This window comes from Mycobacterium sp. NGS61 (assembly GCF_059812325.1).
Window position 1 is genome coordinate 173014 of record NZ_JCALCL010000009.1, and the last position, 50639, is coordinate 223652.

Below are 50639 nucleotides of genomic sequence, written 5' to 3' on the forward strand. Positions count from 1 at the left end.
GAGAATTTCACGTTCAACTACCTGGACCTGGTGAAGTATCTGGCCGTGGAGAATCTGACCCCGTCCCCGCTGGGTTATGTCGGCGGCTCCGATGTGCTGCCGATCATCAACGCGGGCGCCGCCAAGGGAATCGCCTCGGCGCTCGACTCTTTCCCCCGTGGGGCGGGAAGGGGATTCGTGATCATGCATACCCTCGACGGTGCACTGGCCAGTGTGGCCGCAGATGCGACCGCCTTTCCGTACCGGCGACACTCCGCGATCGTGCAGTGGTACGTCGAGACGGCGGGCGCGCCGTCGGCCGGCGCCGGCTGGATCAACGCCGCACACCAAGCGGTGCAACCGTATTCAGCCGGCGGCTACGTCAATTACATCGAGCCGGGCCAGCCGCCGTCGCGGTACTTCGGCGCGAACTTGGCTCGGCTCAGCGCGGCCCGACAGAAGTACGATCCGAACCGGATGATGTTCTCCGGCATGAACTATTGATGTAGCTCCGACGATCTGCTGCGATGAAGGCTGTTGCCAGACTTCCGGAACGAAGAGGGAACAGCCCGATGCGCACCCTTTGGCTACCAACGATCCTCACCGCGTTCGGCTGCGGCTCGGTCGCGATGTCCGGTGTCGCTGCCGCCGACGACAGCCTCAATGGTCATTACTTCGCTGTCGTTGATGGCGCGCGTTCGCATCTGCTGAGCACGATCCTGATGTTCAACACCACCTGCGACTCGGCCGGCAACTGCAACGGATCGGTGACCACGCCCAAAACGTGGGAGGCCACCGTCAATAAAGCCCCGGGGGGCCCGTGGACGATCAACCGCACCGACGCGCACGGCTGGACATGCGCGGACGGCACCGTGGTCGCAGCAGACCTGGTCTATTCGTTTGCGCCGGGCACCCTGACCGGATCGATCACGTCCACGAAAGCGGCGTTCGGCTGCGGCGACCCGGCCAGGACGACCGCGACGTATTCACTGACCGTCCAGAAATGCGTCAACGGCCCGGACGGGGGCGTGTGCCCGTAGCGCCGGGCCTGCCGGGTCCGGCAGCGTCACTGACCATCCGGCGCAGTTGAATTCGGCACCACGACCGGATACAGCTGGTGACTACCCCGCAGTCCTTTCAGTTCGACCTCACGCGGTGCGCCCAGCACAATGTCGATTGCTCCCGAGATTGCCTGCCGGATTGCGTCACTAACCAGGGTCTCACCGCCGCTCGCCTGTCCGGCGACCCGTGCGGCCATCGCCACGTTGCGGCCGAACAGGTCGTCACCGCGCCGTACCGAACTGCCCATGTGCAATCCCATCCGGACTCGGATGTGGTCCCAGCGCTCGGGGTCGGACTGCAGCGCGCGCTGCACCTCGGTACAGCAACGCACGGCCTGGGCAGGATCCGAGAAGGCGATCATGAACCCGTCGCCCTGCGTCTTGACCACGTGACCGCCGGTGCCGTTGACGTGTTTGTAGATCAATGTGTTATGCCGCTCAAGCAGTTTCACCCAACCGCGGTCGCCGAGTTCTTCGTTGAGCTCGGTGGATCCTTCGATGTCGGAGAACGCGATCACGACGTTGCCGTCGGCTGTCATCCTGGCCAGATCAGGACGTTCCACCCGGGCCCAGCCGGCGAGGTCCTCGACTGAATTGCGCACGGTGGCGCCGATCCCTTTGTTGATCAGCGAATCCGCGGTGCGCCAGACGGTTCGGACCGCAAGGGGTCCGACGCCGGGTGGCCGTCTTCGCCGCGGCTTGTCTTGCCGCAACCGCGTGAGGGCGCGTCGCACGCCGGTCAATTGGCGCCGCGACACGATCAGCAGGACCGCCACCGCGATCAGGACGCCGAATTCGAGGAGGGCGACGATCACCCACAGCCATTCGGTGCTCACGGTCCGGTCGCGGACTCCCCTGCTCGCCGCAACATGCTTTCGGCGTGCCGCAACACCGGGGAGTCGACCATCTGCCCGTCGAAGGCGAACACCCCGCGCTCGGTTTTGGCAGCGGCCAGCACCCGACGCGCCCAGTCCAGTTGCTCATCGCCGGGCCGATAAGCCTTGCGTACCACGGCAACCTGGCTCGGGTGGATGCAGACCGTCGCATCGAAGCCGATCGCCACGGCGTCGAGCGCCTCTGCTTCCAACCCTTCGATATCACGGATGTCCAGATGCACCGCATCCAGCGCCAGCAGGCCGAAGGTGTTGGCCGCCAACAGCGCTGCGGACCGCACATGGCGGGCGAAATCCCGATAGGTGCCGTCCGCACGTCTGCTGGAACTGCCACCCATGGCCGCCACCAGATCCTCCGCACCCCACATCAACGCCACTGCACGCTCGGCAGCGGCGATCTCGCTGACGAACAATGCGCCGCGCGGAGTCTCGACAAGTGCGACGACGTCACGCGGCGCGAGTGCGTCCACCTGCGCCGCCGATTCCGTCTTCGACAGCATCACCGTGGCGTAGGCGGTGTCGGCCAAGGCCTGTAGATCCCTGGCATGGTCGTCGGTGCTGGCGGCGTTGATCCGTACGACGGTTCGCTCGGGATCAAGTGGGTTGTCCCGCAGCGCGATTCGAGCGGCGGGCCGGTCGGTCGCCGCAACCCCGTCTTCGAGGTCGAGAATCACCACGTCGGCGGCAGCGGCGGCTTTCGCGAAGCGTTCCGGACGATCAGCCGGGCAGAACAGCCAACCAGGGCCGGCGTCGCGCAAGCTCATCGGGACTCCGCACTGGGCCGCTTCTGCACCAGGGTGGTCCGGACCGCCCTGGCCACGATGTCGCCATGCTGGTTGCGTCCGGTGTGCTCCAGCGTCACGATGCCTTCGCCCGCGCGGCTTTTCGACTCCCGCTTGCCGGTGCAGATGGTCTCGGCGTAGAGGGTGTCGCCGTGGAAGACCGGCTTGGGGAACGACACCTCGGAGAAACCCAGGTTGGCGACGATGGTGCCCAGGGTCAGTTGGGCCACCGACAGACCGACCAGCGTGGACAGCGTGAACATCGAATTGACCAGCCGCTCACCACGAAACCCGGGTTGCTCGGCGGCCCACGCCGCATCCAGGTGCAGCGACTGCGTGTTCATCGTCAACGTCGTGAACAGCACGTTGTCCGCCTCGGTGACGGTGCGACCCGGCCGGTGCAGGTAGGTCGTGCCGACCTCGAACTCCTCGAACCACAAGCCCCGCTGGATAATCGACTTGGTGTGGCCGACTGTGCCGTTCGCGTCACGACTCACCGGCGTCGCGTCGCCGGAGGCACGTTCGGCAGGACCGGCGCCGGTCATGACAGACCCAGCGATCGCGCGATCAACATCAGCTGCACCTCCGTTGTGCCCTCCCCGATTTCCAGGATCTTGCTGTCCCGGTAGTGGCGGGCCACCGGGTACTCGTTCATGAAGCCGTACCCGCCGTGGATCTGCGTAGCGTCGCGGGCGTTGTCCATCGCCGCCTCCGAGGAGACCATCTTTGCGATAGCCGCTTCTTTTTTGAAGGACTTGCCGGCCAACATCTTTGCCGCGGCGTCGTAATAGGCGGTGCGGGCGACGTGTGCCCGGGCTTCCATGCGCGCGATCTTGAAGCTGATGGCCTGGTAGGAGCCGATCGGCTGGCCGAAGGACTGACGCTCGTTGGCGTACTTGACGCTTTCGTCGACGCAGCCCTGCGCCACCCCCGTCGCGAGCGCGGCGATCGCGATGCGGCCCTCGTCGAGGATGGACAGAAAGTTCGCGTAACCCTTGCCGCGGACACCGAGTAGGTTCTCCTCGGGCACCCGCGCATCGTCGAAGGTCAGCGGGTGGGTATCCGAGGCGTTCCAGCCGACCTTGTTGTAGACCGGCTCGACGATGAAACCCGGGGTGCCGTTCGGCACGATGATCGCCGAGATCTCTTTCTTGCCGTCGGCGATGTTGCCGGTGACGGCGGTGACGGTGACCAGCGAGGTGATGTCGGTGCCGGAGTTGGTGATGAATTGCTTGCTGCCGTTGACAATCCACTCACCCCCTTCGAGTCGGGCGGTGGTGCGGGTGCCGCCGGCATCCGATCCCGCGCCCGGCTCGGTGAGCCCGAAACCGGCGAGCTTGCGGCCGGCCACCAGGTCGGGCAGCCACTGCTGCTTCTGCTCCTCGGTACCGAACCGGTAGATGGGCATGGCCCCCAGTCCCACCCCTGCTTCCAGCGTGATCGCGACCGATTGGTCGACCTTGCCGAGTTCCTCGAGTGCCAACGCCAGCGCGAAATAGTCCCCGCCCATACCGCCGTATTCCTCCGGGAACGGCAGACCGAACAGCCCCATGTCGCCCATCTTTGCGACGACTTCATACGGGAAACTGTGCTCCTCATCGTGTTTGGCGGACACCGGAGCCACGACCGAGCGCGCGAAGTCGGCCACGGTATCGCGCAGGTCTTCATATTCTTTCGGTAGCGTGCCCGCCGAAATCGTTGTCGTCATGATTGTCAGTCCTTGCTTGTCGTCGCTGCTGCGTCTGCCACGGCGGCCGGCACCAACCGGGCCAGCACCTGCTCCACCTTCACCTGTTCACCGACGCCCACCATGACCTCCACGCGTCCCGAGATCGGTGCGGTCAGTGAATGTTCCATCTTCATCGCTTCGACGATCACCACCACGTCGCCCTCGGACACCTCGGTGCCGGACTCCACCTGGACGGCGATCACGCTGCCGGGCATGGGGCTGACCACTTCGGCCGGACGCTCCCCCGCTGCGCGTTGAATCTTGTTCACCTCGGCCTCACGGATGTGCCAGGTGCCTCGTTCGTCGGCTATCCACAAGTGCCGCTCGGCCTCGGCCCACCGGTAGCTGCGACGCACCCCGTCCAGCGTGACGCTCAACTCACTCGGACCGAGTTGCACGGTGGCAGAGATTATTTCGCTGTCGCCCACTTGTACGGACGCGGCGCCCGGCAGGCCCCGGACCGACACAGTCTCGGTACGCAACGCGGTCCGCATCGCAGTGCGCACCGGGGCGCTAGCACCGCCGATCCGCCATCCGCTGGGTGCGGCCCACAGATCTTTCCCGGCGCGCCGCGCAAGCACCGCCTGGCTATAGAGCCCTGCGGCGGCGAACACATCGTCAGGCGCCGGTTGCGGCGCGAAACTGGTCAATCGTTCGTCCAGCAGCGCGGTGTCGAGGTTGCCGGCCTGCACGCGATCGTCAGCGAGCAGGAACCTCAGGAACTCCACGTTGCTCTGCACACCCAGGACAGCGGTACGCGACAACGCCTCATCGAGCCGGGCCAGCGCCTGCGCGCGGTCGGCCCCGTGGGCGATCACCTTGCTCAGCATCGGGTCGTAATCGCTGCCGACCACCGTGCCGGCCAGCAACGAGGAGTCCACCCGCACACCGGTTCCGGACGGTTCGACCACTCCCAGCACCCGGCCGCCGGTGGGCAGGAATCCCCGGGCGGGATCCTCGGCGTACACCCGGGCCTCGATCGCGTGACCGGTGAGCGTGATGTCGTCCTGGGCGAACCCCAGCTTCTCCCCCGCTGCCACACGCAGCTGCCACTCGACGAGGTCGAGCCCGGTGACCGCCTCGGTAACCGGGTGTTCCACCTGCAGACGGGTGTTCATCTCCATGAAGAAAAATTCGTCGGGCCGGTCACCGGAGACGATGAACTCGACCGTGCCGGCGCCGACATAGTCGACACTGCGGGCGGTGTCACAGGCCGCAGCCCCGATGCGCGCCCGGGTCGGGGCGTCGAGCAGCGGCGACGGCGCCTCCTCGATGACCTTTTGATGGCGGCGTTGCAGGCTGCACTCCCGTTCGCCCAGATGGACCACGTTGCCATGGGTGTCGGCAAGTATCTGGACCTCGATGTGCCTGGGACGCAACACAAAACGCTCCAGGAACAGTGTGTCGTCGCCGAACGCGGACGCAGCTTCGCGGCGGGCGGTGACCAGGGCATTACGCAGCCGCGCGGGGTCGTCGACCATGTGCATGCCCTTGCCCCCACCGCCGGCCGACGGCTTCACGAGGACCGGGTAACCGACGTCGTCGGCAGCGGCGATGAGGTCATCGTCGGATAGCCCCGGCCGCGCGACGCCCGGCACCACCGGCACGTCGAACGCGGCGACCGCGTTCTTGGCGGCGATCTTGTCCCCCATCACCTCGATCGCGCGTGCGGGCGGTCCCAGGAATGCCACGCCGGCGCGGTCGCAGGCCGCGGCGAAATCGGCGTTCTCGGAGAGGAACCCGTAGCCCGGATGGATCGCCTGCGCCCCGGTACGCTGCGCCGCGTCGATCACTTTGCCGATGTCGAGGTAGCTCTCCCGCGCCGGCGCCGGTCCCAGCCGAACTGCGGTGTCGGCCTCGATCACGTGGCGGGCACCCGCGTCGGCATCGCTGTACACCGCAACCGACCGGATACCCAGTCGACGCAGGGTGCGGATCACGCGCACCGCGATCTCGCCGCGGTTCGCCACTAGAACGATGTCAAACATGAGTCACATCCGAAATACGCCGTAGGAGACCGATTCCAGCGGCGCCCGGGCGCACACCGAAAGTGCCAGCCCCACAACTGTTCTGGTATCAGCAGGATCGATGATGCCGTCGTCCCACAGGCGCGCGGTCGAGTAGTACGGGTTGCCCTGGTCTTCGTACTGTTCGCGGATGGGCGCCTTGAATGCCTCTTCCTGCTCCGACGACCAGGGTTTGCCGGCCGCCGAGAGCTGCTCACCACGCACGGTGGCCAGCACTGATGCGGCCTGCTCGCCGCCCATCACCGAGATCCGTGCGTTCGGCCACATCCACAGGAAGCGCGGTGAGTACGCGCGCCCGCACATCGAATAGTTGCCCGCCCCATAGGATCCGCCGATTACCACGGTCAGCTTCGGCACCCGGGCGCAGGCCACCGCGGTGACCATCTTCGCGCCGTGTTTGGCGATGCCACCGGCCTCGTAGTCGCGACCGACCATGAATCCGGCGATGTTCTGCAGGAACAGCAACGGGATTCGGCGTTTGTCGCACAGTTCGATGAAATGTGCACCCTTGACGGCGGATTCGCTGAACAGCACACCGTTGTTGGCGATGATCCCCACCGGATGACCGTGGATATGCGCGAACGCCGTCACCAGCGACTTGCCGTAATTCGCCTTGAACTCACTGAATTCGCCGCCGTCGACCAGCCGAACGATGACCTCGTGCACGTCGTAGGGCACCCGCGGATCGGGAGGCACCACGTCGTAAAGGCCGTCCTGGGCGTATATCGGTTCGCGCATCGGCCGGATGTCCCACTGCGCAGGTTCGCGCGGTCCGAACGTGGTGGCGATCTTGCGGACAATCCGCAACGCGTCCTCGTCGTCCTCGGCCAGGTGGTCGGTGACGCCGGAGACCCGCGAGTGCAGGTCGCCGCCGCCGAGTTCTTCGGCGGTGACGATCTCACCGGTGGCGGCCTTGACCAGGGGCGGGCCGCCCAGGAAGATCGTGCCCTGTTCGCGGACGATCACGGCTTCGTCGCTCATCGCCGGCACGTACGCGCCGCCGGCCGTGCACGAGCCGAGCACCGCGGCGATCTGCGGAATTCCCTTGGCGCTCATGGTCGCCTGGTTGTAGAAGATCCGGCCGAAGTGTTCGCGATCCGGGAACACTTCGTCCTGGCGGGGCAGGAACGCGCCGCCGGAGTCCACCAGGTAGATGCATGGCAGCAGATTCTGCAACGCGACCTCCTGCGCGCGCAGATGCTTCTTCACCGTCATCGGGTAGTAGGTGCCGCCCTTGACGGTGGCGTCGTTGGCAACGATCACGCATTCGCGCCCGGAGACTCGGCCGATTCCGGTGATAATGCCCGCGCCCGGGGATTCGTCGTCGTACATGCCGTTGGCAGCCAACGCGGCCAACTCCAGAAACGGGCTGCCCGGGTCGAGCAGACGGTCGACGCGGTCGCGGGGCAGCAGCTTGCCGCGGCTGACGTGGCGTTCGCGGGCGCGTTCGTTGCCGCCGAGCGCGGCGGCGGCCAACTTGTCGTTGAGTTCGGCGACCAGGCGGCGATGCTCGTCGGCGAACGTCGGCGCGACCGTGGTCACCTGGACACCAGATCCGAGAGCACCAGGGGCGGTTGAGTTTTCGCTACTACCTCTTCGACCGACACGTCGGGGGCGGTCTCGATCAGGTGCAGGCCGTCGTCGCGGACGTCGATGACCGCGAGTTCGGTCACGATCCGATTGACGCACCCGACCCCGGTCAGCGGCAGGGTGCAGCGCTCGAGAATCTTCGGGCTGCCGTCCTTGGCGGCGTGGTCCATCACCACGATCACCTTGCGGGCGCCGTGCACCAGATCCATCGCCCCGCCCATGCCTTTGACCATCTTGCCGGGGATCACCCAGTTCGCGAGATCACCGGTGACCGAAACCTGCATGGCCCCAAGGACAGCCACGTCGAGGTGTCCGCCGCGGATGATGCCGAACGACGTCGACGAACCGAAGAACGACGCCCCTGGCTGGGTGGTCACCGTCTCTTTGCCCGCGTTGATCAGATCGGCGTCGACGTCCTCACGATGGGGGTAGGGCCCCACGCCGAGGATGCCGTTCTCGGAGTGCAGGACCACGTGCACACCGTCGGGGATGTGGTTGGGAATCAAGGTCGGTATGCCGATGCCGAGGTTGACGTACTGTCCGTCCTCGAATTCGGTGGCGACCCGGGCCGCCATGCCGTCTCTGCTCCACGTCATTGGGCGGCGCTCCTTTTCATCGGCACACCCGCATCCCCGCCGAGCGTCACGCCAGCGTGGCAGTCGACGCCGAGCGTCACGCCAGCGTGACAGTCGACGCCGAGAGGTGGCGAGCCAGCGTCGCGGTCGACGCCGAGCGTCACGCCAGCGTGGCGGTCGACGCCGAACGTCACGCCAGCGTGACAAACGGCGTCGAGGTGTGGGGCGCTCATCGCACCGTCTCCTTCTCGATCCGTTTCTGGGGATCAGGCACGTGCACGACGCGCTGCACGAACACGCCTGGGGTATGCACCGTGGCGGGGTCGATCTCTCCCGGTTCGACGAGATGTTCGACCTGGGCGATGGTGATCCGACCGGCCGGCGCGCATTCCGGGTTGAAATTGCCTGCGGCGTAACGGTAAACGAGATTGCCGTGCCGATCGCCCTTCCAGGCGTGCACCAACGCGAAGTCGGTGCGGATTCCGCGCTCCAGCACATAGGTGACGCCATCGAATTCGCGGGTCTCCTTGGGCGGCGAGGTGATCGCCACCTCGCCCGAGGGGTCGTAGCGCCAGGGCAGGCCGCCGTCGGCGATCTGCGTGCCGACCCCGGCCGGGGTGTAGAACGCCGGGATGCCCATGCCGCCGGCGCGCAACCGCTCGGCCAGCGTGCCCTGCGGGGTCAGCTCGACCTCGAGTTCTCCGGAGAGGAACTGGCGGGCGAATTCCTTGTTCTCGCCCACGTACGACGATACGGTCCGGCGAATCCGCTTGTGCGCCAGCAGAACCCCCAACCCGACGCCGTCCACACCGCAGTTGTTCGAGACGGTTTCCAGATCGGTCACTCCGCGATCGGCCAGCGCGGCGATCAGCGCCTCCGGGATACCACACAGCCCGAAGCCCCCGACGGCCAGCGATGCTCCGTCGGTTATGTCCGCCACCGCCTCCGCGACGGTAGCCACCACCTTGTCCATCCCCGCAGAGCCTCCGATTTCAGTTAATAATCATTAACTGGACAGTGAGAATACCATTTCCGCCCTCGCGCCGTCCAGGGCGGGTGCGGCCTATTCACCGTCGGCGAGATACTCCACGGCACGCGCCCGCATCTCCGCTCTACGGACTTTGCCGGTGACCGTCATCGGGAAGTCCTCGACGATCCAGAGATACCGCGGGATCTTGAACCGGGCGATACGGCCGGCGCAGAACTCCCGCAACGACTCCACCGTCAGCGTCGAGGCTCCGTCGCGGAGCTTGACAACCGCCATGAGTTCCTCGCCGTAGCGTTCGTCGGGCACTCCGATGACGTGGCCGTCGACGATGTCGGGGTGGGTGTATAGGAACTCCTCGATCTCGCGCGGGGAAATGTTCTCGCCGCCGCGCACCACAATGTCTTTGATCCGGCCGGTGATACGGACATATCCGAAGGCGTCCATCGACGCCAGGTCGCCGGTGTGCATCCAGCCGTCCCCGTCGATGACCTCCGCGGTCTTCTCCGGTTCGTTCCAGTACCCCGACATCACCGAATAACCGCGGGTGCAGAATTCGCCGGCGACGTCGCGCGGCAGCGTCGCACCCGTGACCGGGTCCACCACCTTGATCTCCAGGTGTGGCCCCACCTGACCGACGGTGGCGACGCGCCGTTCCAACGAGTCGCCAGAACGCGTCTGGGTCGACACCGGGGCGGTCTCGGTCATCCCGTAACAGATGGCGACCTCCGGCATGTGCATGCGTTCGATCACCCTGCGCATGACCTCGACCGGGCACGGCGAGCCCGCCATGATTCCGGTGCGCAGACTGTCCAACCGATACTCGGCGAAGTCCGGCAGGCCCAGTTCGGCGATGAACATCGTCGGCACCCCGTAGAGACTGGTGCAGCATTCGTCGTGCACCGCGCGCAGGGTGGCAGCGGGATCGAAACCGGGCGCGGGGATCACCATGCAGGCACCGTGGCTGGTGGCCGCCAGATTGCCCATCACCATGCCGAAGCAGTGATAGAACGGCACCGGAATACAGATCCGGTCACGTTCGGTGTAGTCGAGCAGCTCACCCACCAGGTAGCCGTTATTCAGGATGTTGCGGTGACTGAGGGTCACACCCTTGGGATATCCCGTTGTGCCCGAGGTGTACTGGATATTGATCGGATCGGTCGGCGTCAGCCGCGCGGACCTCGCCCGCAACGCAGCCGGATCGATATCCACACCGGCAAGCTCGTCCCAGCGGTCGCTGTCCATGATCGTGACGTCGCGCAGCTCGGCGCAGTCCGGCGCCACCTCAGCCAGCATCTGTGCGTAGTCGGCGTCCTTGAACCCGGGTGCGGCAATCAGCATCTTCACCCCGGATTGCTCCAGCGCATAACCTAATTCGCGCGACCGGTACGCCGGATTGACGGTCACCAGGATGGCGCCGATCTCGGCCGTCGCATACTGCGTCAGCACCCATTCCCAACGATTGGGAGCCCAGATGCCGATCCGGTCACCGACTCCGATGCCGGCCTGAAGCAATCCGGTCGCTAAAGCGCGAACGTCATGCAGCAGTTCGGCATACGTCCAGCGCCGTCCCGCCGCGACATCGACCAACGCGTCGCGGGACGCGAAAGTGGTTGCGGTTGCAGCGAAGTTGGCGCCGATGGTCACCTCGAGCAGCGCAGGCGAGTTCGGGCCGCGTTCGTAGGAAAGTGGAGTTGCCACCGTTCCTCCCGCGGTAAGTCAGTGTTACGTTAGTGACGATTAACCGACATGTCCAGGAGGCCGTCATGGCAGCGTCCGCCCCGGACGGCGAGGCCGGTCGGCCTGAAGCGCCAAATCGTCGCAGCCAGTTGAAGTCCGACCGGCGGCTGCAACTACTTGCGGCCGCCGAACGGCTGATCGCCGAACGCGGCTTCCTCGCGGTGCGTCTCGAGGACATCGGCGCCGCGGCCGGGGTCAGCGGCCCGGCCATCTATCGGCACTTCCCCAACAAGGAGTCGCTGCTGGTCGAGTTGTTGGTCGGGATCAGCGCCCGGCTGCTGGACGGTGCCCGCGCGGTGACCGACCGCGACGCCGACGCGGCGGCAACCCTGGACGGCCTGATCGATTTCCACCTCGACTTCGCTCTCGGCGAGCCGGACCTCATCCGCATCCAAGATCGCGATCTCGCCCATCTGCCGGCCCCGGCCCAACGGCAGGTGCGCAAAGCGCAACGGCAGTACGTCGAGATCTGGGTGGGCGTACTGCGCGAGCTGAACCCCGATCTCGCCGAGGCCGACGCCAGGCTGATGGCGCACGCCACTTTCGGCCTGCTGAACTCCACGCCGCACAGCATGAAATCGGCCGACACCAAACCGTCGCGCGCGGTGCGGTCCCGAGCCGTGATGAGGGCGATGACGATGGCCGCGCTGAGTGCTGCAGACTTGTAGCGCCCCGACGTCCACGCAGGCACGACCACGGTTCCGCGCCTTCACGGCGTGCCCGGGTACCCTGCGAAGTGGACATGAACTCGCCACGCGACCCCCAGAATCCCGGTCCCCCGTCCCGGGGGTCTGCTTCGACGTGGTCGCAGGAGGTCGTCGACTACCCGGCCTACGCCGACGACATGCCCTACGCCTACGGCGGCGGCAATTCGCCCTGGGCGCCGGGCGCGTACCCACCGAACCCGACCCAACAGTTGCCACCACAGTATTGGCAACAAGACGAGCCGCGGGCCGATGCGGAGCCGGAGGGACCCCCACCGCCGGGCACCCCGCGCTGGCTGTGGATCGTGGCCGGCACCGCAGTGCTGCTCGTCGTCGGGTTGGCCATTGCGCTGGTCGTGACGAACGGCTCGGACACCCAGCAGACGGCCATCGAGCCGCTGCCGCCGATGACCGGTCCCACCACTACCGTCGCACCCCCGACGACCAGGTCAACGCCGCCGCCCACCACCCGCAGGCCGCGCACCACCACCACTGAGCCCAGCACCCCGCCGCCGCCCACCGCCACCGTGCCGGGCACCATGCAGTCGGTGGTTTACAGCGTCACCGGCGAAGGCCGGGCGATCAGCGTCGTCTACATGGACACCGGTGATCTGATCCAGACCGAGTTCAACGTCACCTTGCCGTGGACCAAACAGGTCAGCCTCTCGACGTCGTCCACCCGTCCGGCCAGCGTCACCGTCGTCAACATCGGTCACAACGTCACCTGCTCGTTGACGGTGGCCGGGGTTCAGGTGCGGCAGCGCACCGGCCAGGGCTTGACCATCTGCGACGCCCCGCTCTGATTCCACGGGTGGCGCTGCTGCGCAGCGCTCGCGATCGCCGTCAGTTCGTTCGCGGCACCCGCACGAACAGCATCGCCAGCAGTCCGGTCAGCAGCACCACGAAGATGCCGCCCAATCCGGCGCGTGGGGCGTCGAACACGTCGACGAAAACCGAGAACAGCCACGGCGCCACGAACGACATCGCTCGACCGCTCATCGTGTAGAGACCGAAGGCCACACCCTCTTTGCCCTGTTTCGCCAGGCGCAGCAGCAGTGCGCGCGCTGAGGACTGCGACGGCCCGATGAACAGACACAGTGACAAACCACACACCCAGAATGTCAGCGGGCCGGACAGGACCATCATGGCCAGGCCGGCGGCGAGGATCGCGGTCAGAGAAGCGATGATGACCGGCTTCGATCCGACCCGATGATCGACGAATCCGCCGACCACGGCGCCGACTGCAGCCACCACGCACGCGGCCATACCGAAGATCAGCACGTCTTCGCGCGGGACGCCGTACACCCCGACGCCCAGCACGGGACCGAACGTGAATATCGCAGCCAGGCCATCTCGGAAGAGCGCGCTGGCCACCAGGAAGTACACGACATTGCGGTCGCGGCGCCACTCGGAGGTGATGTCGGCCCACAGCTTGCGGTAGGTACCCAGCAGGGTGGTCGACGGGTTCGTGTTCGCCCCTGCGTCCGGGAGGCGGTGTGCGACGAGCAGCAGCGGCAGCGCAAAGATCGCAAACCAGGCCGCGGCCATCAGCATTGCCACGCGGACGTACACGCCGTCGGCGGTGGGCAGGTGCAGCAAACCACGATGGTCACCGTCGCCGGACACGAAGCCCACGTAGACCAAACCCAGGAGCACCACGGTGCCGACGTATCCCGCCGCATAGCCGAAACCCGATATCCGGCCGGCCGTCAACGGCGTCGACAGCTGCCGCAGCATCGCGTTGTACGGGATGCTGGCCAGGTCACCACATGCCGCGGTCGCCGCCAGCAATGCCAGGCCGGCGAAAAAGAAGCCCGGCTGATCGCGGATCAGCGCCATCGAACAGGTCAGCACCACCGCCAGGCCGGTCAGCAGAGCCAGGGCCACCCGCCGTCGGTGCGGCGACTCCACCCACCCCCCGATCAGCGGCGCCAGTACCGCAATCGTCACCCCGGCCGCGGCTCCGGCACGCCCCAGCCAGCTCACCGGCGTGGCGCCCAGTGGCGTGCCCACTCCGACGCTGTTGGTCAGGTAGACGGAGAACACGAACGTCGGCGTGATGGCGCTCAAGCCGGTCTGACCGCAGTCCCACAACGCCCACGCCGCCACCCCCGATCGCGGGGCTTTCTTCCGATCCCCGGCGCGCGTGTCCTCCGGGTCATCCATGCAGCGCACTCTAGAGCCAACCCGCTGCGCCCGGCTACGCCGGACAGCTCCTGACTACGATTGCTTCATGCCGATACCTGCCCCAAGTCCAGACGCGCGCGCCGTAGTCACCGGAGCGTCGCAGAACATCGGCGAGGCGCTGGCCACCGAACTGGCCGCGCGCGGGCACAGTCTGATCATCACCGCACGACGGGAGGAGTTGCTGACCGCCCTCGCCGCCCGACTGGTGGACAAGTACCGCGTTGCCGTCGACGTGCGCCCGGCCGACCTCGCCGACCCGACCGAGCGCGCAAAGCTGTGCGACGAGCTGGCCGCGCGGCCGATCTCAATCCTGTGCGCCAACGCGGGCACCGCAACGTTCGGTCCGGTCGCGTCGTTGGATCCGGCTGGCGAAAAGGCCCAGGTGCAGTTGAATGCCGTTGCGGTGCATGATCTTACGCTGGCGGTGCTGCCGGGCATGATCGAGCGCAAGGCGGGCGGAATCTTGATTTCCGGTTCGGCGGCGGGGAATTCGCCGATCCCCTACAACGCCACCTACGCCGCAACCAAGGCGTTCGCCAACACCTTCAGCGAATCGCTGCGCGGTGAACTGCGCAACTCCGGTGTGCACGTCACGCTGCTGGCCCCGGGCCCGGTACGCACCGACCTGCCCGCTGAAGAGGAGGCCTCGCTGGTCGAGAAGCTGGTGCCGGACTTCCTGTGGATCTCGACCGAACACACCGCGCAGCTATCCCTGGATGCGTTGGAGCGCAACAAGATGCGAGTGGTCCCGGGGTTGACCTCGAAGGCGATGTCGGTGGCCAGCGGCTATGCCCCCCGCGCCATTGTCGCGCCGATCGTCGGGGCGTTCTACAAGAAGCTCGGCGGCGGCTAACCACGTCACTTACGTCGCCGTCCGGTCCCGAAAATCCCCTTGACCGCTTCGCGGATCGCGGTGTTGATGCCGCTTTTCACCGTCGGGTTCTTCAGCACTTCCTCCCACATCGCCGGACCCTTCGGCTCGGCCGGTGCGGGCATGGGCGGAATCTCGGAATCGTTGGGGGACAACGGCGGATAGTCCGGTGCGGGAGTTGGTGTGGCCGGCGGGCCGGCCGCAGGCTCCGACTCCGGCTCGGTCTGGCCGTACTTGGCCTGTAACGAGCTCTTCTCTGCCGCTTCAGTGACCGCTTCGGTGCCGATCGCTCCCATCAGCGACCTCGGCACCCGCATGCGGGTCCAGGCCACGGGTGTGGGGGCGCCTTTTTCGGACAGCACGGTGACCACGGCCTCGCCGATACCCAACGACGTCAGCGCCGATTCCAAGTCGTAGACATCGGTTTTCGGGTAGGTGCGCACGGTCTTGCTGAGCGCCTTCTGATCATCGGGGGTGAATGCCCGCAGCGCGTGCTGGATGCGCGCGCCCAGTTGCGAGAGCACATCGTTGGGCAGGTCCGTCGGCAACTGTGTGCAGAAGAACACGCCCACGCCCTTGGACCGGATCAGCTTGACGGTCTGCTCGACCTGTTCGAGAAACGCTTTCGACGCGTCGGCGAACAACAGGTGGGCTTCGTCGAAGAAGAAGACCAGCTTGGGCTTGTCGACGTCTCCGACTTCGTCGAGCTGCGTGAAAAGATCGGCCAGCAGCCACATCAGGAAAGTGGAGAAGATGACCGGGCGCAACGACTGGCCGCTGAACTCAAGCAGGCTGATCACACCGTGACCGTCGTTGACCCGCAACAGATCTTTGGGGTCCAGCTTCGGTTCGCCGAAGAACGTGTCGCCACCCTCGCCGGCCAGGTTAACCAGCGCCCGCAGGATCACGCCCGCCGTCGTCGACGACACCCCGCCCAGCGATTTCAGGTCGGCCTTGCCCTCCTCACTGGTCAAATGGCTGATGACGTTGCGCAGACTGTTCAACGTGATCAGCGGACGGTTGTTCTCTTTGGCCCAGTGGAAGATCAGTCCGAGCGTCGACTCCTGAGTAGCGTTGAGCCCCAGCACTTTTGACAAGAGAACGGGACCGAAGCTGGCGACGGTCGCGCGTACCGGTACCCCGATTCCCCCGGTGCCGAGCGAGAGAAACTCCACCGGGAACCCCGTCGGCTCCCAATTGTCACCGGTGTCCTTGGCGCGCGCGGCGGTCTTGTCGTTGCCCGCTCCGGGCCGGGACAGCCCGGACAGGTCGCCTTTCACATCCGCCATGAACACCGGCACCCCGGCGGCGCTGAGCTGTTCGGCGATCAGCTGCAGGGTCTTGGTCTTGCCGGTGCCGGTTGCCCCGGCCACCAAGCCGTGCCGGTTGATGGTGGCCAGCGGGATGCGAATCTGAGCAGTCGGATCCGCCTGCCCGTCGATGACGACGGTGCCCAGTTCCAGTGCCTGACCCTCGACGGCGTAGCCCGCTGAGATTCGCTTGGCGGGTCCGTCGGCTCCATCCGCAGGAGATTCGGTGCTCATGGTTTTCCCCAGAGTTTGCTCGTCCAATTCGGCAGGGATCAGCCTACTGGGCCGGGTCCGGCCAGGGTCAGGGCGAACTACGTCGCCAGCTGGGCTTAATGTGAGCGCTGTGCGCGACGAATTGGTCTGGATCGACTGCGAGATGACCGGGCTCGATCTGGGCTCGGACAAGTTGATCGAGATTGCCGCCCTGGTCACCGATTCTGAACTCAACATTCTCGGTGACGGGATCGACGTGGTGATCCACGCCGAGGACGCGGCGTTGTCCTCGATGATCGAGATCGTCGCCGATATGCATGCGCGATCCGGGCTCACCAACGAGGTCAAAGCCTCCACCGTCGACATCGCCACCGCCGAGGCGATGGTGCTCGACTACATCCATGAGCACGTCAAACAGCCCAAGACCGCACCGTTGGCCGGCAACTCGATCGCCACCGACCGGTCGTTCCTCGCCCGCGACATGCCCGCCCTGGACTCGTTTCTGCACTACCGGATGATCGACGTCAGCTCGATCAAGGAGCTCTGCCGGCGCTGGTATCCGCGCATCTACTTCGGGCAGCCGCCCAAGGGTTTGGCGCACCGTGCGCTGGCCGACATCCACGAGTCGATCCGGGAACTGCAGTACTACCGGCGGACCGCCTTCGTGCCGCTGCCCGGCCCGTCTACCAGCGAAATCGCGGCCGTGGTCGCTGATATCCAGGGCAACACGGATGGATCGGAAACAAACGATTCGGCCGAGGAGCGTCCGAGCGGTTAATATCGACGTCGCTGCCCGTGCCCCGCTGCAGGGACGGGGGTGGCCATGGTGGGTGTAGTTCAGTTGGTAGAGCGTCAGGTTGTGATCCTGAATGTCGCGGGTTCGAGTCCCGTCACTCACCCCACAGGTCAGAGGTGGTATTTAGCCCCTCTGACCTTTTTCTTTCGATAGAGGCCGCAACGCTATTGCAACGCTATGTCCGCTGAATCGACCACCGCCAGACCTCCCCGGCGAGCGCGCAAGTAGCCTCTGACGGGTTCGCATAGACCGACCTAAAACGAGAGGCCACTAGTCACAATGCCGCGCTATACCTACGGAGCAATTGACAAGAAAGCCAAAACCGTTGTCGAGGCCGACACCTACCGAATCGACAGCGGATATGTGACATTCCTGCGCGATGACAAGCCGTTCCTGAGTGTTCCGTTCTCTAAAGCGCCCATCGTGGCCGAGCTGGACGCAGACGGTGAACTACCCGTCTCATTCATTCCGTGACGCGGGTCAATCTCTCTGTGCCCCTTGGTAATAGCGCACAATCACGTTGTTGACAGAGGCACCAAACGAGCCGACACTAGCGGCATGGAACTCGCAGCACTCGCATACCTAGCCGATAACCTAGATCCCTCTATGTCGTGGATACCCCGCGCCATTTTGGACGGCAGGCAACCCACCGATCGGGACGTGCGGGCATTCATTGACTGCTTGGATTTGGCCGGGTGGGAGCAGGAGCTAGAAAACACCTAACCCCCGTGAATTACCACGGGGGTTAGGCGGGTGATCCCCGAACTAGGTGGGGGTCAATTTATCAGGGTGTCCCCGGTCGAACCGGGTGCTTCCCCGGCCCTGACAGCCGGGAAACTCAATTGTGCTCAGCGGGCGTTCATCCGGTAGCGGTCCAAAACCTGTCTCTCACCAATCGTCCAGCCTTGGAAGTTGTTGCCGTACTCGACGGCCAACGGACCCATAGATTCACGTTCAACATTCAGCGGATTCGCCAGCAACCGAAGAACGGCCGTCTGAATCACCGACTCAATATCGTCGGCTATACCGGTATCGGTGAAACCGACCCCACGGGTGTAACTTTTGGCCCGCGACGTGACTACCGCGATTGCCGCGCTGGCTTGGTCAGCGTCGAACGCCGAACCGGATAGCGCAGTCAGCGTTTCGGCGGTGACCATTACGCAGCGTCATACAAGCGGACCACACCGGCAGGGTTGGGGAAGCCGAACGAGATGCGGGCCGTCGCACGAACCTGCACGGCATCGTAGGAGAACGCCGAATCGAACGAACGCGTCACGGTGGTGCCGGTGCGCTGCACGATCAACACCTGTGAGGCGTCCACGCCCCACGCGTTCCCAGACGGGATGTCGGTCGATACCAACACCTGCACACCGGCCAGGGCGGTTCCGTCGCTCACAGCGTCAAACAGGCCCATGTTCGAGCCGCTCTGCTGCTTGGCCTTACTCAGCGTGAGGGCAACGTCAGGTGCTAGCAGGAAATGGGTCAGGGTCGCGCCATCGGCCAGGGCTGCGGCCTTCGCGTCGTGGAACGGGTCCAGCGACGTCAAGGTCACGGTGCCGGTGTCCACCACGTTGATTCCCGACAGGGACAACAGACCACTCGGCCCGTTGGTGGTGGTGTTGGCGAAGAACGCGGCGTCGATCTTCTTTGCAATCGAGCGTGCCAGGGTGCGGCCCACCTGATCGGCTGCGGCCGGGTTGCTGTCTTCGGCGGCCTCGGTGGAAATCTGAGTCAAACCCTTCACGGCCTTCGGCGTCACCACCAGCTCGGCGGTAGTCGGGTCGGCCAGCGTGATTTGGGTGTTTTCCGCATACCAGCCGACAGCCGGGTCAGCGGTCAACAGAGGGAACCGGATGCTTTCGTTAGCCGTGGAGACCAGCGTTCCGGACTGGAAAGCAATTGACTTCTCAGCGATTACGGTGTCAATCAGTTGGCCGTACGCTTCGGGTGTCCACGCTGCGGCGAGATTAGAGTTAAGAACTGCCATTGTTGAAATGCCTTTAAGTGACGTGCTTTTGGGGGACGCTCAACGCCACCGGGGCGGAGCAGCCAACGCCACCGGGACGTTATCTAGCTGTTCTTATTGTATCAACGGAACAGGCCTGAAAAGTCTGTTGGCACAGAGCTTTCCGCACGGACACCCTGCCCCACATCACCGTTGGGTTTGCGGGCCAAATGGGGTTTACGGTCAATCAATTCGGTGATCGCCGCCGGTATGTCGTCCAAATGTTCATCGGCGTAGGCAAGGTCAGTGGAGTCCGCTAGACGGCCGTCGATCTTCACCAGGGCGTCGTGCAGCCGGTGGCGTAAATCGTCGGCACCCTTGGCGCGTTCGCGGTACCCGGCCGACTCCCGGCGTAGTTCTTCCACATACTCGCGGGTGAACGTCTCGGTCTCGTCGGTGGTTTCGGTGTCTTGTTCAATCGGTTCGGTCATGATTTCTTCTTCCGTGTCTTCACTGGTTTCGGTGATTGAGGGATGGTGACGATTCGTTGCACGCACCGGCAGTTGAAATGCCGGGGCATCGGGTGCGCTGGTGGGTAGACGCGGCCGTTGCGCCACCAGCGGCGACAGATCGGGCAGGCGTCGGCGTCCAACTGCCGTACCCAACCGAGATAGCCGCCGCGTACCCGTTTCTTCCCGGCCATCGTCTGCTGTGCCCCGCTTTGGGCGGTGTGCAAAATTTCGGCAACCGCCAACCGTTCCGCCCGTGCTAAAGGGTCGGGGTCGGACAGGATGGTTTTCGCCGCCTGCATAAGCCGCCCGCTGTCGTCAACAGGTAACAGTCCTTTAGCCGGGGACGCCCGGCCGGTGAGGTTTTCAAGTTGGCGGGTAGTGAACGCCTCGGCCAACGCGAGGGCTTGTGCGTTGCCTCTCTGGACGATTGAGGCCAGGTTGGCTGCACGGGTAGCCCTGGTGACGTTTCGCCGGTTAGCGGCCAATCTAGCGGCTTTTGCGGTGCGGTCCGCGAGCTTCTCTAGCTGCAATTGGTAGGCGTCGGCGAAATCAGGCATCGGTGTCTATTTCAATGCCGATGCCGTCCAGCATGTCGGCGCGGCGGGCAACACGGATCTGTTGGATTTCGTCATCGGAGTAGCCCAGCTTCGCCAGGGCGTAGGATACGGGCAGGATTTTGGCCTGCACGAGTTTCACAACGGCGTCGGCTTCTTGGGCGACACTGCGGGTCGCCGCATCCGCCCACTGCACCCGCATCGGCAACCTGGTGGTGTCGGTGGATGTTGCGACCGCCAGCAACAGACGTGCGACCTGTTCCCACGAGCGTCCGAACAACAGTTGCTTGGATTCTGCACGCGCGGTCAGGGATGCCTCGGAAGCCCGCAGCGCGTCGGCCGATGTGGGTTGCGAAGTCAGAACGCCGAGATAATGTGAGGGCAGGGCGGAGACCGCTTGAATCTGCGAAATGAGCACCCGCACAGCCGTTTCAAAACCGGACAGTTGGCCTTCGCTGAAACTGCCGAATTTCGTTTCGGGATTCTCCGCAATCGCCCACGAGGTTGCCGACTCGTCAAACGGTGTCACGGTGTCCACCAAGACCTCACCGTCCACCACAACCGGGGTACCGTTTTCATCCAGAACGGGTTTCTCCACCAGCTCGACACCGGTCACCCAGCGCCTACCGAAACCCGCTGCGTGCGAAGCGATCACCATATCCAAGGTGACCTTCACCAGGGCGTCGGTCAGGTCCCGCAAATCGTCAATCTCGCTGCGGCCGTTATCGAACGGAACCAACGGAACACCACCAAGGGCGTGCTCGATAGTCTCAATCAGCCGGTATCCGCCGATAGCAGAGTTGGGTGTGTCCGCGCGCCAATGCTCCACCCGATCCGGCAGGTAGACATACGCCTCGGTGGTGTGTTTGGTGGAAAACCGTTTCACCCCGGCAATCACCGACCGGTCGGCCGGGTCACGGAGCACCGTGCACTGAAACGGTGACTCCGCCGTTGCCACCGGAACACCGTTGCGGCTCCACACCAACACGAACCCCTCCGAATAGGCCAGGGCGTCCACGTGGACCTGCGCCGCGAGCTGATCCAACTCACTGGCGATGAACAAATCCCACGCGCGGGGATCACTAAAGCCGGTGACCCGCAGCCGTTCGGTCAGGCTGGACACCGCCAGGCTAGGGACATTGATAGACATGCGGCACAACCTGTTGTCCAACGCTTTGCGGGATTCCGCCGACAGGAAAGCTAACGGCTGCCGCCCTTGGGTATAGAGCCACAGGATGCCCCGGTGCCCAAGGTGGGAATCCAAATCGGCAAGTAAATCGTGCAGTAGTTCAGAAGTCATTTCGTGATTACTCGGTGTCGTTTCTTCGGTCGGGAAGCAAGCCAGGATGACCGGGAGTAGGCCATCACCAGGCAGGCGACAAGGTCGATTTTCGGGGCGTTACGGGAGCGGGATTGCTTACCCAACCGCAACCCGCCATCGGATTCGATGACGCTGGCGGCCAATACGTGTGAGCGGAGACGCGTATCACCGGAATGAGTGAACGTCGCGTTCACAATCGCCCCGTGTAGGTCGGTGGTAGCTTTCGTCAACCGGCTAGGGCTGTGCGGGAACTCCACCACCGGGATTTCCTCGCTGGCGAGCACTTGCAGGGTACGGTTCCACCGGAACGGGTCCGCCACTACTTCGCGGACGTTCCATCGGCGGCACGCAGACCTGATTACATCTTCCACCGCGAGCACATCTATGCGGTTGTTGGTGTCGGCCGGGTCAAACACCGCCACCACATCGAAATGCGGACGCTTATCGACGGTGCCGACCAGGATTGCGGTGAAATCCCTTGCGTGACTTCCGTCGACAGCGATCACAACATCGGTACCCTCCGGGACGCCGGCGCACACCGCCAGGGCGTCCCAATCCTCGGCGGAAACGAACGAATCCTCGCCGCCGTACACGAATTGCCCTAGCCGGGACCGGCGGTAGGCCGGTTCTTTCGCGGTCCGCGCGTCCCGCTTGAACACGTCAGTAGCCAGGAACAAACCGTAGGCCGGATTCGCTAACTGGATGCAATGCTCACAGAGCTTGTCGTGGTGCTCATACCCGGCCGCTGAATACTCCCGGTACACCACATACTCGTCTCCGGTCTCTTGAGCTAGAGCACGCCAGTCGAGCAACACCGAATCATCCGGCGAATGCGGAGGGGTACCCACCGCCAGTAGCACCGACTCCGGTCTCTTCCCTTGCGCCAACATAAGCACGTCCACGGTTTCCCTTGGTGTAACACCGATTTCATCCACCGCGCAAAAGCTGAACTGCAAACCCTCAAGGGACGCCGGTTCACTAACCAAACACTCGAAAGACGTCCGGTTACCAGGAACATAGAGCCGTTCCCGGCCGGTCTGACACCGGGCGATCAACTCCGGTGACATCTCCACATAGTCACGGGCCGCGCGGAACAACAGGTTCGCCTGATCCTTGGTGCGGGCACAACAGACAATGTCGCCGCCGATATCGCTGGTGAACATCTTGAACACCGAAATCGCAGCTAGCAGAGACGTTTTCCCATTACCCCGCGCCAACAACCAACATGCCAAGCGCGGTTTAGGGTCAGGGTCCAAGACACTGGATACTAGCGACCGCTGGAAGTCGTAAATCTCCAACGGTTCGCCAGCGTGAAACCCGTTGCGCACCTTGACATATTGCTGGCAGAATTGGGTGAACTGCTCGGAGGGTGACCCTTCCCCGACGAACGGGAGCGGATCGCAACTCACCCGCTTCTTCGGCCCAACGGCTACCACAGCAAATCCTTCAGCAAACTAATTAGTACAGCTCTACACGCGTTAACTATCTATCAGTGCGCATTCGCACGCTCCGTGGGCCTTCGCAGCTCGTAGGGCTAGTCCCCAGGTCAAATGTGTTGTGTAACAACCGATTTGGCGGTTATTGAGCATTTTGAGGTGTTGCGCTGTGTTTGCTGTGACACTGATACGCGTGAGTTGGTCGACAATCCAGCAAACACCATCGTTGCTCTAGCAAACACCCGGGAGTATGCTTAGTCCCATGTCCTTACATCATGTTGTGGTCTACGGCACCGTCGTGCTACCCCTCCTGAAATCCGCGTGGGAGGGGTACCAGGATTACAAGCTCGCACGGAGGGGTGAACTTTCATGACGTACATCACTGATCTTGCCGCCGACCTTCGCAACGCGGGATGGGCGGATGCGGATTGCCGCGTCCGGGATGGGTTGGCTGTGTGCGAGTTTCGGCGTGGCGGTAGTTGCAAGTGGGTGTTGGTGGACACTGCGACGAATCTGGTTGTCGGCGGACGGTATTGATTTACAACGCACCTGGATAGTCGGGTGCGTAGGGTCGGGTGACGTTTGCTCCGCGTGCAGCACCCAGCTTTATGTTGTGCCTGTGGCATACCACTGTGCAATCCTCAAGGCGCACAGCCAGTCCCATGTTTGCCCGGTCATACGCGCGGGGAGAGTGGTCTAGCTCGATGCCACCTTCGCATCCGCCCAGATGGGCGTAAGTGCAAAAGGGTTGAAGCCGGATAGCCTCTTTGCGTAGTCGCCGCCAAGCGGAGCCGTAAGTTTTGTCTCCCTTAGGTCTACGGTACGTTCCATAGCTCGGCCGCTTGGGTGGCTGGCATTGTGTGCAGCGGGTGGCGTCGGTGGGTTCACCGCAGTCAAGGCAGGGGCGTTTTATCATGCCAACACTCGCAGCGGAGGCCACTGTGAATGGAGCCGCATCCGCACCCATTGGCGGACGCCGACTAGTTCTGAGTCGCTGCGCCAATACATTCTGGTAGACGTGTCTACCTTGTCGGTGGTTAGAGCTTCGGCGTATTCGTCGGCCAGCTCGCGGGCCAGGCCGAACGGTCGGGAGTGGAAATCCCAGACCAGCGTTTCACCATCGGGAAGCACCCCGTAGTGCCGGGCCTCGACTAGGTACGCGCCGCCCCGCATTGCGCCGGGGCAGCCTTTAGGTGTGTTCTTCCCGTAACGGGCAGTGGGGCTGAGCATAAGTCGGCAGACCAACGCGGAGTAGAGGCAGCATGAGCGGTGAAGGGGCATCGGTGATGTGGTCTTGTAATAGCCCACGCCGCTGTAGGGGCTTGGCGCCGGGGCATAGGTCGGCTCAGGTCCGTCCCACCAGATCGTCCAGCAGTTGCCCTCCACCCGGCACCCGCACATATGGCAGCGCCGGTTAAGGGTCAGGGCCATGCCGCGAATAATGTCCGGGGATTCGTCAGGGTTGCGGAAGTTCTGCCCGCCGGGATCAGAGTTAGCCATTCCCGGCAACTTGTTCCAGGGGGGAATGTGCCCGTAGGCGCGGGGTAGATCCCGCGTCCAGGGCGGTTCCGGCGGAGGCCAGCGCGTTGCGGTCAGAGTCATGCCGCTGATTTGCCCTGTGCGGGGCGAAAACCGTTGGCGCATAGATTGTATGCCGCGAAGAGGAAACGTGGCCCAGCGTGGACGTGAGAGGCCAAATCGGCTGCACGTTGCATTTAGCCACTGTCCCGCTGCCGGGCTTTTATCTGGTCTGCCTCAGCCTGCACCCTCGGGCTGTGCGCGGCAGCGTTAAACAACCTTGCTAGGTACGCGGTGGCCTCGGGGGTGAACGCCAGGACGTAGCGGCCGTACTGCGCATCGTCGAATTGCAGCGACACCACATCGCCTTCACTGCGATTGGGATGGTAGGACAGGACGAGATTGGTGGGCTGCAAGAGCTGCGGCTCAGTTGTGGTCATTGATCCAGTCCCTTTGCGTTGCAGCCCATTCCGCTTCGCGGCACCGCAGGCAGTAGCCGCCCCACGGGAGGTAGGAACCGCAGTTCCGGCAACACCAGTCGACACCCTCGACATATCTCGATGGTGTTGTCACGCCGCGTCCGTCAGTTCCAGCAGGCGCGCCAAGATCAACCGTCGGCCCAACTCCGCGTCCATCTGCCGCCAAAACTTTGCAGCGGCCATCGCAGTCTGAGTTGACAGTTCCCACCGTTCAGCGGGGATACCGGAATCGTTCGCCACGGTGAGAACCTGCAACGCCTGCTCGGCGGGGTCGTCTTCCAGAAACGCCAACAGCAATCTCAACGCCAGAACCTCGGTGTGCTTCACGAACCGTCTGCGGCGCTCAGCCAACGCCGGATCGGTGTTAAAGCGGGGCTCGTCAGAATGGAGGGTCTGCACTAACCATGGTCCTTTCGCGGCAGTTGGGGCAAATCTCGGTAAGCTTGACGTTGGGTGCGGCGAATGTCAGGAATTCGCCGCAGCGGCAACGCATCCCCGGCGTCCCTTTATCGTCGTATTGCTGCCCACATTGGGTGCAGCCATCTTCGGGGCGGCACGGCGCGCCGCAGTTGGCGCACTTGGAGTGTCGGCGCGGATTCTCCGACGATTCAACTTTCGGTTCTCCAAGTCGTGCGATTGGATCAGCAGGTGTTGCATCTGCAACACCTGCAAGGTCGCGGTCACGTTCACGCTTGCGGCGCTGCCGGTCCGCGGCCTTCTCTCGGCGCGTTTCGGCCGCGGACCCCTTAACCACCTGCGCTTCCTTCGCGGCGGCATTTGTGGCACTAAGGGTCTCCCCGGCCTTCGCATACCTATCGGCCCTGCCCTGCAAACACTCATGAGTGGTTTGTGCAGTGGTGTACTCCACCCGGAAACGGTCCCCACGAACTTCGGAAATCAGTCCGACGTCCAACATGGCGTCGATATCGGATTCCAAAGGATCACGCACCCGAAGCAACGCGTCAGCCACGGAGAATTCCCCGTCGATATAATCGCTACCGGTTGTCGCGTTCAACCTTTGGCAGTGGGCCTGCAACGAGATGTACGCAAACCGTTGCCCACGTTCCAGCCGGTAGACGCGCTCATCGGAGAACAACGCCAACGGTTTGATATCCAACTCAATGTTGGCGGTGTTAATGGTCCCGCTTGTCAAATCAGCAATAACCCCTTCGACCTGCTCTACCAGCAATTTTAGCATTGCGTTGAGAGAATCCGGTGCGGGCACAACATTTCCGGATGTTGTGCGTGTCTTTTAGCTAGCTCTCGAATAGGCACGAAATGCTTGTCTTAGCTTAGTCTTGTCTTTAGCACACTAGAATAGGCTTTGAGCTGCGAGTATCACGCATCTGTCACGCGTGACAGGTGGACGCCTGCGGCGTGACGCGAAAGGAAAGAAAGGGATTCGGCGGAGGCTACTGTCTCTTTTCGAGTCCTCGGTGTCTGTTCGCTCCCGGCATAAATATGTAATAGCGCACGCTGGCCCTGGCCTGGCCCGGCCCCTTTCGCCCGGCCGTTCGCGTTAAGAATAATAAGGCCAACGTAACCGGCAACATTACGAATCATTCCGAGCTATCCCAAACCATTGATACGACACGGCTGACGTGCCCGCCAATTTACCCCGGGCACCCGGCGGTAAACTTCAACTCGACCGCCGAATGACAAATAGAGAACCCGCGAAAGCGCAGCGATTTCGTCGCCTGCGATGGTACCGCCAATGCACAAAAGTCCCCTGCCGCCTCTGCTGTCGATACAACAAGCGGCCGCGCACCTAGGCGTGTCCGAGAAAACCATTCGCCGCTACATCGCGCAGGGCCGCATCAAAGCAAACAGGGTGGGGCCAAGGCTGATTCGCGTCGACCGCGAGTCCTTAATGGCACTCGCCAACCCCATCGGCCCTTACTGACCGGCAAGCGCCGACATCGCCTCAGCGATCTTCGCGTCCCGCTCCTGGGCGGCGATCTGATACCGCATCGCCATCCCCGGCGTGGTGTGACCCAACCGGCTCATCAACTCTTTGGTGGTGGCACCGGCCTGGGCGGCGAACGTCGCGCCGACATGTCGAAGATCGTGAATTCTCATGTCAGGCTTGCCCACGGCGGCGAATCCATTCTTCACCGACTTGGTGAAAGCGGTCTGCGACAACCGTTGCCCTCTTGTGGTGGTGAAAACGAAAGCCTCTGGGCCCGACCCGGTGTAGTTCTCCATGTGATTGCGCAGTATCTCCGCAATGTGTGGCGGCACCGTCACGTCACGAATCCCCGCGTCGGTTTTCGGTCGCCCGACCACCAATGTGTTGTGCACCAACGCATCTTTGTTGTGCACCACCGTCGCGGCACGCCGAATCTTCAGGGTCATTCGTTCGCCGTCGTCATGAACATCCTTGCGGCGCAATTCGATTAGCTCTCCAAACCGGAGTCCGCACCATGCCGCCACCGGCACCGCAGCCCGGTAACGCTCCGGTACCTTCTCAGCGACTTTCACCAACTCCGCAGGTGTCAGGGGTTGGACATCTCGCGGCTTTGGTGGCTTCCCCGCCGACTTGATCTGGCACGGATTCTCCGTTGCCGCTTTGTCCTCCACGGCGGTGTTGTAGATGGCTTTCAGGAGTTGGTAGGCGTGAGTGTTGCGGGTCGGCGTCTCCTTCCCTAGCCCTGTCCACCACGCACGGACCCTGGCCGGTGTCACGGCTCGCAGGATTTCATCGCCAAGCGTCGGCAGAATCCGACTGTCCAGCAGTTGCCGATACAGCGCCCGGGTCTTCGGGGTCAGGTCGCGGTGCTGCAACCAATCCTCGGCGTACTCCGCAACCGTCACCCCCTTCAAGGCCTGGAGCTTCGCCCTCGCTTCCGGTGGTGACCACTCCCCCAATTCCATTAGCTTGCGTTCATTCGCCAACCAGCCCTCAGCGTCGGTGCGGTTGTCGTATGTGTGGACCGCGTAATACCGCCTGCCGTCGTCAGCGATGTAGCTTGCCTGGACGCGACCGCTCCGCATCGTTCGCAGGGTGCCGAAGCCGCGCCTCCTGGTGGTCTTCTGAGAGGTCCGCGCGGCCTTCGGTGTCGTCATGTCTGCAACCTTAGCAGCGCAACGCTATTGCACCCTTGAGCTGGCTTTTCGTGTCTACCAACAGGTATTTGTGTCCCGTTTAAGGTTGCAAATGGAGTCCCAATAAATAGCTTCTGCGCTGGGCTTATATGCCGTTTCAGCGATCAGGTTGTGATCCTGAATGTCGCGGGTTCGAGTCCCGTCACTCACCCCATGCGGCAGAGGCATTCCGCCCTCTGACCGGCGCAGCGCGCGGACGTGCCCTATCCATTTCATATCGATCGGGCTAGCGTGGAATCCGGGGTCGGCCCATCAACCGATAAGGATTGCGATGGCTGGCAAGTTCGAGATCTTCAAGGACGCGCGCGGCGAGTTCCGCTTCCGGCTCAAAGCCGGCAACGGAGAAGTGATCGCCAGCAGCGAGGGATACAAAACGAAAGCTGCGGCGCAGAACGGCGTCGAATCGGTGCGCAACAACGCGCCCGCGGCGTCGCTGGTCGACCAAACCGCCTGAGTGTCCGCCGCCTCCCCGGTGGCGAGCAGACACGAGTCCCGGTTTCATCCCGGGCTTGGCCTTCGTGTCTGCTCGGACCCGAAAATGTTGCAGCGCAGCGTTATTCGAACCCGGCGAGGGTGATCCGCAGCGCGCTTTCCATCTCGACATGCATCGGTGAACTCGGTGCGTTATCGCCGATCAGCCAGCGGTCGATGACGAATCTGACCGTGGCCAGACTGGTGTGGACCAGCAGCGAAGGCCGGATGTCGACTGACGCATCGACGCCCATCCGGGCCGCCACGTACTCCACGAACTTGCGCTGATCGTCTTCGCTGACCAGCGACGTCTTCCGCAGCAGATGCGGCGCGGTAGCTACGGCCCGCTGCCAGGTGTCCAGGTTGAACTCGCTGGCGTTTCGGGCATGGGTGACGAACAGCGCGATCAACGCCTCCACCGCGGATTCGTCGGCGGGCCGGGTGGCGTATGAAGCTGCGATCTCGCTGATCGCCTGCCGAACTGGGTCGATGAGCAGGCCTTCTTTGGTCGGTGCATGCCGAAAGTAGGTGCTGATCGAGATTCCGGCGGCGGCGGCGATCTCCTCGGTCGTCACGGCATTGAATCCACGGTCGGCAAACAGGGCGTGTGCAGTGTGCTGGATCTGTGCGAGCAACTCGGCCCGCCGCCTGTCCCGGAGCGACTCGGAGTTTGCCAGGGACATGCCGTCGCCTTCGTGAGTCTGACATTCCAACACCAGGTTTGCGATCCGCGGGGGGCCGCAGATGAGTGACACTACACTATTGAAAGTGCCTATCAAGTAGGTTACGGTGATACCGCTAACCGTGCTGAACTGCAGAGTTACCGGACCGAGGCACTCATTTCGAGCGGGCTCCTATTTCGCAGCGCTTGACGCCTGCCGCTCAGCACCGATCAGTTGATGCTGGGGAGAGCGCCAATGATGTCGGTCTCGGGGGGGTTTACGCCGCGACCCGGGTTTGCTGAGATTGTTGGTCACTGGTGAAATGACCACACACCAAGAATCCGCCCTGCGCGAAGAGAGCCACTTGGACCGCCACGATGACGACGGTGTCGGAGCTATCCGGGACTGGGGAGCCGGCTACGTCGATCGCCACCCGGTCGCGTCGCTGCGGACGGTCGGCGATCAATTCGTGCTGGGTGTGCGCACCATCAAATACTTCTTCATCGATCTGTGCACCGGCCGGTTCCAATGGCAGGAATTCGTTCGGCAGGGCGCATTCATGGCCGGCACCGCGGTGCTGCCCACGATCCTGGTTTCCCTCCCGATCAGCGTCACCTTGTCCATCCAATTCGCCCTGCTCGCCGGCCAGGTGGGTGCCACCTCACTGGCCGGCGCCGCCAGCGGGCTTGCGGTAATTCGGCAGGGCGCCTCGCTGGTGGCCGCGGTGCTGATGGCGGCCGCGGTCGGGTCTGCGATCACCGCTGACCTGGGTTCACGCACCATGCGCGAAGAAACCGATGCCATGGAAGTGATGGGCGTGTCTGTGATCCGGCGACTGGTGGTGCCGCGCTTTGCCGCCGCCATCATGATCGGCGTCGCACTGACCGGCGTCGTGTGCTTCGTCGGGTTCTTCGCCAGCTACCTGTTCAACGTGTATTTTCAGGACGGCGCCCCAGGCAGTTTCGTGTCGACGTTCGCGTCCTTCGCCACCCCCGGCGATATGATCCTGGCACTGCTGAAAGCTGTCATCTTCGGTGCCATCGTCGCCATCGTCTCGAGCCAGAAAGGCCTGTCCACCAAGGGCGGTCCCACCGGAGTGGCCAACTCGGTGAACGCGGCGGTGGTCGAATCGATCCTGTTGCTGATGATCGTCAACGTCGCAATCAGCCAGCTGTACATCATGCTGTCGCCCCGGACGGGGCTGTGAAGTGACGACGTCCCCCTACCTACCGCTGGCACCGCTGAGCACCCGACTGCTCGGCGTCTACCGCAGATCGACCAAACCGGTCACCCGGCTGGGGCACATGCTGGTTTTCTTCGTTCGCGCCCTCGTCGCCGTCCCGCTCACCCTGCGTCAGTACAACGGCGAGTTTCTGCGACTGTTGTCGAACATCACCTGGGGCAACGGCTCGATCGTGGTGGGCGGCGGAACCGCCGGTGTGGCAGTCGTTCTCGGCGTCACGGTGGGGGCACTCGTAGGCATCGAAGGCTACAACTTCCTGGACCTGCTCGGCCTCGGGCCGGCGACCGGGTTCGTGTCGTCGTTGGTCAACACCCGAGAGCTGGCGCCGCTGATGGCGGCGATGGCTTTCGCAATGCAGGGCGGCTGCCGGTTCACCGCGCAACTGGGGTCGATGCGCATCGCCGAGGAGATCGACGCGATGGAATCGATTGCGATCCGGCCGATTCCGTATCTGGTGACCACCCGGCTGATCGCCTCGGTGATCGCGATGATTCCCTTGTACGCCGCCTGCCTGGCGATCGGCTATCTCACCACCCAGGTGGTCGTACAGATCAGCAGCGGCGGCTCGACCGGCTCCTATCTGCACTACTTCTCGCTGATGCTGGCCGGCCAAGACATTGTCTACTCGCTGTTCAAGGCGATCGTCTTTGTCTGGATTTCCGCCACCATCCAGTGCTACTACGGCTTTTACGCCAGCGGCGGCCCCGAAGGCGTGGGGGTGGCCGCAGGGCACGGCATGCGGGCCAGCATCACCGTCATGATTATCGTCAACATGCTGCTCACCATGGCGTTGTGGGGAGTGGACTCCGGTGCCAGGTTCGGTGGTTGACCGATGCCCAATTCTTTCGACGTCGACGGACGCGGCCCGTCCGACCGGCAGCTGCTCTGCGCCGGGGTGGCGGTTGTCCTGGTCGCAACGCTGCTCACCACCGGGCTGTTGTTCAAGTCCACCGGCCGCCTCGATGACTACGTGCGGGTGGTTGCCGACCTGGTCAACGTGGGTGACGGGCTGCCGCAAAAATCGGACGTCAAGTATCACGGCGTGCTCGTCGGGATGGTCGACGACGTGGTGCCCGCGGCCCACGGGAAGCCGAACTTCGTTCAGATCAACCTCAAACCGCAGTACGCCAAGTCGATTCCGGCGGCGGTCACCGCACGCGTCGTTCCGAGCAACGTGTTCGCGGTGTCGTCGGTCCAGCTCGTCGGTAACGGCCCGGGTTCGACGATTCGGCCGGGCGCCCACATTCAGGAAGACAAAGACCTGCCGACGGTGTTGTTTCAGACCACCGTCAGCAAGCTGCGTGACTTGCTGGCCGCCGCCGGGCGCGGTCGCGACGACAGGTCGGTGGGCATCCTGGCGGCCCTGGGTGCAGCGACCGACCACCGTCGCAGCGCGTTGTTGAACAGCGGGGCGCAGTTGAATCGTGCTCTGGATCAACTCAATTCGATCGTCAGCACCGATACCGGCCCCTCGACGGTGTCGGCGCTCATGGACGCGGCACGCGGACTGCAGACCACCGCACCGGATCTGGTCGACGCGCTGCACGAGGCTGTCGGGCCGATGCAGACGTTTGCCGAAACCCGCGCACAACTGGCCGGCCTGCTCGCCGGTGCCGAATCCACGGTGGGCACTGTGTATCAATCCTTCGACAACCACATGGACCAGCTGATCAGGATCTCCACCGACCTCACCCCTGTGCTGGGGGTGCTGGCGTTGCGTTCCAACAACTTCGTGCCGGCAGTGATCAAGCTGGACAACCTGGCCACCAAATTCCTCCAGGAGGTCTGGGACCCGGTGTTGGGTGTCGGCAACATGCGAGCCCGCATTTCGTTCACCCAGACCTTCGCCTACAGCCGGGCCGACTGCCCGCACTACGGTGAGCTCAAGGGTCCCAGCTGCTTCACCGCGCCGCTGGTTCCGAACAAACCTGCGGTGCCCGATGTGCTGTTGCCGCAGAACTATCACCCGCCCCTGGACCTGGCCCCGCCGCCGGGAACCGTAGTGGGGCCGGACGGCAACCTGGTGGCGGTCGGCCCGCCGCTGATCAACCCGAACCCCAGCCTGGCTGACCCCAATCCGCCTCTGCCACCGTTTATCTCGCCGTCGCCGCCGATACGGACCGGCGCCGATCCCGACATGCCGGACCCGTCGCCGCCCGCGCACGGACCGGTCCCACCGCCGCCGCTGCTGGGTCCGCCGGCACCAGGATCGGTCACCCCGTCCTCGTTCGGCGGCAACGTCGGCCCGGTCGGCAGCGAGTACGAACGAGCCATCCTCGGCGTGATCACCGGTCGGCCGGCCACCGCCGCCACCCAGCTGCTGCTGGGCCCCGTCGCGCGCGGAACAACGGTGTCGTTGGTCCCGCCGAGCGGGGCGGCGAAATGAAATTTCGCGGCCCGCTGATCGGCGTCACCCTCTTCATGGTGATCGCGCTGACCCTGACCTGGCTCGTGTATGTCAGCCTGCGGCGCGACGTCGCCGGCAACACCGCGTCGTATTCGGCGATGTTCACCGACGTGTACGGGCTTCGGGACGGCGACGACGTCCGGATGGCCGGGGTTAGGGTGGGCCGGGTCGAAACGGTCGAGCTGCAAGGCAAACTCGCGAAGGTCTCGTTCGTGGTGCAGACCGACCAGCACCTGTTCGGCAACACCGTCGCCTCGGTGATCTACCAGAACATCGTCGGGCAGCGATACCTCGGACTGTCCCTCGGGCCCGCAGAAGGTCGAGCGGGCAGTCAGTCACCACTATTGGCACCGGGCAGCACCATCCCCCTCGATCGCACCGAACCGTCGTTTGATGTCACCGCCCTGCTCAACGGCTACGAGCCGTTGTTCAGCCTGCTGAACCCGCGCGACGCCGACAACCTCACCAAAGGCGTCCTGGAATCGTTGCAGGGCGACACCTCCTCACTTGCCACCCTGATCAGTCAAACATCCACGCTGACTGAGACTTTCGCCGGTAGGGACCAGGCCCTCGGGGATGTCATCACCAACCTGAACAAGGTGGTGGCCAACCTCGCCGCGCAGGACGTCAATCTTGACGGCGTCATCACCCAGACCCGCGACGTCATCGGCGCTCTCAACCAGCGGCGTCCCGAGCTGGTGGCCGCGATGGGTTCGTCGTCGCGAATGACGCAGAACCTGGCGCGAATCGCGCGCGAAGACTACCCGGCGCTACGCGAATTCATCGACCGCAGACCAGGAGTCACCCGACACCTGCTCGACGTCGAACCACAGGTGGCCTTCTTCGGCGACAATATCCCGCTGTTGCTGAAGGGCTTGACCCGCATCGGAAATCAGGGCGCCTACGGCAACGCCTACCTGTGCGACGTGAACGTGTTCGGGTTCTTCCCCGGACTCAATGACGTGGTGCCGATCATCGTCAATGCCGCCACACCGGGTAATAGAGCGATGCACACACCCCGATGCAGGAATGTCGGCAATGGGTGATTTGTCAGGACGGCAACGAATTGCGGAGCTGCGCAAGCGTCCGCTGGAGAGCTTCAGCAAGTCCTGGTTGGGCTCCATCGCCGTCGCAGTGGTGGCAGTGCTGATCGGCACCCTGCTCACAGTTCATGCGCTCGGCGCCGGTTACCGCCATTTCACGGCCGAACTCTTGCAGGCGGCGTCGTTGCGGCCCGGCAACCCCATCACTGTGGCCGGCATTCCGGTCGGCGAGGTGACCAGTATGAAGCTGGTCGGTGATCACGTCGAGGCCGGTCTGAAGATCAAAGATGATGTGGCGCTCGGTAAGGACTCCAAGGCCTCGATCAGAGTGACGACCATCCTGGGTTCGCGGTACCTGGCGGTGGAACCTGACGGCCAGGGGTCGCTTCCCAACGGGACGTTCGATCTGGCGCACACCGCAGTTCCCTATGACCTGCAGGCCGCATTACAAGATGCCACAACAACTTTCGAACAGGTGGACTCGGACAGGTTCGCACAGTCGTTGGCGGTGCTCGGCAAGCAACTCGAGGGGCTGCCCGCGGTCGTACCGCAGGCGATGGCCAACATCGATTCGTTGTCGTCGATCATCGCCCAGCGTCGCGACCAACTCGGTCAACTGCTCAAGAGCACCGAACAGGTCACCAACACGCTGCGCGGTCAGCAGGCGAACCTCGGCAACGTGGTCACCCAGGCGCAAGAGCTGCTGAGCCAGTTCGTGGCGCGACGCGCCGTCTTTCACGCCCTGATGCAGTCGCTCACCAATATCGTCGACACGCTGAATCAGCTTGTGGTCAATGATCGTTCGGGGCTGGAGACGTTGCTGAAGGATATGCACGATTTCACCGGGATGATGGCCCAGCACGACGATCTGCTGCGCAGCATGCTGCAGGTCACGCCGGTGTTCGTCCGTGAGGCCGCCAATCTGACCGGGGATGCCAACGCCGTCAGCTTCAACGCTCCGAACGCACTGCTGATCGATTCGTGGATGTGCGCACTCAGTGGGCGCGCCCAGCAGTTCGGGCTGATCCCCTACTTCAAGGACTGCAAGTGAGGCGCCGGGTCGTCACATTCGTCGCCATCGTGGCGACGGTGATCACCGTGATCGGCCTCGGGTGGTACTTCACCGGCAAACCCGGACCGATCACGGTGACAGCCCAATTCGACAGTGCTTCAGGTCTGTACGAGGGCAACGTGGTGGCGGTGCTCGGCATGCCGGTCGGCAAGGTCACCAAAATCATCCCCAAGGGTGGCTACGTCGAAGTCCAGTTCACCGTCGACCGGGACGTCAAAGTCCCTGCCGATGTTCAAGCCGTGACGGTGTCGACATCGATTCTCACCGACCGCCAGATCGAGCTGACCCCGCCCTATCGCGGCGGTTCGGTGTTGGCCAACCATGACACCATCGGCCTGACCCGCACCAGGACACCGGTCGAATTCAGCCGGGTGCTCGCCGTCCTCAACAAGGTGACCAGGTCGCTGCAGGGTGACGGTCACGGCGGCGGCCCGATCGCCGACGTGATCAACGGCGGCGCCGAAGTCGTCAACGGCAACGGCGGCAAAATCAAAGGGGCACTTGACGAACTGTCCAAGGCGCTGCGGCTCAGTAGCGACGGCGGCGCCCAGACCCGCGCGCAGATCACCACCATCATCAAGAACCTCAGTTCACTGTTCGAGGCCGCCGCCGCCAATGACGGCAAGCTGCGCGAATTCGCCGCGACCATCCACCAGCTCACCCAGATCCTGGCCGACGAGGACATCGGCGGCGGCAGCACCGGAAGAATGCTCGACCAACTGATGCAGCGGGCCAATGAGCTGCTCGATGCCAACCGCGACAACATCAGCCAGGCCCTGCGCAACGGCAACACCCTGGCCAAGACGTTGGTCGACGAGCGGCGCGGTCTGGCCGAGACACTGGACGTCGCTCCGCTGCTGGCGGACAACGCCTACAACATGGTGGACCGCCAGAACGGTGCCGTGCGAGCGCACTTCCTCACCGACCGAATGATTTTCGACAGTCAGCTGACCAAAGAGATCTGCAATCTGATGGGTCTCCGGCAACTCGGCTGCAGCACCGGCACCGCGCAGGACTTCGGGCCCGACTTCGGGTTGACCTACGTGCTGGACGGTCTGGCAGCGATGGGCCAGCGATGAGCAGCGGCCGCGCCAAAGCAGCCGCTGCCCTCACCGCGGTGGGCATCGTCAGTTCCGGGTGCGCCACCAACGGCCTTGCCAGCCTGCCACTTCCGGCCCCGGGAATGGGTTCCGGCGGTTATCTGCTGACCGCGGTGTTCTCCAACGCGCTGAACCTGCCGATGAATGCGAAGGTGAAACTCGCCGGGGCCGATGTGGGCCAGGTCGAGTCGATGGTCGCGCGCAACTACACCGCGGTCACCACGCTGCGCATCCGCGATGGGGTGCTGCTGCCGAAAGGCAGCACCGCCGAATTACGCACCGCCACGCCGCTGGGCGATGTGTTCGTGTCCGTGCGGCCGCCGGCTGAACCCGACTCGGCCCTGCTGACCAACGGCGACACCATCGGTCTGGAGTCGACCGCGGCGGCAGCGACCGTCGAGTCGGTGCTGAGCTCGGCCGCCATCCTGGTGAACGGTGGCGCGGTACGCAACTTCACCAACATCATCAACGGGTTCGGCAAAGCCACCGGTGATCAGGGCCACGCGTTCGGTGAGTTGATCCGAAAATCTAACCAACTTCTGAGCACGATGGACGCCCGGTCCGGCCAGATCTCCAGTGCACTGACCGAAATGTCGAATCTCAGTGCGCAACTCGACGCCAAGAATCAGGAGCTGAGCGAACTGATGGCGGCGGCCAACCCGGCCATGAGCGCCCTGTCCGCGAACACGACCGACCTGACCAACCTGGTCGTGCGACTCGGCGACACCAGCCGGCTGTTGTCCAGGTTCCCGTCGCTGGGCGGAACCGACACCAGTGGCCGCAGCGTGATCCGCGACCTGAACACCATCGCCGCGGCTGCCAACGACGTCGCAGTCAGCCCCGACACCAGCTGGCTGGCGTTGAACCGGCTGTTGCCGGTGTTGATCAAATCGACTGCCGGAAGCGCGATTTCAGTGCATGTGGGTGTCGACCAGTTGGTGCTGGGAGCGATACCCGACATCGGCTTCCCAGGCGACCGCGGTCTGCACGGCCCGACCCGGTTCACCTGGAATGAGTTCGTCGGCACGCTGAAGTACACCCTGTTCCGGTTGCAGGAACGAGTAGTCGGCCGCGGGCCGGAGGCCGTGCAGGTACCGGTGGTCCCCGATCCGAACGTCCCGGGCGGATTGCTGGTCGGCCCCACGCCGGGCACGTCGCACGCCCCGCCCGCACCGGAGCTGCCCGGTCTGCTATCGCCAGGACCACAACCGTGATCGGCTCCGCGGCAGAGACTTTGGTGCGGCTGGTGCGTGCCGGCCACCGCAGACAGGTCTGGTTGTCGGTGGCCGGGCTGGTGCTGACCCTGGTAGTTGCGACCGCGTATCTGCTGATCGGTGCGCTGCGGGTGAAGCCGTTCGCGTCGTCTTACCGGGTCACCGTGCAGTTGCCGGAATCCGGTGGGCTGCTGCCGAATCAGGATGTCTCGCTGCGCGGGGTGCGGATCGGTCGCGTCGAGTCGTTGCAGCTCACCGACCAGGGTGTGAATGCGATCGCCAGCATCGACAGCACGGTGCGGGTCCCGGCGTCGGCGGTGGCGCACGTGTCGGCCCTGTCCCCCGCCGGTGAGCAGTACATCGACTTCCAGGCGGAGTCCGACGCCGGACCATACCTGCACGACGGCAGCTTGATCGGTCTCGGCCACGCCACCGTCCCGGTCAGTCTGGCGAAGCTGCTCGGTGATGCCGACGGCCTGCTGGCCCAAGCCGATCCACGCAAGATCGAGCTGATCAAGCGGGAACTCAGCATGAGTAAGGAGGGACCGGGCAAGCTCGCGGCCATCGTGGACGGTGGCACCTTCCTGCTTTCCACCCTCGATTCGGTGCTGCCGCAAACCACCAGTCTGCTCAAGACGAGCCGGGTGGTGTTGACCCTGGCCGCCGACAAGAACGCCGGACTGGCTGCCGCCACTGTGGGTCTCAACCGGACCCTGGCGGGGGTCGCTAGAATGCAGGGCGGGTACCGGCGGCTGACCGAGCAGACACCGCGGACGCTGTCGGCCATCGACAGCCTGTTCACCGACAACTCCGAGACCATGGTGCAGTTGCTGGGCAGCCTGGCCACCGCCGCGCAGTTGCTCTACCTGCGGGTGCCTGCGCTGAACGCGCTGTTTCCCGATTACCGCGGATCCGTGCTCGACGCGGTGGCCAGTGCCTTCCACGACCATGGCGTGTTCGCGACGGCGGAGCTGTATCCGCGGTACGCGTGCAACTACGGCAACCCGACGCATTCACCTTCGGCCGCAGACTATTTCGAACCATTCATGTACACCTACTGCCGCGACGACGACCCCGGGGTCGGTATCCGGGGAGCCAAGAATGCGCCGCGGCCGGCCGGCGACGACACCGCCGGCCCCCCGCCCGGTGCAGACCTGGGCCGGCGAACCGACCCGACGCCGCGGGGCCGCTACACGATTCCCACCCCCTACGGCGGCCCGACCCTACCGATCGAACCCCCGCACTAATCCCGACAGCACGAGGAGACACCGATGACCGCAATTACTGAGAAGACCATCACTCTCGAAAAGATCGCTGCTGCAACGGAAACAGTCGAGGATACCGACATCGACGATTCGGGGACCAAAGACACCGAGTTCGAAGACACCGCCGCGGAGGCGGAAGACGCAGACCAGGCAGACGAGGTAGCCGAGGACGAAGATGACGACAGTGCGCTGCTGAGCAAGAAGTCCAAGAAGAAGAGGGATAAGACCCGCCGGCCGTGGGGCAGCTATCTGCGCCGCGGCATCATGCCGGTGTTGCTTGTTGCCTCCCTTGCAGTTTCGGGCTTCCTGGGGTGGCAGCAGTGGCAACAGCATCAGGCGCAGGTGGCCGGTGAGCAGGCCCAGCAGGCGGCGATCAAGTATGCCGGAGTGCTTACCAGCATCGACTCCAACAACGTCGACGAGAACTTCCGGCAGGTGCTCGACGGCTCGACCGGGGAATTCAAGGACATGTACACCCAGTCCAGCGTGCAGCTGCGGCAACTGCTGATCGACAATAAAGCCACCGCGCACGGGGTGGTGGTGGACTCGGCGATCGCGTCCCGATCCGCGGATAAAGTCGTGGTGTTGGTCTTCATCGACCAGACCGTGGCGAACATGGCGGTGCCCGACCCGCGCATCGACCGCAGCCGCATCAAGATGACGATGGAAAAAGTCGACGGTCGCTGGCGCGCCGCCAAAGTTCAACTGCTGTAGCCGAATCGGAGTGACAAGCTGTGATCAGAAGAATCGTCGCCGCAGCGATGCTGCTCGCGACCGCCGGCAGCTGTTCCGCCCTGCACGTGGCATCCGCGAATGCATCGGCGGAGTCGTTCTGCGGCGAGCTCGGCGGCGGTTGGGACGGGCAGTACTGTCACACCGCGGTCACCTCGGAGCGCAACGCCGTACGCGACATCAAGGTCGCGGTGCCCGTCGACCTCGTCGACAATCAGACGACCGGTCCGGTGATCCGCGACTACCTGCGCACCCTGGTCGGGAATTGGCGACGCGCCAACACAGCCATGGCCGCCGACAGTTATGGCGAGGAGAACTTTCAGGTCTTCCAACACGGCAATCTGCTCAGCACGGTGTTCCACGAGGACTATCACGCCGACGGGCCCAAGCCGAACAACGCCTATCGCACTTTCACCTTCGACATGGCCGGCGGTCGGCGCGTGCAGCTGGCGGACCTGACCAACGGTTCACTCGGCGCAATTGCGGGACCGGCCCAGCCGTTCATCGAGACCGCGCTCAATCAGGCTGCGCCGCCGCATGATCCGGGAACCTACCCGTTCACCGTCGACCGGTGGACCCCGGACAAGGTGTACTCCGGTAGCTACCGCGCCTGGGCGTTGACCCCTGATGAATTGATTCTCTACATGCCCGACTATCCCGTCGGCCATGACGAGCCCATCAACTACTTACCCGGACTGCCGCAGTGGTACATGGATGGCGGCACGGTCGAGGCGCACATTCCGCTGGCCGCGCTCGGCGGCGTATTGCGGGCCTGAGGGTGGCAATCGGTCGCTAAGCGTTGGCGTTGCCGGCGCGCCACTGGTCCCACGGGATGTTCCAGTCGCCCAGGCCCTCGGTACCCGGCAAGATGCCGCCCACGGTGTTGATGACCTCGACGATGTCCCCACGCTTGCTGTGGTCGTAGAACCACACCGCGTTGCTGGGGCTCACATTCAGGCAGCCGTGGCTGGTGTTGGAGTGGCCCTGGGCGCCCACCGACCACGGCGCGGAGTGCACGAAGATTCCGCTGTACGAAATCTGGGTGGCCCAGTCCACGTCGGTGCGATATCCGTTGGGCGAGTTCACCGGAACGCCGTAGGTCGACGAGTCCATGATGATGTGCTTGAACCGGGCGCCGACGGTGTAGATGCCGTTGTTCGTCGGCGTGCTGTCCTTGCCCATCGAGGTCGGCATCGTCTTGACCACTTCACCGTTGATCTTCACCGTGATGGTCTTGGTGCTGTCATCGGCGGTCGCGATCATCTCGTCGCCGATGGTGAAGTGCATCTTGACGTTGTCCTCACCGAACATTCCCTCGCCGAGGTCGACCCCGTAGGTGTTGACAGCGACGTCGACGTTGGTGCCTGGCTTCCAGAAATGTTCTGGGCGCCAACGCACCTCGCGTCTGTTCAGCCAGTAGAAGGCACCCTCGACGGGCGGGTTGGTGGTGATTTTGATGGCTTTCTCGGCGGCGGCCCGGTCAGCGATGTTCTCGTCGAACCGGATCGCTACCGGCTGGCCGACGCCCACTGTCTCACCGTCACTGGGGACCACGTAGGGCATGGTCAGGTGCGCCGGGGAACTGGTCTGGAAAGTCATCTTCCGGTCGGCGACGCCACCAAGTCCGGTCGCTTTGGCATTGAGCGTGTAGCGCCGGTTGTAGCCGAGGTGTTCGCTGGTTTGCCAGTGCAGCCCATCCGGGCTGAGCTGTCCGGCGATCTGCCGGCCGTTCTCATTGATCAGCGTGACCGAAGCCAGCACCCCGTCGGCGACGGCGACAGTCACCGGCGCGTCCACGGTCACCCCTACGGCCCCGTCGGTGACCGACGCGGTGAGCTTGGGGACCAGCAGATCGGCAAACGGTGTGCCCTTGTTCTCGATCACCTTGGCGGCGACCGGCCCGTTGCCGCCGCTGCCGCAGGCGACACCACACACAGCAACCAAGACCATGGCCAGAACCAGCCACGGTCGACGTCTGCGCAAAGGCGCCATCAAGTGACCTTTCAACTTCTGCTCGCTCACGATGGTCGCCGCTGACCTCGGATTCCCGCCGCATTTGCCTGGGTTCGGTCCCCAGCATCTTCCTGGATTGTTTCCAGTATTGTAGTGCCTCCCCGCCACCCACCGAGGCCGTCCGGAGGATTACCTTTGCTGGTGCTGTAGCTCACTGTGAGGGATTTCGCTCTGCGACGCAATGCCTGTTATTGTCGAGAGCCGGTCTCAGACCGAGCACGCGCCGTTAGCTCAGTTGGTAGAGCAGCTGACTCTTAATCAGCGGGTCCGGGGTTCGAAACCCTGACGGCGCACTGGTCAACGGGTTTTCCATACCGCGACTGTACCCATCGGTGTACACATCCGCGCTCCTTCCGAGCTTTCGAGCGCGCCCCCCGCCCACTAGCTCGGCGGCCCAGGAGTCCCACAACTCACCGGCACCAATGCGAACGCATCTCTGGGCGGACACCGGCCGCCGCCCAACCCAGCACGGGAATGCGCCGGGGCCGCGAGCGCCTTCGGCACCGCCGGTTCTGACATAGTCAATGCTCACTCGGTGGCCGCCACTGCACGACACCTAACTCTCCCGGGCGACGGCTCCGGCTGTCGATCTGCTCGGCGTCAGCATTCGCGCCAGGTCGGTGGTGTCAGGAAGCAAAGCCACCAACTTCGGCGGTGCGGTGGCTGCCTCGGTCTCGATGGTGCTTCCAGCGTTCTTGACTTCGGCGGGTGCGATTTGAACGAAGTCACCGCTCATTCGACATCCCCTCTGCGCCTACCCCGAAGCCGGACACAACGGTCCTCCGTCGCTGCCACTCACCGTATAACGATCAAGTTCGGAGGTTGCGTCGCTGTACCCGACGAGCAGGATGAATAACGTCACCAGCAGAACACCTAATACACCAAGCGTCGCAAGAACTTTCAGCCACCAGCGGTGCGCTCCGATTAGGACTAGCACTGACGCGGCAACCAGGCAGACCATGGTGGGGATAACAAATCCGATCGTTGCCCCACCCGTCGCGGTGAGGTTTGGCGCAGGTGGCCAGGGCATGGCGCAGTGATTGCTCTCCAGCTGATGCACCCAGGCGTCAACTCGCCATGCACCCACATACAGAGCCACCAATGAACCGGCAAGCAGTGTCGCGGCAGCAACGAACCACCACCTAGCCCGTTTCACAACAGCGAAATTGCTCATCGCGCTCCCGGCGGGCGAACGACGACCACGGTTTGAGGGTCCTGTTCCTGGAGCCTGATTGGCAACCGGTCTTCCAGGCTGTAGTTGACCGCGCCCGGAGTGTGCTGGGTGTAGAGGACGTCGCCGTTCGGAAGGACGCTCGACACTATTGCTGCATGGTGGCTGACTTCACCGTTGTGCGCGGCGGGGTCACTCCAGTTGAAATAGATGACATCGCCGGGACGAGCCTGCGAGACAGGAACCGGAGCCCCACCGCTATTCACCAGAAAGCTCCGTTGTTCGTCGGCGTTGTACCAGGACTTCGTATACCGGTACTGATCAGCATCGAAATTTCGATCGGTGAAGGGGATATGGACGCTGGGCACATTGGGTATCGGGTTGGCCCAATCCTCTTTACTCCAACGGCCTTCCACTTGTCGTAGACCACCTACCCGCAGCGATTCCGACACGAAGAATGCGCAGTTGTTAGGAAAACGGTCGAGACCCTCGTTCGGGGCGTTGGCGTACGCCCACCTTAAGGCCTCAATAGGGTTGTATCCCGTGCCGTGGTTGGTCAGCTGAGCTTTGACGTCGGCCGGTATGCCGGGCAGATCGAACAACTCCACGGGAGCGGCAAGACGAAGTTGTTGCTGCTGTTGCGGGGTTAGAGCCGCCCACCACTTCCCGACCTCCTCCGGGGGGAGGCCATCTGGGAGCTGATCGCGCATCTCTTCAACAGCGTTGCGCACAGCCGTGCTCTGCGCGTTCTGCGCTTGCTCCACGGTGATGTCGTCGGGGTTGAGGCTCACCGCGCTCAAGGCATCGGCACAGAGCTGGTCCGCCTGTGTGGCGGCTTCCACTGCGTCGGCAATCCGTTGCTGATATCTCAGCGCGGTCATGAGATCGCTGACCGGGTCGACACTGGCTTTAGGTGTACCGACTCTACCGTCGTCACTCACCGAGAAACCCTTGCCTGTGGCTTCGGCGACTGCAGCATTCAGCTCGCGCTGGGCGATTTCCACCGCGTCCTGCAAGGTGTCGAGCGGGGTGGTCGCTCCGCGCGCCAGGATGCCCATGTTGGCTGTTCGTCCGGCGAGCTGGACCAGCACGTTGCGTGCCAGGGTGCCGGTGTGGTCGGGCCAGTGTTCTTCAAGCGGCTTGGCACCGTTGGCGTGGATGTGCTCGCGGTACGCTCGGACTGCTTGGCCACTGCCAGGAGGTCATCGGCGGCTGTTTGCCACAGCCCGGGCTGCGCGTCGCGCAACTGCGCGAAGGTGACCACGACCCTCCCCCACGTCGATTGGTCCGGCCGGAACGGTAACAGGATATGTGGGTGCCGGGCTGAGCCGTGAAGAGTTGCGCGAAGGGGATGCGCACTTGACTGACCAAGTTGCGATCTACCTCAGTCGGTCGATGGTGGCGTGCAGGGGGTCCAGCACGCCATCGTTGAGGCCGTGTGCACGGTCGTAGTCGGAGATCGCGTCGGCCAGGCGGTCGAGCCGGTCGTTGAACGCCGCACCGCACACTTCAGAGATCGCATCTGCGAGTTCGTCCGCCGGGACACGAGACACTCGGTCGTCTAGCCACACCTCGGCGCGCAGCCCCGGGTATCGACCCTGACCTCCACCAGACCGCCCTCTGACTTGGCCTCCCCAACCACGCCGTCCAGCAAATTAGCCAAGTCGTCGAGGCCGGCAGAGTCGTCGCTAACCCCTACCATTTTGGCTCCCCCGGTGTCACTGACATTTGTAGAGTACGGAAGCCTGTCGAAGAGTAGACAAGCTTCATGCGGGCGAAAACCGGAACACGTGGCGGTCCTGACGTACTGCGAAATTCGGTGATGCGCGCAGACTGCCAAGTGGTGTCAGTATCCGACAGCAGCAACTCCGTACTGCGCCTGCGCACTGGTATACCCGTCGATGCTCACCAACTGATCGATAAGTCCGCTGCGGGAAAAGGAGGTGACGCTGAGGTACTGCTTCGCCGCTTTCGCGGCTTGTTGATTCCAGTCGACAGAGAGGCTGTTTACCGCGTATGAGGCATCTTCCGTTGAATAGCCGTCAATGCTTACGAGCTGGTCGATGAGTCCGGTTCGCGAGAATGGGGCGACATTGAGATACTGCTGCGCTGCGCGTAGAGCGTTTTGCTGGCCCATCGGACTCTGAGGTAGCTGACCTACCGGACTGGCGGGCACTTCATATCCCATGGGTGCTGCCTGCGCCTCGCCCTCGGAGACACCGCCGAGTACCAGAAGAACGCTGCTCACAGCAACTGTATGGGTCAGGACATTTTTGACTGTTCGTCATCGGGACATGGTTGACGTGCAACCTGGGCCTGCGACGGTCTCGCGGTGGTCACTTCAGAGGTTCCTGAATCGGATTCCGACGTTGCGGCACGTGTCATGGTCGAGATCCGTCTACGCGCTGTCAGCGAGGTCAATGACGGCGCACCTGTCAGCGAGGTCGCCGAACGCTACGGCGTCACCCGGCAGACGGTCACAGCGTGGCGCAAGCGCTACGTGACCGGAGGTCTAGACGCCCTGGCCGATCAGTCGCGTCGCCCGCATTCCAGCCCGGGCCGTATCGCTGCTGATGTCGAAGCGTTGATCTGCGAGATGCGCCGCCACCACCGACGCTGGGGCGCCCGTCGAATCGCCTACGAACTGACACTCGAAATTGGTGGCCAGGCTCCGTCTCGCTCCACGACCCACCGCGTACTGGTGCGCAACGGTTTAGTGAATAGCCAAGAGCAACAACATAAACGAGTCTACAAACGAGGGGCACGGGAAGCGCCAATGCACCTGTGGCAACTCGATATCGTTGGCGGGGTGTTCCTGGCCAACGGGCGCGAACACAAGATGCTCACCGCCATCGACGATCATTCCCGCTTCGTTGTCGCCGCCACGGTGTTGCCGGTCCCGTCAGGTCCTGCGGTGTGCGATGCGTTCCTGGCCGCGATAGCCCGCTGGGGTGTGCCGTTTGAGGTGCTCACCGACAACGGCAAACAGTTCACTGGCAAGTTCACCCGGCCACTACCCGTGGAGGTCCTCTTCGAGCGGATCTGCCGCGAGAACGGCATCACCGCCCGACTGACCAAACGCCGCTCCCCGACCACGACCGGCAAGGTGGAGCGGTTCCATCGAACCTTACGACGCGAACTGCTCGACGAGACAGGGGCATTCGAGTCTATGCAGGCCGCCCAGGCAGCGATCGACGAATGGGTACACGCCTACAACACGGTGCGCCCTCACCAATCGCTGGACATGGCCACCCCAGCGAGCCTGTTCCGCAGCCGAGCCACCGAACCCGTTGCGCACCCTGGTGCCGACACCGCCCGCCCCGACGAGCCCACCGCTTCCCTTCCGCTGAGGTCAGCATCGAACAACGGCAGTGGGACCCAGCCCATCGAAATGGAAGCTCGCGTGCCACCGTCGGGGGTGATCGTGATCGCGGGCTTACAACAGCTCTGGGTGGGCAAGAACTACGCCGGATTAACGGTGACACTGTGGATCCACCTGTCCAGCATCCACATCCTGCTCGCCGGAGACGTCATCAAGACCTGCCGTCGCGAGTGACCACCGCCGATCTCGAACGCCTCTCGCAGCGTGGAGTCCGGACCGGACGCCCTGACCCCGCAGGCCAAGCACCGACCACCGTCGGGACCGCTGCAGGACCGAGACCGATCGAGATAGAGCGCACCGCCAGCCGCGACGGCATCGTCGTTGTCGGAGGCCACCAACTCGCACTCGGCGCGGGCATCGCCGGAACCAGGGTCACATTGCGACTCGACGTCGGCCTCATCCACGCCACGGCCGGCAACATGCTGCTGAAAACTCTGCCGAACCCGTTACCGTTCAACGAGATTGAGCTGATTAAGGATGCCCGACCCGCGACGTCGGCACTGCCACCACCGCCACCAGCAGGACCCCAGAGCGTGCAGCGGCGAGTTCCCAAAGACGGCGTCGTGATGGTTGCGCGGCCAGCGACTGCGAGTCGGACGAACACACGCCGGAACCATTGTCACCATCGTGATCGAAGACCATCACTTCCGCGTGCTCGACGGCATCAAAGAGCTCTCACTACACGCGCGGACATCCACCACACCCATCCGCAACTTCAACGCTCACCGCCCCCGGAAACGGTAACCATGTCCCGACAACGATGCGTCACCCATGTCCTGAGACCACACAGGTCAGTGTTAAGCGGCATCGGTTGGAATCGCGTCAACGACACGCTCGGCCCCGTGCTGCGTGACACGGACGGACGCGTCTTTACGATGGATACATTGCCGGAGATGTTGACCGTCTCACCGTTTCCGCAACTGCGCGGCCTGTTGTCTCACTCAGACTGACGTAAGCGTCTGCTCGAACCCCGTAGTCATCGGCGAGTGCCGAGGGCTTACTTGACCTAGGAGAACGCCGCACTATCCGTGGCGCAATCAAAGCTCGAATATCATTGCGGCGGTGGCTTTCCGAGTCCGTTCAATGCGGTGGCGACACGGCTGAGGCCGGTCGCGTTGTCGGCGTCGATGTTCATCCCGAAAGGGTTGTCGGCGTTGTACATGGCTTGCGCCGAGGAAACTATGGCGTTGCCAGTTCCGGCCAACCTGGTGATCGTGGACTCCATCTCGCGCTTCAGCGAGTCCGCCAAAGCGACCAATTTAGGCCCAGTAACGAAGCCCGGATTCCCGCTGGCCGCAGGTTGCGCCGAGTCGAACAGCGGAACCAGCGCGGCGCGTGCCGTGGCTGCCTCGGTCTCGATGGTGCTTCCAGCGTTCTTGACCTCGGTGGGTGCAATTTGAACGAAGTCACCGCTCACTTGTAAATCCTCTCGGCATCAACCAACCAGATATTGGCACGGCAACGTGTCTCCGGTTGAGTCGTTCACGAAGATGAGCAGCACGACAAGCCAAAGTCCCAATATCAAGACGACTGCGATGACAACTGCGGCAATGACTTTGGTCCACCATCGATGACGACCGATCAGTACAAGTATTAGGCCGATGAGTAAGAAAACCATCGCGATGACGACGAGGCTGAAGCCTGCCTGCCCGAGCATGTCCGTGTCGGGGTGCGACGGCAGTGGTGGCATGCAGTTTCGTCGCAAGACCTCGCGTTCCCAGACGTGATTGCGCCACGAACCAATACCCAACGGCACTGCGGCAACGCAGAACAAGATTGCAGATACGACGAACCACCACCGAGACTTCCGGACCCATAGCGTGCCGATGAGGGTCATCACCGGGTCCCCTGCGGCCGAACTATCGTCACACTCTGGTTTCCTTGCTCCTGTAGCCGCATCGGCATCCGGTCCTGAAGACTGTAGTCAACAGCGCCGGGCGTGTGCTGGGTGTAAAGCACGTCACCATTAGGCAGTACAGCGGACACTATCGCCGCGTGATGACTTAGCTCACCTTGGTGAAAAGCGCAGTCAGCGTAGTTAAAGTAAGCGACGTCCCCCGGACGAGCAGCCGACTCAGGTACCGCCGACCCACCAGTATTGAGAAGGAAAAGCCGTTGTTCGTCAGCGTTGTACCAGGACTTGGTGTAGCGAACCGAATCCGCATCCTTACCATGTAGTTCGGGAACCCACGGCGGCACTGCGGGGACATCGGGCACCGAATCGAGCCAGTCGCGCTTTGCCCACTGACCTTCCCTCTCAGGCAATCCGCCACGGCGCAGCGACTCGGACACGAACAGCGCACAGTTGTTATTGAACCTATTGAGACTTTCGTTGTCGGCGTTGGCTTTAGCCCACCGGATCGCCTCGATGGGGTTGTAGCCGTTGCCGCCGTTCGTCAGCTGAGCTTTGACGTCGGCGGGTATGCCAGGCAGGTCGTACAACTCTACGGGAGCGGCAAGACGAAGTTGTTGCTGTTGCTGCGGAGTCAGAGCCGCCCACCACTTGCCGACCTCCTCCGGGGGCAGGCCGTCTGGGAGCTGATCGCGCATCTCTTCAACAGCCTTGCGCACTGCCGCGCTCTGCGCGTTCTGCGCTTGTTCCACGGTGATGTCGTCGGGGTCAAGACTCACGGCGGTCAAGGCGTCGGCACAGAGCTGGTCGGCCTGGGTGGCGGCCTGCACGGCGTCAGCGATCCGTTGCTGATACTGCAACGCGGTCATCAGATCGCGGACCGGGTCCACGCTGGCTTTGGGCACATTAACTATTCCGTCGTTGCTGACCGAGAAGCCCTTGGCGGTCGCGTCGGATACTGCAGCGTTCAGTTCTCGCTGCGCGATCTCCACCGCGTCCTGCAACGTGTCCAAGGGTGTGGTGGCACCCCGCGCCAGGACGCCGGAATTGACCATGCGTGCGGCAACCTGAACAAGCACGTTGCGGGCCAGGGTGCCGGTGTGATCGGGCCAGTGTTCTTCGAGCGGCTTGGCACCATTGGCGTGGATATTGCCCGCCGTCCGCTCGGACTGTTTGGCCACTGCCAGGAGATCATCAGCGGCGGTTTGCCACAGCCCAGGCTGCGCGTCGCGCAACTGCGCGAAGGTGACCACAACCCCTCCCCCTGACCATCGACCTGGCCGGAACGTTTACAGGGTATTCGGTATGCCCACCTGACCGCGCCCCGCTGCGCGACCGACCTCACCCACGTGCGGACTACCTCAACCGGTCGATAGCGGCGTGCAGATGGTCCCGCACACCATCGGCAAGACCGTGTGTGTGGTCATAATCCGAGATCGCGTCGGCCAGCCGATCAAGCCGGTCATTGAATGCCGCACCGCACACCGCTGCAATCGCCTCTGCGAGTTCATCCGCCGGAACACGCGACACGCGGTCGTCCAGCCACACTTCCGCGACTCGGCCCTGGGTGTCGACCTTGACCTCCACCAGGCCACCCTCCGACTTGGCCTCACCAACGACGTTGTCGAGCGAATTGGCCAGGTCGTCGAGGTCGGCTGCGCCGTCGTTTACCCCCACCATGTCGGCTTACCCACCACCTCGCTGGCATGCAACACCATCGCCGTCCCGGTCCAGCGCCGGGTGGTAGTCGATATCTCCGCGCGGGATATTTGTCCTGCCGTCAGCCCAGGCCTCGCCGCAGTTCGCGTAGTGATGCGGCAGGTTCGGGGGGAACAGCGCTGGTGGTCAAGTTGCTGGTGCTGACGGGGGCGGTCCCCCAGTCGTAGCGTCCCACTTGTATCCAGCAAGTAACGATGCGGATCTGCTCTGGGGTAAACCGCCTCGCGGGCGGCTCCTCCTGCTGAGGTGGTTCCGTCATAGCCCTACGGCCTGAAAGCGGGAGCAATAAATCCAGAGTCACGGATCTCCCAAATCCGGTCGCTACTCACCCCGTCGAAATTGATCTTGTCCAAGGTTGAACGCTAATAAGTCACGTTGACGACGATGTCGTTCGCGGTGTTCCCGTACTGATCTTTCATCGGGAAGGTGCCTTGGACAGTCACCTGAGCAGCTAACCGTTGCGCTCAACGCTTTGCATACAGAGAAGGCCGAGAACGAGTTCAAAGAGGCGATCAAACCGTTGACGTCCGCACAAATAGCCTTCAACTACGCGATTAAGGACGCGATTGCGGCTCTAATCCCTCAGCCTGCCTCTCCAAGACCCTCCCTCCTGCAGCGATTGACTAGACGGATTCGCCGCCAGGGAGAAGTACCAGCTCATCTCGAGAAGTAAGGATTGGGCGCTTAGGTCGGGTCGTCGGATGGTAGCGATGGCGGCACCGGGGCGTCGGTGATGGTGTAGTTGGCTTCGGCGTCCTGGTGGTCAAGAACGCGGATATAGGTGCCGTCGAAGCCGAACCATTGACCGTTGGTGACAACGACATTCTCATTGCCGCGCTTGGAGAAGACGATCTGCCAGGGTGGCGGCATGCTCTCGTCACCGATAATCGGCTTGATCTCCGGGAACCAGTGCCGTTGAGTCGCAACGTGGATCGTGTTGCATCCGAGTGAGGTGAGCCCCCTGTAGTGGTCCAGTCGTTA

Annotated in this window: 55 protein-coding genes, 2 tRNA genes and 2 pseudogenes (1 of these 59 running past the window's edge); 22 read left to right on the plus strand and 37 right to left on the minus strand. The window is 63.5% G+C overall.

Annotated elements, in window-relative coordinates:
* Nucleotides 1-483, plus strand: the end of a protein-coding gene (locus AC5Y3Z_RS18790) for an FAD-dependent oxidoreductase (RefSeq protein ID WP_463828939.1). It extends 972 nt beyond the left edge of the window; 483 of the gene's 1455 nt are visible here — the last part of the coding sequence; the start codon falls outside the window, past its left edge; the stop codon is at nucleotides 481-483.
* Between the two features lie 68 nt (nucleotides 484-551).
* Nucleotides 552-1019: a hypothetical protein gene (locus tag AC5Y3Z_RS18795; protein ID WP_463828940.1), complete on the plus strand. Its 468-nt coding sequence runs from the start codon at nucleotides 552-554 to the stop codon at nucleotides 1017-1019.
* A 26-nt stretch (nucleotides 1020-1045) separates the two neighbouring features.
* Here the strand turns inward: AC5Y3Z_RS18795 and AC5Y3Z_RS18800 are convergent, their stop codons facing one another.
* The 10 genes from AC5Y3Z_RS18800 to AC5Y3Z_RS18845 all read right to left on the minus strand — a co-directional run bounded on the left by AC5Y3Z_RS18800 (nucleotide 1046) and on the right by AC5Y3Z_RS18845 (nucleotide 11322).
* On the minus strand, nucleotides 1046-1876 hold the full coding sequence (locus AC5Y3Z_RS18800; RefSeq protein ID WP_463828941.1) for an adenylate/guanylate cyclase domain-containing protein: 831 nt from the start codon (nucleotides 1874-1876) through the stop codon (nucleotides 1046-1048).
* Nucleotides 1873-2697 (minus strand): HpcH/HpaI aldolase/citrate lyase family protein, encoded by an 825-nt coding sequence (locus AC5Y3Z_RS18805; protein WP_463828942.1) that lies wholly within the window; start codon nucleotides 2695-2697, stop codon nucleotides 1873-1875. The genes AC5Y3Z_RS18800 and AC5Y3Z_RS18805 overlap by 4 nt, the downstream gene beginning before the upstream one ends.
* Nucleotides 2694-3260: a MaoC family dehydratase gene (locus AC5Y3Z_RS18810; protein ID WP_463828943.1), complete on the minus strand. Its 567-nt coding sequence runs from the start codon at nucleotides 3258-3260 to the stop codon at nucleotides 2694-2696. The genes AC5Y3Z_RS18805 and AC5Y3Z_RS18810 overlap by 4 nt, the downstream gene beginning before the upstream one ends.
* Nucleotides 3257-4432, minus strand: a complete 1176-nt coding sequence (locus AC5Y3Z_RS18815; RefSeq protein ID WP_463828959.1) for an acyl-CoA dehydrogenase family protein — start codon at nucleotides 4430-4432, stop codon at nucleotides 3257-3259. The genes AC5Y3Z_RS18810 and AC5Y3Z_RS18815 overlap by 4 nt, the downstream gene beginning before the upstream one ends.
* On the minus strand, nucleotides 4429-6432 hold the full coding sequence (locus AC5Y3Z_RS18820) for an acetyl/propionyl/methylcrotonyl-CoA carboxylase subunit alpha (RefSeq protein ID WP_463828945.1): 2004 nt from the start codon (nucleotides 6430-6432) through the stop codon (nucleotides 4429-4431). The genes AC5Y3Z_RS18815 and AC5Y3Z_RS18820 overlap by 4 nt, the downstream gene beginning before the upstream one ends.
* Nucleotides 6433-6435: 3 nt before the next feature.
* Nucleotides 6436-8013 carry a carboxyl transferase domain-containing protein gene (locus tag AC5Y3Z_RS18825; RefSeq protein WP_463828946.1) on the minus strand — a complete coding sequence of 526 codons (1578 nt, stop codon included), beginning with the start codon at nucleotides 8011-8013 and terminating at the stop codon, nucleotides 6436-6438.
* The gene (locus AC5Y3Z_RS18830; protein ID WP_463828947.1) at nucleotides 8010-8657 is read right to left on the minus strand and encodes a CoA transferase subunit B; all 648 of its coding nucleotides are present in this window, start codon (nucleotides 8655-8657) and stop codon (nucleotides 8010-8012) included. Before AC5Y3Z_RS18830 ends, AC5Y3Z_RS18825 begins: the two co-directional genes overlap by 4 nt.
* Nucleotides 8654-8869, minus strand: coding sequence for a hypothetical protein (locus AC5Y3Z_RS18835; protein WP_463828948.1), 216 nt, complete (start codon nucleotides 8867-8869; stop codon nucleotides 8654-8656). The genes AC5Y3Z_RS18830 and AC5Y3Z_RS18835 overlap by 4 nt, the downstream gene beginning before the upstream one ends.
* The gene (locus AC5Y3Z_RS18840; protein ID WP_463828949.1) at nucleotides 8866-9609 is read right to left on the minus strand and encodes a CoA transferase subunit A; all 744 of its coding nucleotides are present in this window, start codon (nucleotides 9607-9609) and stop codon (nucleotides 8866-8868) included. The genes AC5Y3Z_RS18835 and AC5Y3Z_RS18840 overlap by 4 nt, the downstream gene beginning before the upstream one ends.
* Nucleotides 9610-9699: 90 nt before the next feature.
* Nucleotides 9700-11322, minus strand: coding sequence for an AMP-binding protein (locus AC5Y3Z_RS18845; protein ID WP_463828950.1), 1623 nt, complete (start codon nucleotides 11320-11322; stop codon nucleotides 9700-9702).
* Nucleotides 11323-11387: 65 nt separating this feature from the next.
* Between AC5Y3Z_RS18845 and AC5Y3Z_RS18850 the strand changes: the two genes are divergently transcribed.
* Both AC5Y3Z_RS18850 and AC5Y3Z_RS18855 read left to right on the plus strand, forming a co-directional pair.
* Complete coding sequence (locus AC5Y3Z_RS18850; RefSeq protein ID WP_463828951.1) at nucleotides 11388-12029, plus strand: SACE_7040 family transcriptional regulator; 642 nt, start codon at nucleotides 11388-11390, stop codon at nucleotides 12027-12029.
* A gap of 74 nt (nucleotides 12030-12103) precedes the next feature.
* The gene (locus AC5Y3Z_RS18855; protein ID WP_463828953.1) at nucleotides 12104-12868 is read left to right on the plus strand and encodes a hypothetical protein; all 765 of its coding nucleotides are present in this window, start codon (nucleotides 12104-12106) and stop codon (nucleotides 12866-12868) included.
* 40 nt (nucleotides 12869-12908) lie between these two features.
* On the opposite strand, the gene AC5Y3Z_RS18860 is transcribed toward AC5Y3Z_RS18855, so the two are convergent.
* Nucleotides 12909-14231 carry an MFS transporter gene (locus tag AC5Y3Z_RS18860; protein WP_463828954.1) on the minus strand — a complete coding sequence of 441 codons (1323 nt, stop codon included), beginning with the start codon at nucleotides 14229-14231 and terminating at the stop codon, nucleotides 12909-12911.
* A gap of 67 nt (nucleotides 14232-14298) precedes the next feature.
* Here AC5Y3Z_RS18860 and cmrA point away from each other — a divergent pair, with 67 nt between their 5' ends.
* Nucleotides 14299-15105, plus strand: a complete 807-nt coding sequence (gene cmrA / locus AC5Y3Z_RS18865) for a mycolate reductase (RefSeq protein WP_463828956.1) — start codon at nucleotides 14299-14301, stop codon at nucleotides 15103-15105.
* Between the two features lie 5 nt (nucleotides 15106-15110).
* Here cmrA and AC5Y3Z_RS18870 read toward each other — a convergent pair whose 3' ends face one another.
* The gene (locus AC5Y3Z_RS18870; RefSeq protein WP_463828957.1) at nucleotides 15111-16667 is read right to left on the minus strand and encodes a helicase HerA-like domain-containing protein; all 1557 of its coding nucleotides are present in this window, start codon (nucleotides 16665-16667) and stop codon (nucleotides 15111-15113) included.
* A 109-nt stretch (nucleotides 16668-16776) separates the two neighbouring features.
* On the opposite strand from AC5Y3Z_RS18870, the gene orn reads away from it, so the two are divergent.
* From orn to AC5Y3Z_RS18885, 3 genes are all read left to right on the plus strand, one after another.
* A complete protein-coding gene (orn, locus tag AC5Y3Z_RS18875) occupies nucleotides 16777-17424 on the plus strand; it encodes an oligoribonuclease (RefSeq protein WP_463828958.1) in 648 nt (215 codons plus the stop codon).
* Nucleotides 17425-17472: 48 nt separating this feature from the next.
* Nucleotides 17473-17548: transfer RNA gene (locus tag AC5Y3Z_RS18880), tRNA-His, on the plus strand.
* A gap of 173 nt (nucleotides 17549-17721) precedes the next feature.
* Nucleotides 17722-17916 carry a hypothetical protein gene (locus AC5Y3Z_RS18885; protein WP_473140098.1) on the plus strand — a complete coding sequence of 65 codons (195 nt, stop codon included), beginning with the start codon at nucleotides 17722-17724 and terminating at the stop codon, nucleotides 17914-17916.
* A gap of 374 nt (nucleotides 17917-18290) precedes the next feature.
* Here the strand turns inward: AC5Y3Z_RS18885 and AC5Y3Z_RS18890 are convergent, their stop codons facing one another.
* The 10 genes from AC5Y3Z_RS18890 to AC5Y3Z_RS18935 all read right to left on the minus strand — a co-directional run bounded on the left by AC5Y3Z_RS18890 (nucleotide 18291) and on the right by AC5Y3Z_RS18935 (nucleotide 26405).
* Nucleotides 18291-18599 carry a hypothetical protein gene (locus AC5Y3Z_RS18890; RefSeq protein WP_463829047.1) on the minus strand — a complete coding sequence of 103 codons (309 nt, stop codon included), beginning with the start codon at nucleotides 18597-18599 and terminating at the stop codon, nucleotides 18291-18293.
* A complete protein-coding gene (locus AC5Y3Z_RS18895; RefSeq protein ID WP_463829048.1) occupies nucleotides 18599-19429 on the minus strand; it encodes a phage major capsid protein in 831 nt (276 codons plus the stop codon). Before AC5Y3Z_RS18895 ends, AC5Y3Z_RS18890 begins: the two co-directional genes overlap by 1 nt.
* A gap of 101 nt (nucleotides 19430-19530) precedes the next feature.
* Nucleotides 19531-19878: a hypothetical protein gene (locus tag AC5Y3Z_RS18900; RefSeq protein WP_463829049.1), complete on the minus strand. Its 348-nt coding sequence runs from the start codon at nucleotides 19876-19878 to the stop codon at nucleotides 19531-19533.
* On the minus strand, nucleotides 19875-20456 hold the full coding sequence (locus tag AC5Y3Z_RS18905; protein ID WP_463829050.1) for a putative phage head morphogenesis protein: 582 nt from the start codon (nucleotides 20454-20456) through the stop codon (nucleotides 19875-19877). Before AC5Y3Z_RS18905 ends, AC5Y3Z_RS18900 begins: the two co-directional genes overlap by 4 nt.
* Complete coding sequence (locus AC5Y3Z_RS18910) at nucleotides 20449-21753, minus strand: phage portal protein (protein ID WP_463829051.1); 1305 nt, start codon at nucleotides 21751-21753, stop codon at nucleotides 20449-20451. The genes AC5Y3Z_RS18905 and AC5Y3Z_RS18910 overlap by 8 nt, the downstream gene beginning before the upstream one ends.
* A complete protein-coding gene (locus tag AC5Y3Z_RS18915; RefSeq protein WP_463829052.1) occupies nucleotides 21750-23210 on the minus strand; it encodes a terminase large subunit domain-containing protein in 1461 nt (486 codons plus the stop codon). Before AC5Y3Z_RS18915 ends, AC5Y3Z_RS18910 begins: the two co-directional genes overlap by 4 nt.
* Nucleotides 23211-24122: 912 nt before the next feature.
* Nucleotides 24123-24383: a hypothetical protein gene (locus AC5Y3Z_RS18920; RefSeq protein ID WP_463829053.1), complete on the minus strand. Its 261-nt coding sequence runs from the start codon at nucleotides 24381-24383 to the stop codon at nucleotides 24123-24125.
* 542 nt (nucleotides 24384-24925) lie between these two features.
* Nucleotides 24926-25168 carry a hypothetical protein gene (locus tag AC5Y3Z_RS18925; RefSeq protein WP_463829054.1) on the minus strand — a complete coding sequence of 81 codons (243 nt, stop codon included), beginning with the start codon at nucleotides 25166-25168 and terminating at the stop codon, nucleotides 24926-24928.
* A gap of 129 nt (nucleotides 25169-25297) precedes the next feature.
* A complete protein-coding gene (locus AC5Y3Z_RS18930; protein ID WP_473140096.1) occupies nucleotides 25298-25510 on the minus strand; it encodes a hypothetical protein in 213 nt (70 codons plus the stop codon).
* Between the two features lie 76 nt (nucleotides 25511-25586).
* Nucleotides 25587-26405, minus strand: a complete 819-nt coding sequence (locus AC5Y3Z_RS18935; protein WP_463829056.1) for a hypothetical protein — start codon at nucleotides 26403-26405, stop codon at nucleotides 25587-25589.
* A 516-nt stretch (nucleotides 26406-26921) separates the two neighbouring features.
* On the opposite strand from AC5Y3Z_RS18935, the gene AC5Y3Z_RS18940 reads away from it, so the two are divergent.
* Nucleotides 26922-27110: a helix-turn-helix domain-containing protein gene (locus AC5Y3Z_RS18940; protein WP_463829057.1), complete on the plus strand. Its 189-nt coding sequence runs from the start codon at nucleotides 26922-26924 to the stop codon at nucleotides 27108-27110.
* Here AC5Y3Z_RS18940 and AC5Y3Z_RS18945 read toward each other — a convergent pair.
* Nucleotides 27104-28273 (minus strand): site-specific integrase, encoded by a 1170-nt coding sequence (locus AC5Y3Z_RS18945; RefSeq protein ID WP_463829058.1) that lies wholly within the window; start codon nucleotides 28271-28273, stop codon nucleotides 27104-27106. The two genes, AC5Y3Z_RS18940 and AC5Y3Z_RS18945, sit on opposite strands and share 7 nt — an antisense overlap.
* A 310-nt stretch (nucleotides 28274-28583) precedes the next feature.
* Here AC5Y3Z_RS18945 and AC5Y3Z_RS18950 point away from each other — a divergent pair, with 310 nt between their 5' ends.
* Nucleotides 28584-28766 (plus strand): YegP family protein, encoded by a 183-nt coding sequence (locus tag AC5Y3Z_RS18950; RefSeq protein ID WP_463829059.1) that lies wholly within the window; start codon nucleotides 28584-28586, stop codon nucleotides 28764-28766.
* A 100-nt stretch (nucleotides 28767-28866) separates the two neighbouring features.
* On the opposite strand, the gene AC5Y3Z_RS18955 is transcribed toward AC5Y3Z_RS18950, so the two are convergent.
* Nucleotides 28867-29466 carry a TetR/AcrR family transcriptional regulator gene (locus tag AC5Y3Z_RS18955; protein ID WP_463829060.1) on the minus strand — a complete coding sequence of 200 codons (600 nt, stop codon included), beginning with the start codon at nucleotides 29464-29466 and terminating at the stop codon, nucleotides 28867-28869.
* 301 nt (nucleotides 29467-29767) lie between these two features.
* Here AC5Y3Z_RS18955 and AC5Y3Z_RS18960 point away from each other — a divergent pair, with 301 nt between their 5' ends.
* The 10 genes from AC5Y3Z_RS18960 to AC5Y3Z_RS19005 are packed head-to-tail and all read left to right on the plus strand — an operon-like array spanning nucleotide 29768 to nucleotide 40297.
* Nucleotides 29768-30652 (plus strand): MlaE family ABC transporter permease, encoded by an 885-nt coding sequence (locus AC5Y3Z_RS18960; RefSeq protein ID WP_463829061.1) that lies wholly within the window; start codon nucleotides 29768-29770, stop codon nucleotides 30650-30652.
* Nucleotide 30653: 1 nt separating this feature from the next.
* The gene (locus tag AC5Y3Z_RS18965) at nucleotides 30654-31517 is read left to right on the plus strand and encodes an MlaE family ABC transporter permease (protein WP_463829062.1); all 864 of its coding nucleotides are present in this window, start codon (nucleotides 30654-30656) and stop codon (nucleotides 31515-31517) included.
* Between the two features lie 3 nt (nucleotides 31518-31520).
* Complete coding sequence (locus tag AC5Y3Z_RS18970) at nucleotides 31521-33074, plus strand: MlaD family protein (protein ID WP_463829063.1); 1554 nt, start codon at nucleotides 31521-31523, stop codon at nucleotides 33072-33074.
* Nucleotides 33071-34141 carry an MCE family protein gene (locus AC5Y3Z_RS18975; protein ID WP_463829064.1) on the plus strand — a complete coding sequence of 357 codons (1071 nt, stop codon included), beginning with the start codon at nucleotides 33071-33073 and terminating at the stop codon, nucleotides 34139-34141. The genes AC5Y3Z_RS18970 and AC5Y3Z_RS18975 overlap by 4 nt, the downstream gene beginning before the upstream one ends.
* On the plus strand, nucleotides 34134-35189 hold the full coding sequence (locus AC5Y3Z_RS18980; protein ID WP_463829065.1) for an MCE family protein: 1056 nt from the start codon (nucleotides 34134-34136) through the stop codon (nucleotides 35187-35189). Before AC5Y3Z_RS18975 ends, AC5Y3Z_RS18980 begins: the two co-directional genes overlap by 8 nt.
* A gap of 29 nt (nucleotides 35190-35218) precedes the next feature.
* Nucleotides 35219-36289, plus strand: coding sequence for an MCE family protein (locus tag AC5Y3Z_RS18985; protein ID WP_463829067.1), 1071 nt, complete (start codon nucleotides 35219-35221; stop codon nucleotides 36287-36289).
* A complete protein-coding gene (locus AC5Y3Z_RS18990; protein WP_463829066.1) occupies nucleotides 36286-37524 on the plus strand; it encodes an MlaD family protein in 1239 nt (412 codons plus the stop codon). The genes AC5Y3Z_RS18985 and AC5Y3Z_RS18990 overlap by 4 nt, the downstream gene beginning before the upstream one ends.
* Nucleotides 37521-38771, plus strand: a complete 1251-nt coding sequence (locus AC5Y3Z_RS18995; RefSeq protein ID WP_499919289.1) for an MlaD family protein — start codon at nucleotides 37521-37523, stop codon at nucleotides 38769-38771. Before AC5Y3Z_RS18990 ends, AC5Y3Z_RS18995 begins: the two co-directional genes overlap by 4 nt.
* Nucleotides 38772-38795: 24 nt before the next feature.
* Nucleotides 38796-39503: an Rv1363c family protein gene (locus AC5Y3Z_RS19000; RefSeq protein WP_463829078.1), complete on the plus strand. Its 708-nt coding sequence runs from the start codon at nucleotides 38796-38798 to the stop codon at nucleotides 39501-39503.
* Nucleotides 39504-39523: 20 nt separating this feature from the next.
* Nucleotides 39524-40297: a mannan-binding family protein gene (locus tag AC5Y3Z_RS19005; RefSeq protein ID WP_463829079.1), complete on the plus strand. Its 774-nt coding sequence runs from the start codon at nucleotides 39524-39526 to the stop codon at nucleotides 40295-40297.
* A gap of 16 nt (nucleotides 40298-40313) precedes the next feature.
* Here AC5Y3Z_RS19005 and AC5Y3Z_RS19010 read toward each other — a convergent pair whose 3' ends face one another.
* Nucleotides 40314-41513 carry a L,D-transpeptidase gene (locus AC5Y3Z_RS19010; RefSeq protein ID WP_463829090.1) on the minus strand — a complete coding sequence of 400 codons (1200 nt, stop codon included), beginning with the start codon at nucleotides 41511-41513 and terminating at the stop codon, nucleotides 40314-40316.
* Between the two features lie 241 nt (nucleotides 41514-41754).
* On the opposite strand from AC5Y3Z_RS19010, the gene AC5Y3Z_RS19015 reads away from it, so the two are divergent.
* Nucleotides 41755-41827: transfer RNA gene (locus tag AC5Y3Z_RS19015), tRNA-Lys, on the plus strand.
* A gap of 263 nt (nucleotides 41828-42090) precedes the next feature.
* Here AC5Y3Z_RS19015 and AC5Y3Z_RS19020 read toward each other — a convergent pair.
* The 5 genes from AC5Y3Z_RS19020 to AC5Y3Z_RS19040 form a co-directional block, all read right to left on the minus strand.
* On the minus strand, nucleotides 42091-42270 hold the full coding sequence (locus tag AC5Y3Z_RS19020; protein ID WP_463829080.1) for a hypothetical protein: 180 nt from the start codon (nucleotides 42268-42270) through the stop codon (nucleotides 42091-42093).
* Nucleotides 42271-42288: 18 nt separating this feature from the next.
* Nucleotides 42289-42708 (minus strand): hypothetical protein, encoded by a 420-nt coding sequence (locus AC5Y3Z_RS19025; RefSeq protein ID WP_463829081.1) that lies wholly within the window; start codon nucleotides 42706-42708, stop codon nucleotides 42289-42291.
* Nucleotides 42705-43796: an amidase domain-containing protein gene (locus AC5Y3Z_RS19030; protein WP_463829082.1), complete on the minus strand. Its 1092-nt coding sequence runs from the start codon at nucleotides 43794-43796 to the stop codon at nucleotides 42705-42707. Before AC5Y3Z_RS19030 ends, AC5Y3Z_RS19025 begins: the two co-directional genes overlap by 4 nt.
* Before the next feature lie 288 nt (nucleotides 43797-44084).
* Complete coding sequence (locus tag AC5Y3Z_RS19035) at nucleotides 44085-44258, minus strand: hypothetical protein (RefSeq protein ID WP_463829083.1); 174 nt, start codon at nucleotides 44256-44258, stop codon at nucleotides 44085-44087.
* 293 nt (nucleotides 44259-44551) lie between these two features.
* Nucleotides 44552-44953: an Ltp family lipoprotein gene (locus AC5Y3Z_RS19040; protein WP_463829084.1), complete on the minus strand. Its 402-nt coding sequence runs from the start codon at nucleotides 44951-44953 to the stop codon at nucleotides 44552-44554.
* Nucleotides 44954-45088: 135 nt separating this feature from the next.
* Between AC5Y3Z_RS19040 and AC5Y3Z_RS19045 the strand changes: the two are divergent.
* Nucleotides 45089-46831: pseudogene (locus tag AC5Y3Z_RS19045) on the plus strand (IS481 family transposase).
* 307 nt (nucleotides 46832-47138) lie between these two features.
* Here the strand turns inward: AC5Y3Z_RS19045 and AC5Y3Z_RS19050 are convergent.
* From AC5Y3Z_RS19050 to AC5Y3Z_RS19080, 7 genes and pseudogenes are all read right to left on the minus strand, one after another.
* Entirely contained in the window at nucleotides 47139-47504 is a 366-nt protein-coding gene (locus AC5Y3Z_RS19050; RefSeq protein ID WP_463829085.1) for a hypothetical protein, read from the minus strand.
* Nucleotides 47505-47522: 18 nt separating this feature from the next.
* Nucleotides 47523-47924 (minus strand): hypothetical protein, encoded by a 402-nt coding sequence (locus AC5Y3Z_RS19055; protein WP_463829086.1) that lies wholly within the window; start codon nucleotides 47922-47924, stop codon nucleotides 47523-47525.
* Nucleotides 47924-49192: an amidase domain-containing protein gene (locus tag AC5Y3Z_RS19060; RefSeq protein ID WP_463829087.1), complete on the minus strand. Its 1269-nt coding sequence runs from the start codon at nucleotides 49190-49192 to the stop codon at nucleotides 47924-47926. The genes AC5Y3Z_RS19055 and AC5Y3Z_RS19060 overlap by 1 nt, the downstream gene beginning before the upstream one ends.
* A gap of 103 nt (nucleotides 49193-49295) precedes the next feature.
* Nucleotides 49296-49619, minus strand: a complete 324-nt coding sequence (locus tag AC5Y3Z_RS19065) for a YbaB/EbfC family nucleoid-associated protein (RefSeq protein ID WP_463829088.1) — start codon at nucleotides 49617-49619, stop codon at nucleotides 49296-49298.
* A gap of 6 nt (nucleotides 49620-49625) precedes the next feature.
* Nucleotides 49626-49775 (minus strand): excalibur calcium-binding domain-containing protein, encoded by a 150-nt coding sequence (locus AC5Y3Z_RS19070; protein ID WP_463829091.1) that lies wholly within the window; start codon nucleotides 49773-49775, stop codon nucleotides 49626-49628.
* A gap of 146 nt (nucleotides 49776-49921) precedes the next feature.
* Nucleotides 49922-50110, minus strand: a pseudogene (locus AC5Y3Z_RS19075) (DUF2510 domain-containing protein); the annotation flags it as partial.
* A 232-nt stretch (nucleotides 50111-50342) separates the two neighbouring features.
* Nucleotides 50343-50528: a hypothetical protein gene (locus tag AC5Y3Z_RS19080; RefSeq protein ID WP_463829089.1), complete on the minus strand. Its 186-nt coding sequence runs from the start codon at nucleotides 50526-50528 to the stop codon at nucleotides 50343-50345.
* Nucleotides 50529-50639 lie beyond the last annotated feature (111 nt).

Coding starts and splice junctions, on each gene's coding strand:
- AC5Y3Z_RS18795 (WP_463828940.1), top strand. CDS start 552: ATGCGCACCCTTTGGCTACCAACGATCCTCACCGCGTTCGGCTGCGGC.
- AC5Y3Z_RS18805 (WP_463828942.1), bottom strand. CDS start 2,697: ATGAGCTTGCGCGACGCCGGCCCTGGTTGGCTGTTCTGCCCGGCTGAT.
- AC5Y3Z_RS18810 (WP_463828943.1), bottom strand. CDS start 3,260: ATGACCGGCGCCGGTCCTGCCGAACGTGCCTCCGGCGACGCGACGCCG.
- AC5Y3Z_RS18820 (WP_463828945.1), bottom strand. CDS start 6,432: ATGTTTGACATCGTTCTAGTGGCGAACCGCGGCGAGATCGCGGTGCGC.
- AC5Y3Z_RS18830 (WP_463828947.1), bottom strand. CDS start 8,657: ATGACGTGGAGCAGAGACGGCATGGCGGCCCGGGTCGCCACCGAATTC.
- AC5Y3Z_RS18835 (WP_463828948.1), bottom strand. CDS start 8,869: ATGAGCGCCCCACACCTCGACGCCGTTTGTCACGCTGGCGTGACGTTC.
- AC5Y3Z_RS18840 (WP_463828949.1), bottom strand. CDS start 9,609: ATGGACAAGGTGGTGGCTACCGTCGCGGAGGCGGTGGCGGACATAACC.
- AC5Y3Z_RS18850 (WP_463828951.1), top strand. CDS start 11,388: ATGGCAGCGTCCGCCCCGGACGGCGAGGCCGGTCGGCCTGAAGCGCCA.
- AC5Y3Z_RS18855 (WP_463828953.1), top strand. CDS start 12,104: ATGAACTCGCCACGCGACCCCCAGAATCCCGGTCCCCCGTCCCGGGGG.
- AC5Y3Z_RS18860 (WP_463828954.1), bottom strand. CDS start 14,231: ATGGATGACCCGGAGGACACGCGCGCCGGGGATCGGAAGAAAGCCCCG.
- cmrA (WP_463828956.1), top strand. CDS start 14,299: ATGCCGATACCTGCCCCAAGTCCAGACGCGCGCGCCGTAGTCACCGGA.
- AC5Y3Z_RS18870 (WP_463828957.1), bottom strand. CDS start 16,667: ATGAGCACCGAATCTCCTGCGGATGGAGCCGACGGACCCGCCAAGCGA.
- AC5Y3Z_RS18885 (WP_473140098.1), top strand. CDS start 17,722: ATGCCGCGCTATACCTACGGAGCAATTGACAAGAAAGCCAAAACCGTT.
- AC5Y3Z_RS18890 (WP_463829047.1), bottom strand. CDS start 18,599: ATGGTCACCGCCGAAACGCTGACTGCGCTATCCGGTTCGGCGTTCGAC.
- AC5Y3Z_RS18895 (WP_463829048.1), bottom strand. CDS start 19,429: ATGGCAGTTCTTAACTCTAATCTCGCCGCAGCGTGGACACCCGAAGCG.
- AC5Y3Z_RS18900 (WP_463829049.1), bottom strand. CDS start 19,878: ATGACCGAACCGATTGAACAAGACACCGAAACCACCGACGAGACCGAG.
- AC5Y3Z_RS18905 (WP_463829050.1), bottom strand. CDS start 20,456: ATGCCTGATTTCGCCGACGCCTACCAATTGCAGCTAGAGAAGCTCGCG.
- AC5Y3Z_RS18910 (WP_463829051.1), bottom strand. CDS start 21,753: ATGACTTCTGAACTACTGCACGATTTACTTGCCGATTTGGATTCCCAC.
- AC5Y3Z_RS18920 (WP_463829053.1), bottom strand. CDS start 24,383: ATGCGGGGCGGCGCGTACCTAGTCGAGGCCCGGCACTACGGGGTGCTT.
- AC5Y3Z_RS18925 (WP_463829054.1), bottom strand. CDS start 25,168: ATGACCACAACTGAGCCGCAGCTCTTGCAGCCCACCAATCTCGTCCTG.
- AC5Y3Z_RS18935 (WP_463829056.1), bottom strand. CDS start 26,405: ATGCTAAAATTGCTGGTAGAGCAGGTCGAAGGGGTTATTGCTGATTTG.
- AC5Y3Z_RS18940 (WP_463829057.1), top strand. CDS start 26,922: ATGCACAAAAGTCCCCTGCCGCCTCTGCTGTCGATACAACAAGCGGCC.
- AC5Y3Z_RS18945 (WP_463829058.1), bottom strand. CDS start 28,273: ATGACGACACCGAAGGCCGCGCGGACCTCTCAGAAGACCACCAGGAGG.
- AC5Y3Z_RS18950 (WP_463829059.1), top strand. CDS start 28,584: ATGGCTGGCAAGTTCGAGATCTTCAAGGACGCGCGCGGCGAGTTCCGC.
- AC5Y3Z_RS18955 (WP_463829060.1), bottom strand. CDS start 29,466: ATGTCCCTGGCAAACTCCGAGTCGCTCCGGGACAGGCGGCGGGCCGAG.
- AC5Y3Z_RS18960 (WP_463829061.1), top strand. CDS start 29,768: ATGACCACACACCAAGAATCCGCCCTGCGCGAAGAGAGCCACTTGGAC.
- AC5Y3Z_RS18970 (WP_463829063.1), top strand. CDS start 31,521: ATGCCCAATTCTTTCGACGTCGACGGACGCGGCCCGTCCGACCGGCAG.
- AC5Y3Z_RS18975 (WP_463829064.1), top strand. CDS start 33,071: ATGAAATTTCGCGGCCCGCTGATCGGCGTCACCCTCTTCATGGTGATC.
- AC5Y3Z_RS18980 (WP_463829065.1), top strand. CDS start 34,134: ATGGGTGATTTGTCAGGACGGCAACGAATTGCGGAGCTGCGCAAGCGT.
- AC5Y3Z_RS18990 (WP_463829066.1), top strand. CDS start 36,286: ATGAGCAGCGGCCGCGCCAAAGCAGCCGCTGCCCTCACCGCGGTGGGC.
- AC5Y3Z_RS19000 (WP_463829078.1), top strand. CDS start 38,796: ATGACCGCAATTACTGAGAAGACCATCACTCTCGAAAAGATCGCTGCT.
- AC5Y3Z_RS19010 (WP_463829090.1), bottom strand. CDS start 41,513: ATGGCGCCTTTGCGCAGACGTCGACCGTGGCTGGTTCTGGCCATGGTC.
- AC5Y3Z_RS19020 (WP_463829080.1), bottom strand. CDS start 42,270: ATGAGCGGTGACTTCGTTCAAATCGCACCCGCCGAAGTCAAGAACGCT.
- AC5Y3Z_RS19025 (WP_463829081.1), bottom strand. CDS start 42,708: ATGAGCAATTTCGCTGTTGTGAAACGGGCTAGGTGGTGGTTCGTTGCT.
- AC5Y3Z_RS19055 (WP_463829086.1), bottom strand. CDS start 47,924: ATGACCCTCATCGGCACGCTATGGGTCCGGAAGTCTCGGTGGTGGTTC.
- AC5Y3Z_RS19065 (WP_463829088.1), bottom strand. CDS start 49,619: ATGGTGGGGGTAAACGACGGCGCAGCCGACCTCGACGACCTGGCCAAT.
- AC5Y3Z_RS19080 (WP_463829089.1), bottom strand. CDS start 50,528: ATGCCGCCACCCTGGCAGATCGTCTTCTCCAAGCGCGGCAATGAGAAT.